The sequence below is a fragment of the Neotabrizicola paludis genome (assembly GCF_044142105.1).
Lineage (GTDB): Bacteria > Pseudomonadota > Alphaproteobacteria > Rhodobacterales > Rhodobacteraceae > Pseudogemmobacter.
The window spans coordinates 52,136-107,290 of sequence record NZ_JBGTYM010000008.1 but is presented as its reverse complement, the minus strand read 5'-3'; the positions used below and the strand labels follow the sequence as shown (position 1 = coordinate 107,290).

Here is a 55,155-nt window from a genome sequence, read left to right as displayed (position 1 = left end):
CATCGAGGAATATGCCAGCTTCATGATCGGCGGCTCGGGCACCAATGGCGACGCCCGCCTGACCCCGGCCGTGGAAGAGCAGCTCAAGGCCGCAGGTTACAGCAGGGACCAGTTCCTGCTCGCCACCGACACCGCGATGGTGGTTCCGGTCGGCAAGGAAGTGCTGTTGCAGATCACCGGCGCCGACGTGATCCATGCCTGGAAGATCCCCGCCTTCGGCGTCATGCAGGATGCCGTGCCGGGCCGCATCGCGCATCTGTGGTTCAAGGCCGACCGGGAAGGCATCTTCTTCGGCCAGTGCTCGGAACTTTGCGGCAAGGACCACGCCTATATGCCGATCACCGTCAAGGTCGTCTCGGAAGCCGCCTACAAGGCTTGGGTCGAGAAGGCCAAGGCGGGCGACGTGGTCCTGTCGGCGGCCGATCTTGCGGCGGCAGAGCCGATCCAGGTCGCGGCCAGCAACTGATCCTAGCAAGGGCAGGGGCCGCGCGGCCCCGCCCTATGAAGAGCCTGAAAGTCGGACGGAATGAGCGATATCGGCGCCTTTGATCGCGGCACGGCAGCCCCGCAAGATGCGGGGTTCGGTGATTACGTGCAGCTTCTCAAGCCGCGCGTGATGTCGCTGGTCGTCTTCACCGCGCTGGTGGGCCTTCTGGTCGCCCCGGTGCAGCTGCACCCGGTCGAGGCTTTCGCCGCCATCCTGTTCATCGCCCTGGGCGGCGGCGCATCCGGTGCGCTGAACATGTGGTGGGACAGCGACATCGATGCCGTGATGAACCGCACCCGCAGCCGTCCCATCCCCTCGGGCCGGATCGAGCGCGGCGAGGCGCTGGCGCTGGGCTTGGCGCTGTCGGGCATCTCCGTCGTGATGCTGGCCCTGGCGACCAACATCGCCGCAGGGGCGCTTCTGGCCTTCACGATCTTCTTCTATGCCGTGGTCTATTCGGTCTGGCTCAAACGCTCGACCCCGCAGAACATCGTGATCGGCGGCGCCGCCGGGGCCTTCCCGCCCATGATCGGCTGGGTCGCCGCGACGGGCCATGTCAGCCTGGAAGCCGTGCTGATGTTCGCGCTGATCTTCATGTGGACGCCGCCGCATTTCTGGGCGCTGGCGCTGTTCATGAAGGAAGATTATCACAAGGCTGGCGTGCCGATGCTGACCGTCACCCATGGCCGCAAGGCGACCCGCACCCATATTCTCGTCTACACGCTGCTTCTTGCCCCCATCGCCCTCGGCGCCGCGCTGACATCGATCGGCGGGCCGCTGACCCTGGCGGTGGCCGTGGCGCTGAATGCCTGGTTCGTGATCGGCGCCATGCGCATCCGCGCCCGCAGCGAGGATCAGGCCATCGCTGACAAATATGCCGCCGAGAAGGCCTTCTTCCGCTTCTCGCTGGTCTATCTCTTCCTGCATTTCGCGGCCTTCCTGGCCGAAGCCGCGCTGCGGCCCTATGGTCTGGGGGGCTGGTGACATGGCGCTTCACGTCACGCATGACCTGCACAAGCGGCGCTTCTCGCGCAATGTCGGGCTAGGCCTGCTTCTCGCGGGCATGGTCGTCCTTGTCTTCGCCCTGACCGTGGTCAAGGTGAAGCGCGGCGATGACATGCAGGGCTATGACCATACCCTGCGCCCCGAACTGCTTCCGGCAGAAGAGGGTGGGCCCGCCCCGGCGGATCTTCCCGCGACCGCGCCCGGCGCCGCACCCGAGGCCGGCCAATGACCCTTGCCCCCAAGCGCACCGCCCTCTGGCTGACCGGCATCGCCGCCGGGATGCTGGGCCTCTCCTTCGCCGCCGTGCCGCTCTATGACCTGTTCTGCCGCATGACCGGCTTTGGCGGCACCACTTCTGTGTCCGAAGTCGCGCCCGACACCATCCTCGACCAGACCGTCAAGGTTCGCTTCGACGCCTCGCTCGAGGCCGGGATGCCCTGGACCTTCAAGCCGGTCGTGCCGGAAATGACCATCCGCCTAGGCGAGACGGGCCTGGCCTTCTATGAAGTCCACAACCCGACCGACCGGCCCATCGCGGGAACCGCAAGCTTCAACGTCTCGCCCGATGTGGCGGGCGGCTATTTCACCAAGATCGCCTGCTTCTGCTTCGACCAGCAGGTCCTGCAACCCGGCGAGACCGCCGAGCTGCCGGTCTCGTTCTACGTCGATCCGTCGATCCTTGACGATATAGACGGGCAGAACGTCAAGTCGATCACGCTGAGCTATACGTTCCACGTCACCGACCTGCCCAAGGCAGAGGCGGCGCTGGAGCCCGCAACAGGGGCGGCATCGAGGGAAACCCCGTCTGCCACCAAGTAAAGACGAAAACGAGGGAAGAGCCATGGCCCACGCCAAGAACCACGACTACCACGTCCTGCCACCGTCGATCTGGCCCTTGCTGGGGGCGGTCTCGGCCTTCATCATGCTCTTCGGGGCGGTCCTGTGGATGCATGGCTCGGCGCCGTGGATGGGGCTGATCGGCTTTGCCGGCGTGCTTTACACCATGTATGCGTGGTGGGCCGAAGTGGTGCATGAGGCCAATACCGGCGACCATACCCCGGTCGTCCGCATCGGCCTGCGCTATGGCTTCATCATGTTCATCATGTCCGAAGTCATGTTCTTCGCCGCCTGGTTCTGGACCTTCTTCAAGCACCGCATGTACCCGATGGGGCCGGAAAGCCCCTGGGTCGACGGCCAGTGGCCCCCGGCCGGGATCGAGACCTTCGACCCCTGGCACCTGCCGCTGATCAACACGCTCGTCCTTCTGCTCTCCGGCTGCGCGATCACCTGGGCCCACCACGCCCTGGTGCATGAGAACAACCGCAAGGACATGATCAACGGCCTGATCATCGGCATCGTGCTGGGCTTCTTCTTCACCCTGCTGCAGGCCTATGAATACAGCCATGCGACCTTCGCTTTCGGCGGCAACATATATGGCGCCTCCTTCTTCATGGCGACCGGCTTCCACGGCTTCCATGTCATCATCGGGACGATCTTCCTGACCGTCTGCCTGATCCGGGCGCTGCGCGGCGATTTCACCCAGCAGCAGCATGTCGGCTTCGAGGCCGCCGCCTGGTACTGGCACTTCGTCGACGTGGTCTGGCTGTTCCTTTTCGCCGCCGTCTATGTCTGGGGCCAAGGCTGACACCCGCACCCAAGCGGCTTCGCGATCTGACAAGGGGCACCCTCAGGGGTGCCCCTTTGATTTTGCGGGATTCATTTCGTTTTGCGCGTATTCACGCATTTATTATCATCTTGTGGCGCATATTTTTTAAAAGGAGTTTTGCAATGAACGCAGTAAAAGCCTTCGCTGTCGCGTCTGGCCTGCTTGTCGCGGCCCCGATGGCGCAGGCCGCCACCCTGACCTTCGACAGCACGGCCGATTGCACCACCGCCGATGTCACGATCACCCAGGGCGATGCAAATTCCTCCTGTGTTCTGTCTGTGTATAACGGGTCTTCGGCGCTGCTCGGGACGGGCGGTGTGTCGCAATCCTACTGGACCGCGACCTTCACTTCGCTGATGGGCAGTGTCGCCATCACGCTCGGGGATCTGGGCATTGATCAAGACGTGATCTTCCTCACAGTCTACGACGAGTTCGATCAGGTCCTCTCCGCCCAGTCGCTGGATATTGGCTTCTCCTCGGTGCCGTCCACCCTCTCCTTCCTGGCAGGTGGAAATCTGATCAAATCGGTGAGCTTTGGTTCAAGTGGCGTTCTGGGCGGGATCTTCGCCGACAACCTGACCTTCGCGCCCGCGCCTGTCCCGCTTCCGGCCTCAAGCGCGCTGCTGCTTCTTGGACTGGCGTCGCTTTCCGTCCTGCGCCGTCGCCGCGGTTGATTGCGCTTCACGGCATCTCGGCCTAAACGCAGGGGCGCGGGGGCAAGACCCGCGCCTTTTCTCTGCGGGGCCGGATGCGGACATTGCTTTTCCTGATCGTCGTGGGGCTTGCGGGCGTCGGCACGCTTGTCTCGCTCGGGGTCTGGCAGATGCAGCGCCTGGCCTGGAAAGAGGGCCTGATCGCCGAGGCCGCCCACCAGATGGACGCCGCCCCCGTGCCGCTGCCCGCCAGGCCCGATCCCGAGAAAGACCGCTATCGTCCCGTCACGATCCAAGGCAGCTTCACCGGCGAGGAACTCCCTGTCCTGACTTCGGACAGCATTTCCGGTCCGGGCTTCCTGATCGTCGGCGCCTTCCAGACCACCGAGGGCCGTCGCATCCTGGTGGATCGCGGCTATGTGCCCGAGGAAGACCGCGCCCTGCCGCGCCCCCCGCGCGAGATGGAGATCACCGGCAACCTGAACTGGCCCGATGACACCACCTCCTCGACCCCGCCGCCCGATGCCAGGACCGGCATCTGGTTCGGCCGCGACGTGGCGGCCATGGCGCAGGCGCTTGGCACCGAACCCGTTCTGGTCGTCGCTCGGTCGGACACGGGCGATGGCGTGATGGCGATCCCGGCCAGCGCCAATTTCCGCAACGACCATTTGCAATATGCGATCACCTGGTTCCTGCTGGCTGCTGTCTGGGCCGCCATGACGGGGGCCTATCTCTGGCGTATCAACCGGCGCAGGGCCGAAGGGGCAGCGACATGAATTATATCTCGACCCGGGGCCAGGCGCCTGTCCTTGGCTTTGGCGAAGCGATGATGACCGGCCTCGCGCGCGATGGCGGCCTTTATGTCCCGGAAAGCGTGCCGGTCTTCTCGCCCCAGGAAATCGCCGCGCTCGCGGGTCTGCCCTATGAAGACCTGGCCTTCCGGGTGATGAAACCCTTCCTGGGCGGGTTCTTCGCCGATGACGAATTCCGCGGCCTGCTCGCCCGCGCCTATGCGGGCTTCGGCCATGCCGCCAAGGCGCCCTTGAAGCAGCTTGGCCCCAACCATTTCCTGATGGAACTGTTCCACGGCCCGACGCTCGCCTTCAAGGACTTCGCCATGCAGATCATCGGCCAGATGATGCAGGCGGCGCTGGCCAAGACCGGCGAACGCATCACCATCGTCGGCGCGACCTCGGGCGACACGGGCAGCGCCGCGATCGAGGCCTTCCGCGGCCTCGCCAATGTCGATGTCTTCATCCTCTTCCCGCATGGCCGCGTGTCCGAAGTGCAGCGCCGCCAGATGACCACCCCGTCCGAGGCCAATGTCCATGCCCTCGCCATGGATGGCGATTTCGACGATTGCCAGGCGCGGCTGAAAGACATGTTCAACGACTTCGCCTTCCGCGACGGCGTGCGGCTGGCGGGCGTGAACTCGATCAACTGGGCGCGCGTGCTGGCGCAGGTGGTCTATTACTTCCACGCCGGTCTGGCCCTGGGCGCGCCGCACCGCAAGATCAGCTTCACCGTCCCCACCGGCAATTTCGGCGACATCTTCGCAGGCTACATCGCCAAGCGCATGGGCCTGCCCATCGACCGGCTGGTCATCGCCACGAACCAGAACGATATTCTCGACCGGGCGATGCGCGGCGGCGAATACCGCACCACCGGCGTCGTGCCGTCAATCAGCCCCTCGATGGACATTCAGGTCTCGTCCAATTTCGAACGCGCGCTGTTCGATGCGCTGGGGCGTCAGGGCGGGGCCGTGCAGGCGCTGATGGACGGGCTGAAGCAGGGCGGCGGTTTCGCCATCCCCGAACCGGCGCTGGCCGCGCTGCGCGCCGAGTTCGACTCGGACCGCGCCTCGGAAGAGGAAACCTCTGCCACCATCGCCCGCGTCCTTGCGCAATCGGGAGAGCTTCTGTGCCCCCATTCCGCCATCGGCGTCAAAGTTGCCGAGGAACATGTAGGTCTCGCGCCCATGGTCACGCTGGCCACGGCGCATCCCGCGAAATTCCCCGATGCGGTCGAAAAGGCCAGCGGCATCCGCCCGGCGCTGCCGCCGCGCATGGCCGACCTGTTCCAGCGCCCCGAGCGCGTCACCCGCGTGCCGAACGATCTGGCGGCCCTCAAGGCGCTGATCCAGGACCGCATCGCCGCGCGGAGCTGATCCTCAGCCGCAGGGCGAAAAGGCCCACGCCCCTTCGGCAAACCGGCTGGCGGGGCCAACTGCGCTGGCGCCGCGCCCCGCGCAATGCGCATCGGCCGCCGCGCGCGCCAGAGCTTCGTCCGCAGCCCCCAGCGCCGCGCCGTCCTGGCGCGACACGACCAGGGCCGAGGCCATGGGCATGACATCGACCTCGGGATGACCGGGCATGTCGACCGGCCAGAGGTAATTCTCCTCCAGCGCCACTTGCAATGGCATGCCCCGCACGGACTGCGCCGACCGGTCCGGCCCGACACAGGCGGCAAGAAGCAGGGCGGGCAGAAGGGTGGCGGAGTTGCGCATGGCGGCAAGGCTACAGGCAGCCCGTCCTTGCACCAAAGCCTTTCGCTGCGCCCCTTTCACATGCCCCCGGCCTGCATTATGACCCTTTGACCAGACCCTTGTGAACGGACGCCATCGTGACGCTTCGCACCCATACCCTGCCCAACGGCTTTCGCATCGTGACCGAAGCGATGCCGGGCCTGAAATCGGCCTCGATCGGCATCTGGGTGGGGGCAGGGGGGCGGCATGAGGGCGCGCCGCAGAATGGCATCGCGCATTTCCTGGAACATATGGCGTTCAAGGGAACTGAAAAGCGCAGCGCTCTTCAGATCGCCGAAGAGATCGAGGATGTCGGCGGCTATATCAACGCCTATACCTCGCGCGAGATGACGGCCTATTATGCCCGCTGTCTCTCGGCCGATGTGCCGCGCGCGCTGGACGTGATTTCCGACATCGTGCTCAACCCCGTCTTCGCCGATGAGGATATCGAGACCGAGCGCCACGTGATCCTGCAGGAAATCGGTCAGGCCAATGACACACCCGATGACATCATCTTCGACTGGCTGCACGAGGTCTCCTATCCCGGCCAGGCCTTCGGTCGCACCATCCTGGGCCCGGAAGAGCGGGTCGCCAGCTTCGGTCGCAGCGACCTGCGCGCCTTCGTTTCGCGCCATTACGGGCCGGACCGCATGATCCTGTCGGCGGCGGGCGGCATCGACCATGACGCCATCGTCGCCGAGGCCGAAAAGATCTTCGGCGGACTTGCCCCGGTGGGCGCCTTCACCGCCGACCGCGCCGGCTTTGCCGGGGGCGAGCGGCGCGAGGTCAAGGATCTGGAACAGGCGCATTTCGCCCTGAACCTCGAAGCCCCCGGCTATCGCGACCCGATGGTCTACACCGCGCAGATCTGGTCGATGGCGATGGGCGGCGGCATGTCCTCGCGCCTGTTCCAGAAAATCCGCGAGGAGCGCGGCCTGTGCTACACGATCTATGCACAGTCCGCCGCCTATGACGATACCGGCCAGATCACCATCTACGCGGGCACCTCGGGCGACGAGATCGGCGATCTGACCGAGCTGACCGTGGCCGAGCTGAAGCGCGCCGCCGATGATATGAGCGAGGCCGAGGTCGCCCGCGCCAAGGCCCAGATCAAGGCCGGCATGCTGATGGGCCTTGAAAGCCCCTCGTCTCGGGCCGAGCGCAACGCGCGCCTGCTGTCGATCTGGGGAAGGGTACCCGATCTGGACGAGGCGGTGCAGAAGATCGATGCCGTCACCACGCGCGGGGTGCGCGACTGGGGCGGGGCGCTGCTGGGTGCCAAGGCGGCTCTCGCCGTCTATGGCCCGGTCGAGGCCGCGCCCGGGCTGGAGGCGATCCGCGCGGGTCTGTCGGCGTGATGCTAGGCCTGCGCCGCCGGGTCCGCATCGAGACCGAGCGGATGACGCTGCGCCTGCCGGTCCATGGCGACTGGCAGCAATGGTCCGCCTTGCGCGCCGACAGCGCGGCCTTTCTGACTCCCTGGGAGCCGGTCTGGAGCCATGATCACCTGGCCCGCCGCGCCTTCACCAACCGCGTCTATTGGGCCAACCGGGCCGAGGCGCAGGGCACGGCGCTGCCGCTCTTGCTGATCCGCCGCCAGGACCAGCGGCTTCTGGGCGCCATCACCATGGACAATATCCGCCGTGGCCCGGCCCAGACCGGCACGCTGGGCTATTGGGTCGGCGCGCCTCATGCAAGGCAGGGCTATATGCGCGAGGCGATCCTGGGCGTCGTCCATCACGCCTTCACGCAACTGGACCTGTCGCGCATCGAGGCCGCCTGTCTGCCGGAAAACGCCGCTTCTCGCGGCGTGCTGGAGAAATGCGGTTTCAAATACGAAGGCGTGGCGCAAAGCTACCTTCAGATCAACGGTCGCTGGCGCAACCATGTGCTTTACGCCAATCTGCGCGGCGACCGGCGCGGGCGCACCGATGTCGGCCCGGCCTGAGGGAGTCCGCGACTGGGCCGTGCTCTTGCGCGGGGTCAATGTCGGCGGCAAGAACCGCCTGCCCATGGCCGAATGGCGCAAGCTTCTGGCAGGGCAGGGGTTCCAGGCGCCCGAAACCCTGATCCAGTCCGGCAATGCCGTGATCGGTGCCGCAGGTCGCGCCGAAGACATCGCCCGCCTCGTGGCCGAGGGGATCGAGCAGGCTTTCGGCTTCCGTCCGTCAACCTTCGTCCTGACCGAGGCCGACCTCTCCGCCGCCCTGGATCATCCCTTCGAAGGCTCCGATCCGACCCGCCTCCACGCCACGTTCCTGTCGCCCGCCGATGCCGCCTTCGCGGCCGAGAAGGCCGAAAAGCTGCGCGCGCCGAGCGAATCGCTGCTTCTCCGCCCCGGGCACCTTCTCCTTCACGCCCCTGACGGCATCGGCACTTCGAAACTGGCCGAGGCCCTGCCGCGCCTCTTTTCGGGGCAGGTGACAACCCGCAACCTTCGCACGCTGGCGGCCCTGCACGATCTGATGCGCTCGCGACAAGGTGAAGACGCCGCGGGCTGACCGCGCATGACAGGCCACCATTCCGGTCTATCCTTGCCCGGACCCGCCCCCGGACCCGGAGCTGCCGTCATGCCCCAGCCGCCCGCCCGCCTGTGCCTTGCCCTGACCCTTGCCCTCGCCACCCCCGCCCTGGCGCAAGAAGCCCCTCCCGACCGCATCCCCTCGCATTGCATCGCGCTGGCCCAGGGGCCGCGCCTTGCGCCCGAACAGGTCGTCCCGGCCAAATGGGCCGACCCGGTCGAAGCCGATCACGTTCTGATCCGCTACTTCGACCATGCCAGTTTCGCCATCGTCGCCCCCGATGGCACCGTCGCAGTGACCGATTACACCGGCTATCTTGGCACGAAAGACCTCGTCCCCGATGCGGTGACGATGAACAACGCCCATTCCAGCCACTGGAGCGCCACGCCCGACCCGCGCATCCCGCATGTGCTTGCAGGCTGGCCGCAGGCGGGGCGGCCCGCCGAATACCGTCTCGACCTTGGCGGAATGCTGATCCGCAACGTCACCACCGACACGCGCGGCCCCTTTGGCGAGGGCGCCCGCAAGGACGGCAATTCGATCTTCATCTTTGAGACAGCGGGCCTCTGCATCGGCCATCTTGGCCACCTGCACCAGATCCCCTCGCCGGAACAATATGCCGCCATCGGACGGCTTGATATCGTCATGGTCCCGGTCGATGGCGGCTATACGATGCGGGTCCCGGATATGGCCGGGGTGGTGAAGCGGCTGAAAAGCTCGGTCGTGATCCCGATGCACTGGTTCTCGGGCGCGTCTCTGGTCGCATTCCTGAAAGAGATGGAGAGCGAGTTCGACATTGTGGAAACCGGCCTGTCCGAGATGAGCTTCTCCATGCACGACCTGCCAGCGCGGCCCACGATCCTTGTACTAGAACCGCGCTGGCTCGACTGACGCTGCCCGCACTTCCCTTCGCCCGCCGCCCCGGCTAGTCCTGTGCGCGAAGGAGAATGCCATGCTTACGCCCTGCGACGCCGCCTTTCTGTCCTCACTGGCCGAAAAGCTGCCCCCCGGCCGTCTGGCGCAGGCGCAGGCCCGCCACCTTGAGGAACCGCGCGGGCGCTATGCGGGCCAGCCCGGCCCGGTCGCCCTGCCGCAATCGACCGCGGAAGTCGCCACTATCGTTGCCGCCTGCAACGCCGCCCGTGTCGGCGTGCAGCCCTGGGGTGGCGGCACCGGCCTTGTCGCTGGCCAGCTCATGCCCAGCGGTCCGCTGCCCCTGATCCTGTCGCTGGAAAAGATGACGGCGCTGCGCGGCATCTGGCCGGATGAGAATGTCATCCTCGCCGAAGCGGGCCTGACCCTTGGTGCGCTGCATGAGGCCGCCGCGGCAGCGGATCGGCTGTTCCCGCTGGCGCTGGCCAGCCAGGGCACGGCCACGATCGGCGGCAACCTCGCCACCAATGCGGGCGGCACTGCCGTCCTGCGCTATGGCAATGCCCGCGACCTCTGCCTCGGGCTTGAGGCGGTAATGGCCGATGGCACGGTCTGGAACGGGCTCAAGCGGCTGCGCAAGGACAATACGGGCTATGACCTGAGGAACCTTCTCATCGGCGCCGAGGGTTCGCTTGGGGTGATCACCGCGGCCGCGCTGAAGCTGTTCCCGATTCCCGCCCATCGCGTCGTCGCCCTGCTGGTCGTGCCCAGCCCCGCTGCCGCGCTCAATCTGCTGCGCCAGATGGAAGCCCGCATTGGCGGACTGATCTCGGGGTTTGAACTTATCGCCCGCACCGGCCTTGAATTCCTGTCCGAGGTCGGCCCCCACCTGCGCCAGCCCTTCCCGACGCCGCCCGACTGGTGCGTTCTGCTGGAACTGGGCCTGCCAGCCGCCATGGAACCCGAAGCGACCATGGCCGCGCTGTTCGAGGAAGGCGCCGAGGCGGGGCTGGTCGAGGATGGCGTCATCGCCGCCTCCGAAGCCCAGGCCGACGCGTTGTGGAACATCCGCGAATCCCTCCCCGAAGCCAACCGCCGCGTCGGCGCAGTCTCCAGCCATGACATCTCGCTGCCTTTGGCCGAGATCCCCGGCTTCCTGGCCGAAGCCCCGGCGCGCCTCGCCCGCTTCGGAAGCTTCCGCATCAATGCCTTCGGCCATCTGGGCGATGGCAACCTGCATTACAACATCTTCCCCGAACGCGGCCAGGATCGTGCCGTGCATGACCCGGTCCGCGACGCGGTCAAGGAAACATTGCACGATCTCGTCCATGCCTTGGGCGGCTCGGTCTCGGCCGAACATGGCATCGGGCGGCTCAAGATCGATGATCTGCAACGTTATGGCGATCCGGCGAAGCTGGCCGCGATGCGGGCGATCAAGGCGGCGCTCGACCCCAATGGCATCCTCAACCCCGGCGCGGTCCTGCCCGCCTGAGGCAAAAAGACCCGGGGCGGCAGGCGAAGCTTCCGCCGCCTCTTTCATCCTGGCTCAAATATTCCGGGGGCCCGGGGGCTGGCCCCCCGACGGCGTCGGCTGGAATGGCCTCAGACGTTCTGCGTCGCCAGCCAACCCATCAGCGCTGGCCGCGCGCTTTCCGCCCCCGCGTCCCGCGCCGCCTCGATCACCGCGCGCACCTCGCCCAGATCGACCTGCCGGATCAGTGCCTTCACCGGCCCGATCGAGGCCGGGCGCATCGACAGGGTGCGGAACCCCAGCGCCGCCAGCGCCAGCGCCTCGATCGGACGCCCGGCATCCTCGCCGCAGAAAGACAGCGCCGTGCCCGTCTCGGCGCAGCGCGCGATGATCGTCTCAAGGAAGCTCAGGAAAGACAGGTTGAGCGTGTCATAGCGCCGCCGCACCCGTTCATTCTCGCGATCGGCCGCGAAGAAGAACTGCTTGAGATCATTGCCGCCGACCGAGATGAAATCGGCCAGCTCGAAAAAGGCTTTCGGCGCATAGGCCAGCGAGGGCGTCTCGCACATCGCGCCGATCTCGATGCTGGCGGGCACGACATGGCCCAGGGATTTCTCGCGATGCAATTCGGCCAGGATCGCCTGGCGCGCCGCGATGAACTCGCCTTGTTCGGCGACGAAGGGGAACATCACCGTCAGGGGCCGCCCCGCCGCCGCCCGGATCAGCGCCTGGATCTGCATCCGCAACACGCCCGGCTTGTCGAGGCCCACACGGATCGCCCGCCAGCCCATGGCCGGATTCGGCTCGTCATTGGGCTTCATATAGGGCAGCACCTTGTCCGAGCCGATGTCGAGCGTGCGGAAGGCCACCCGCCGCCCCTTGGCCGCCTCGATGACGCGGGCATACAGCGCGGCCAGCTCGGCCCGTTTCGGCATCTGGTTTCGGATCAGGAACTGCAATTCGGTGCGGAACAGGCCCACACCCTCGGCGCCCGACCCCTCCAGCGATGGCAGGTCGGCCATCAGCCCGGCATTCATGTGCAGATGAATCACCGTGCCGCATTTCGCCTGGGCGGGCAGGGCGCGCAGGCTGGCATAGCGGGTCTGCGCCGCCGCCTGCATCGCGATCTTGTCGCGGAAGGCGCGCGCGACGGTTTCCTCGGGCCGCAGATGGACGATGCCCTGATCGCCATCGACCAGGATCGCATCGCCGTTCAGCGCCTCTTGCGTGATGCGCTCGGCATGGATCACCAGCGGAATCGCCAGGGCGCGGGCGACGATGGCGGCATGGCTGCCGACCGAGCCTTCCTCCAGCACCACGCCGCGCAGCTTGCGGCCATATTCCAAAAGCTCGGCAGGCCCGATATTGCGGGCGATCAGGATCGGGCTTTCCGGCATGGCCGCCCCGGTGTCCTGGCCCTGTCCGGTCAGGATGCGCAACAGCCGGTTCGACAGATCGTCAAGGTCATGCAGCCGCTCGCGCAGATAGGGGTCGGCGACCTGCTCCATCCGGGCCCGGGCCGCGCCCTGCTCCTTCTCGACCGCCGCCTCGGCCGACAGGCCGCGCATGATGTCTTCTTCCATCCGTCGCAGCCAGCCGCGCGAATGGGCGAACATCCGATAGGCTTCCAGAACCTGCTTCTGATCCTTGTCGAGCTGTTCCGCCGCCAGGAGATCGTCGATCGAGATGCGCAGCCTGCCCACCGCGTCGCGGATGCGGTCGATCTCGGTCAGCGGATCATCGGCCACCGGGTTCGTCACCACGACGCGCGGCTCATGCAGCCAGACCCGGCCCTCGGCCGCGCCTTCCTGGCCCGTCGCGCCGCGGAACATCACCGGCTGGCGATGCAGGGGGGCAAGCCCGCCCTCTTCCCCGGCAAAGGCCCCAAGCTCGGTCATCTCGGCCAGAACCATGGCCACGACTTCCAGCGCATAGACCTCGTCTTCTGAAAACTCCCGCGCCGTTTTCGATTGTACGACAAGGACGCCCAGCTTTTCGCCGACGCGCTGGATCGGCACGCCCAGGAAGGAGGAGAAAATCTCTTCCCCCGTCTCGGGCATGTAGCGGAACCCGCGTTCCGAGGGCGCATTGGCGGTGTTGACCGGAATGCCGGTGCGCGCCACCCGCCCGGTCAGGCCCTCACCCAGCTTCATCCGCGTCTGGTGGACGGCCGCCTTGTTCAGCCCCTCCGTAGCGCAAAGCTCCAGCGTGTCCTCATCGCGGAACAGATAGATCGAGCAGACCTCGGTCTGCATCGAATCGGCGATCAGATGCGTCACCCGGTCAAGCCGGTCCTGCCCCTTGCCGCTTTCGGCAAGAGCATCGCGCAGGCGCCGCAAGAGCTTGCGGCTGTCGCTTTCGGTCCGTTCCGGCATTGTTTCCGATCCTGTCCCTTGCTCCCTCTATAGATGGCTGTTTCCCGCTTGGCGAGGGTGCCGCGCCCTCTGGCTTTCCGCTCTTGTGTGCAGCGCGGACCTTTGCCACGTTTCTGGGCAATGGTCGCCACGGGCTGGCGCAGGGGGCAGGCCGCTTGGCCCCACCGCCGCCTGTCGCCCCGCGCCAAAGCCCATGGGGGACGGATGCCAAGCCTGCTCGCCCTGCACGGAGCCGGGCGCGATGAGACCGACCTTGCGGAATTCGCCGCGGCCATCGCCCCCGATCTTTCGCTTCTCGCCCCGCGCGGCGCCTATCCCGAGGGGCAGGGCTTCACCTTCTTTCGCCGCCGCCCGGACCGCAGCCTCGACGCGCCCGCAATCCTGTCCGTCGCCAGCGACTGGCTGGCCTCCCGCAGTGATCTGCCGAAGGCTCCTGCGCTTCTCATCGGCTATTCCAGTGGCGCGATCTTCGCCGAGGCCCTGATCGCCTCCGCCCCCGGCCGTTTCGCAGGCGCAATCCTGATGCGCCCCAAACCCCTTGCCGCCGAGTTCCTCTTTCCGCCGCTGATGGGCCTGCCGGTCCTGATCCTGGCCGGGCGCCATGATCCCCGGCGCCGGTCCGAAGACGCGCCGCTCCTCACCCGCCAGCTTTCAGCCGCCGGGGCGCGCGTCGACGGCCATATGCTGGACTGCGGCCATGGCTGGGCGCCCGAGGATCAGGACGTCATCCTCAGCCGCGCCTGGCGGCAAAGACAAAGGGCGGGGTGATCCCCGCCCTGCAAGCCATTCCAGACTGCTGATCTCGGCCCGCGCGTCAGGCCTTGTCCAGATCGAAGGCGTCATGCAGCGCCTGCACCGCCAGTTCCATGTATTTCCGGTCGATCAGCACCGAGATCTTGATCTCGCTGGTCGCGATGACCTTGATGTTCACATTCTCGGCGGCCAGCGCCTTGAACATCCGCGCCGCCACGCCGACCTGGCTGCGCATCCCGATGCCCACGACCGAAACCTTGGCGACCTCGGTATCGACCACCAGATCGTCATAGGCGATCAGGCCCGCGGCCTTCGCGTCCTCCATCGCCTTCTGCGCCCGCGGCACCTGGTTGACCGGGACCGAGAAGGTCATGTCGGTCACCGCGCCCGGATGGCCGCCATAGTTCTTTTCCGAGATGTTCTGGACGATCATGTCCACATTCACGCCCGCATCGGCCAAGGGCCCGAAGATCGCCTGGGCGACGCCCGGCCGGTCCTCGATGGTGAAAAGCGTGATCTTCGCCTCATCGCGCGAGAAGGCGACGCCGCTGACGACTTTCGATTCCATGATTTCCTCCTCGTCACAGACCAGGGTTCCAGAGTTCTCGTCCGTCTCCTCGAACGAGGACAGGACGCGCAGCCGCACCTTGTAGCGCATGGCCAGTTCGACCGAACGGGTCTGCAGGACCTTGGCGCCCAGCGAGGCCAGTTCCAGCATTTCCTCGAAGGCGATCTTGTCCATCTTCCGCGCCTTGCGGACGATGCGCGGATCGGTCGTGTAGACCCCGTCGACATCGGTATAGATGTCGCAGCGTTCGGCGCCGAAGGCGGCGGCGAAGGCCACAGCCGTCGTGTCGCTGCCGCCCCGGCCCAGCGTGGTGATCCGCCCCTCGGAGCTGACGCCCTGGAAGCCCGCCACCACCGCGACCTTGAAGCCCTCGGCGAATTTCGCGTCGATGTTTTCACGCGGGATCGACACGAACCGGGCCGAGCCATGGGCCGAGGTGGTGTTGATCGGCACTTGCCAGCCCTGCCAGGACCGCGCCGGCACGCCCATCTCCTGCAGGCGCAGCGCCATCAGACCGGCGGTGATGTTCTCGCCCGAGGCGACGACCGCATCATATTCGCGCGCGTCATAGAGTTTCGAGGTGCCCTCGACCCAGCCCACCAGTTCATTGGTCTTGCCCGACATGGCGCTGACGATGACGATGACGTCATAGCCGCGCTCGACCTCGGCCTGCACCTTCGTCGCGGCATTTTCGATGCGCGCGAGATCGGCCACCGAAGTGCCCCCGAATTTCATTACGAGAAGCGGCACGACACCCTCCTACGGCCCCAGAAAGTCGCGCGCTTCCTAGCGGGGCAGGGGGGCAGGCGCAAGGGGGCGCGGGGCGGGCGGGGCGGGGCGGTCGATCCGCCGCAGGATAGGGGTCAAGGGGGCTGCGTCCGGCACCGCATCAGCCCCATGCCCGCACCCGCCCGGTGCCCCCGGATCAAGTTCGCCTCGACGGTCCGCAACGCATGGCCCGCCCGCCCCCGAGCCCCCCGCGCAAGGCCTGCCGGGTCAGGGTACGGGCGCGAAGCGGCGCGGGCGGCAGCCTTGGCCCAAGCCGTGGGGAAGGGCCGGAAGCGCCCTGGCTCGAGAAGGCCGCCCCCCCAAAGATTGGATCACCCGGCGCTGCGCCAGCCGAAGGGCAGCGCCGGGACCGACCGACCCCTCTGTCCGGGGTCCTCCCCCACCGCCGCCATGGCAAGCGCGCTCCCCACCCCTTGCCCTTCTTCCCCCCGCCACAGCATAGTCTGCCCACCATGAGCGCGCCCGATCCCGCCCCTTTCGACATCGCTGCCTTCCTTTCCGCAGGCCCTAACCCGGCCGAAGCGGCGCTTCTGGCCCATGCCGCTGCGGGCACGCTCTGCCAGTTCGGCGCCGCGCGCCCCGATCCCGCCGACCCCGCCGCCCCGCGCATCCATGCGGGCCTTCTGGCCCATCTCATCACCGGCGGCTCGGACCTCGCCCCCGTCGCGTCGCAGGGCCTGCGCCTGATCGCTGCGGTGATCGACGGTCCGCTCGATCTCTCCTTCACCGAGGCGCGGGGCGAGACCGACCTGCGGCTCTGTGCCTTCACCCATCCGCTGACCGCCCGCCGCGCCCGTTTCGCCCAGCTTGTCCTTTCCGGCAGCCTTCTGCCCGGGCTGATGGCCGAAGGGGCCGAGGTCGCGGGATCGGTCTTCCTGCTCGCGCTCGATGCCACCGCACGGCTTTCCCTCGCCAATGCCAGCATCGGCGGCCAGCTCGCGCTGCATGGCGCCCATCTCAAGGGCCTCACCGCCCAGGGCGCCCGCATCGGCGCCTCGGCCTATCTCCGCGCCAGCCCGACCCGCCCCTTCCTTTCGGAAGGCGAGGTCTCGCTCGCCAATGCCAGCATCGACGGCCAACTGGCCTGCGACGGCGCGCGCTTCCTGAACCCCGGTGGCACCGCCCTGACCCTGCAAGCGGCCGAGATCACCGGCGATGTCTTTTTCCGCGATCAGGGGATGTTGCCCTTTCAGGCCGAGGGCGAGGTCCGCCTGTCGGGCGCCAGGATCGGCGGCCAGCTCGATTGCGCCTCGGCCGAATTCTCGAACCCCGGCGGCCGCGCCCTCTCGGCCCAGCGGATGGAGGTCGCGGCCGAATTCTTCTGGCAAAAGGTCACCGTCCGCGAGGGCAGCCTCCATCTCCCCTCTGCCCGTGTCGGCGATCTGGTCGACGACCTTGCCTCCTGGCCAGCGCAGGGCCGCACCTATCTCGACGGCTTCAGCTATGACCGCATCACCCGCGATGCCCCGGTCGATGCCGCCACCCGCCTTGCCTGGCTGAAACGCTGCGCCCGCAGCGCCGAGGGCCGTTTCCTGCCGCAGCCCTATGGCCAATGCGCGCGGGTGCTGTACGCCATGGGGCACGAGGCCGAGGCTCGCCGCATCCTCGAGGCCCAGGCCCGGCTCAAGGGCCGGGCGCGCCGCGCCGCCGCCCGCGCGCGCGGCCCATGGGGCAGGGCCCTCGCGCGTCTGGATGGACTCTGGGATACCGCCGCCCGCGCGGTGGTCGGCTATGGCTATGCGCCCTTCCGGGCGCTTGCCTGGGTGGCGGGCCTGATCCTTCTCGCCGCCACGCTGGCCGCCCTCGCCTGGTCCGAGGGCAGCTTCGCCCCGAACAACGATCTCGTCGCCGCTTCCGAAGGCTGGGCCGCGATGCTGGCGCAGGACTGCCTGCCCGATCCTGCGCCCGGTTGCCTGCAAAACCCCGCCGCCGCCTGGAACGGCCCGTCCGGCAGCGGCGTCGATTGGGAAAGCTTCCATCCCCTCGCCTGGGGCGCCGATTTGGTGATCCCGGTGGTCGATCTGGGCCAGACCGCCGCCTGGCAACCCTCCGCCGCGCGCGGTCCCTGGGGCCATACGCTGTGGTGGGCGCGCTGGCCGCTGATCTATGCGGGCTGGATCGTCACCGCGCTGGCCGCCGCCGCCGCCACCGGCATCATCCAGCGCGGCCCGCCGACGGGCTGAAGCCGCGCCGCGCCTTCGGCGCAGGCGCTCGGGCGATGGGGCAAGCCGCCGGGGCGATCCAGCTTGCGCGCCGCTCTCAAATCCGCGCCCGCCTTCGCATCCTCGCCGCAGGCAGGCGGGTAAAGAAATCCCGACCCCGCCCCGCAACGCGCTGATTTCGCCGGTCCCATACTGTGTCCCGTCGGGAGCCCCCCTTTTCCGCCGCGCCCGCCGCCGCTAGGCTTCGCCCGGATCGCGGACAACAGGGGCCATCATGCAGACCATGATCGGGGTGATCGGCGGCTCGGGCCTTTATCAGATCGAGGGGCTTGAGGGCGCCTCCTGGGTCAAAGTGCCCACCCCCTGGGGTGCGCCCTCGGACGAGCTTTTGATCGGGCGGCTGAACGGCGTGCCCATGGCCTTCCTGCCCCGTCATGGCCGTGGCCATGTCCACACGCCCAGCTCGATTCCCTACCGCGCCAATATCGACGCGCTCAAGCGCGCGGGCTGCACCGACATCCTCGCCGTTTCGGCGGTGGGCTCGCTGCGCGAGGATTTCGCGCCGGGCGATTTCGTGCTGGTCGACCAGTATATCGACCGCAGTTTCGCCCGCGAGAAATCCTTCTTCGGCCCCGGCTGCGTCGCCCATGTCAGCTTTGCCCAGCCGACATGCGCCCGCCTGGGCCGGGCTGCCGCCGCGGCGGCCCGCGCCAGCGGCGTGACGGTCCATGAGGGCGCGACCTATCTGGCCATCGAAGGCCCGCAGTTTTCCACCCTGGCCGAAAGCCGCCTCTACCGCCACTGGGGCGCCGATGTGATCGGCATGACCGGCATGCCCGAGGCCAAGCTCGCCCGCGAGGCTGAGCTGTGCTACGCCGCCCTTGCCATGATCACCGATTACGACTGCTGGCATCCCGCCCATGACGCCGTGGATATCGCCGCCATCATCGCCACGCTCAGCGCCAATGCCGGACAGGCCCGCGCCACCGTGGCGGCCCTGCCGGGCGTTGTCGGCCCCGCCCGCAGCCCCTGCCCGCAGGGCTGTGACCACGCGCTCGACCATGCGCTGATGACCGCGCTCGCCGCCCGCGACCCCAGGCTTCTGGCCCGGCTTGACGCCATCGCGGGCCGCCTGCTGTGAGGCGTCTTGCCCTTCTTCTGGCCCTTCTGGCCCAACCGGCCCCGGCGCAGGATGTCGATTTCGACGCCATCGCCACCTCCGGCCTGCTTGCCGATCAGGAGTTCTTCGCGCTGGCCACCTGCGGCGCGCCCCCCGGCGGCGCCTGCCGTGGCCCGACCGTGCGCTGGGCCAAAACCGCCTTGACGGTCGCCCTGCTGCCCTCGGATGCCAGTCTCTCCGCCGATCTCTCCCGCCTCCTCGACCGTTCGCTGGACCAGGCCATCGCCCAGATCAACGGCGCGGGCGCCGACCTGACCCTGACCCGCGGCACTGGCCCCGGCGCCGACATCCGCCTCTATATTTCCGCCGCCCAGCCCGGCGATGCGATGCGGGCGGAACCGGGCCTCACCGCCCCCGGCACCATGGGCGTCGGCTATTCGACAATCTGGTGGAACGGCCGCAACGAAATCACTGCCGCCACGATCCTGATCTCCACGGCGATGGAGGCGCATGACATGCAATCCGTCGTACTCGAGGAACTGTTTCAGGCCCTTGGCCCGCGCTTCGATGTGCAGGGCCGCGCCTATGAGGGCGTCTCGATCCTCAGCCAGGACAGCAATGCCACCACGGTGATCGAGGGCCAGGACGCGGCCCTTCTGCGCTGGCTCTACCCGTAAATGGCGGCGGGACGGGTCCTTGTCCTTGGTGCCGACGGCTTTATCGGCCGCCATATCGTCTTTGCCTTGCGCGCTGCGGGATGGGAGGTCATCGCCCAGGCGCGCCGGACCGGGCGGTTGCAGGCCATGGGCTTTCGCACGCTCCGGGCTGATCTGACCGACCCTGCCTGTCACGACCCGGCCTTCTGGCGGCCCCATCTGCCCAGCGGGGCTGCCCTGGTGAATGCCGCCGGCCTCTTGACCGGCAGCGAAAGCGCCTTTGCCGCGGTTCACCGCGCGGCGCCCCGTGCGGCCCTGGCCGCGCTGGATGGGCCGGCCGTCCTGATTTCGGCCGTGGGCATCGACGCCGCGGCCACCCCCTTTGCCCGCTGGCGGCGCGCGACCGAGGCGCTCTTCGCCCCCCATACGATCCTGCGCCCCGGCCTTGTGCTGGGCGAGACGTCCTATGGCGGATCCTCGCTGCTGCGCGCCTTCGCCGCGCTGCCCTGGCGTCTGCCGGTGGTGGGGCAGGGAGACCAGCCCTTCAACCCGATCCATGCCGCCGATCTGGCCGATCTGGTGGTCGATTGCCTCTTATCCCCGCCCGGCCCCGGCCCCTGGGAGATCGGCGGACCCGAGACGCTGAGCCAGGCCGAGCTGGCTCTGGCCCTGCGCGGCTGGCTTGGCCTTGCCCCGGTGCCGGTCCTGCGCCTGCCTTTGCCCCTGGCCCGCGCGCTGGGCCGGGTGGGAGAGGCGCTGCGCCTGGGGCCGGTCTCGGCCACCGCCGTGGCGCAACTGCAGGCGGGTGTCCTGGCCGACCCTGCGCCGCTCCTGTCTCGCCTGTCGCGCCGCCCGCGCCCGGTCGCGGCCTTCCTTGCCGCAAGGCCGGCCGGCACGCAGGATCTCTGGCAGGCCCGCCTCTACCTGGTCAAACCGCTGATCCGCCTGGTGCTGGGCGCCTTGTGGATCGCCTCCGCCGCGCTGGGCCTTCTGCTTTCCCCGGGCGATTTCCTGCCCCGCAGCGGCACGCTTCTGCCCGAGACCCTGTCCATCGCGCTCGCGCGCCTTGGCGGGCTGGCCGATCTTGCCCTCGGACTTGCGCTGCTGCGCGACGGGCGACCCCGGTTCATCGCCCGCGCCCAGATCGCGCTTGTCCTGGCCTATACCGCCGGGTTGACGCTGCTCGCACCTGCGCTCTGGCTCGATCCGTTCGGTGCGCTGCTGAAGAACCTGCCGATCCTTGCCCTGATGATCGTGCATCTGATCCTGGTCGAGGAACGCTGATGGACAGCTACGAGCTGGCGAAATTCCTGCATATCCTGTCTTCGACCGTGCTGTTCGGCACCGGCATCGGAACCGCCTTCCAGATGGTCCGCGCGATGCACAGGGGCACGGCCGAGGCGGTCCATTCCACCGCGTCGGCCGTGGTCCTGGCCGATTGGCTGTTCACCACTCCGGCGGGCGTGATCCAGCCGCTGACCGGCCTCTGGCTTGTGCATCTGACCGGCCATCCGCTGACCGCCCCCTGGCTTCTGGCCACCTATGGGCTTTATGGTCTGGCGTTCCTCTGCTGGGCGCCGGTCGTGCTGCTGCAATTGCGCATAAGGGATAGCGCCGCCCAGGCCGTGCGCGACAATCGCCCGCTGCCCGATCAGGCCCGGCGCCTCTACCGGCTTTGGTTTGCGCTTGGCTGGCCCGCCTTCGCGGCCCTTGTCGCGATCTTCTGGCTGATGGTAACCAGACCCGATCCCCTGATCTGAGGCGCCCATGGCACAGACCGCACCGGCCAAATCCGTCAAGGACTACATCCGCACCATCGTCGACTTCCCGCATGAAGGCATCCTCTTTCGTGACGTGACCACGCTTTTCGCCGATCCGCGCGGCTTCCGCATGTGCGTGGACCAGCTTCTCGCCCCCTATGCGGGTCTGCGCATCGACAAGGTCGCGGGGCTCGAGGCGCGCGGCTTCATCCTGGGCGGCGCGGTGGCCCATCAGCTTTCGACCGGCTTCGTGCCGATCCGCAAGAAGGGCAAGCTGCCCGGCCAGACCATCAGCCAGTCCTATAAGCTGGAATATGGCGAGGCGGTGGTCGAGGTGCATGACGACGCCATGCAACCCGGCGAGCGCGTGCTCTTGGTCGATGACCTTCTCGCCACCGGCGGCACGGCCGAGGCCGGGATCAAGCTGATCGAACGTCTGGGCGCCGAGATCATCGGCTGCGCCTTCGTCGTCGACCTGCCCGACCTGGGCGGGCGGCGCAAGCTCGAGGCGATGGGCATGCAGGTCCATGCGCTTTGCGCTTTCGAGGGGCTGTAGCGGCGGCACAGGCTGCGCTTGATTTGTACAGGAAAATGTACAACTATGTGCCTGACCTTTGGCGCCGCAGACCGCGCGCGCCGGGCCGGGGAAGCACAATGAACATCCTGAGCTACACTGACGCCCGCAAGAACCTGAAATCGGTGATGGATTCGGCGATCAAGGACCGCACCGAGACCGTGATCACCCGCTCTGGTCAGGAAGCGGTCGTGGTCGTGGGCAAGGCGGAATGGGATTCGATCCAGGAGACCCTGCACCTGCTCTCGTCGCCCGCAAATGCGGCCCGCCTTCGCGATGCAGTTGCCCAGCTTGAGATGGGCCTCGGCATCGAGCGCGAGCTGGTCGATGAATGAAACTGATCTTCGCCGATCTGGCCTGGGAAGATTACTGTCATTGGCAAGGCACCGACCCGAAGACGCTTCAGCGCATCAATGAGCTGATCAAGGAGGCGCGGCGCAGCCCCTTTTTCGGCATGGGTAAGCCCGAGCCGCTGAAAGGCAGCCTGTCCGGCTGGTGGTCACGGCGGATCACCGGCGAGCACCGGATGGTCTATCGCGTCGGGGGCAAGGGGGGCGATCAAGCCTTGGAAATCGCGCAGCTGCGGTATCACTACTGAGCGCCAGCTTGCGACCGGCAGAGCGGAAAAATTTCCCCGCCCGCATTAACCACGCGGTAAGGGGAATCGCCCTAGACCTCTGCTTGCGGGTCTACCCAGCCCGCATCAGACGCTGCTTGCAGACAGCTCTCTGTTCTCACACCCCAAGGCCCCGCCGGTCACCCACCGGTGGGGCCGCTTTCGACCCGGTCTCGCGCCATTGTCGTCAGGCGCGGCTGATGCGCGGGGGCGCGGTCGCGGCGGCGAAGGCCTCGATCACCGGGGCCGCGCCATGGGTTTCGGCCAGGCGCAGCAGGGCAAAGCGGATCGCCGCCGCCTCGCGGTAATAGCTCAGGAACGCCGCGTTCAGCGCCGCGCCCGAGACCGCACCCAGCAGCGGCACCGATTGCGCCACCAGCTTCTGCCCCAGCGCCGCCGCCAGCCGGGGCGCGACGCGCGCGATCAGCCCCTGGATGGCCGGGCCGGTCAGCGTCAGCCTTGCAGTGAAAAACGACGTGTCGATCCCGTCATCCGCCGCGACCGGGCTGCCCGAGCCGAAGGTGCGCAGCGCCTCGGCCCGGATCCAGGCATCGTCCGGGTCATAGCCCGCCAGCACCGCCTCGCGCCGGATCGCGTGCAGAAGGACCGTGATCGTGAAGGGCATCTCGGCAATTGCAGTGGCGATGCCGCCCGCGCCGCCCGCCGCCCCCGTGGCCAGCGCGGCGGCCAGCGTGCCATGGCCGCGCGTCTCGGGCAGGCGCGCGCCCGTGGCGGCGACACCATAGGCGGTCTCCAGCGCCCGGGCCGTCAGATCCTCGATCCGCTGGCGCAGCGCTTCGGGCAAGACGGAAAGCTGGCTTTCCAGCGCCCCGCCCATCCGCGTCACCAGGGCCATCACCGGGCCATTCGCCCGCTTCCAGCGCCGGGCCAAAGCGGCGATCTCCGGCGCCGGATCGGGCGGCAGAGGGACGGGCAGGGCGGGCAGGGTCGGGGTCGTCTTCTGGTCCATGGCTTCGATATTGGGCCACGGGTGGCGCGGCGCAAGATGCGCCCTGCGCGACGCGCAGGGCAATGCCGAAGGGAAGCCAGGACGGAAGACGTTCGGAAGACGTCTGGAAGACCTTCGGAAGACGCGGTTTTTGCTGCATTGTCAGCCTCTTGCACCCCTCAGGTGGCGCGGCTGACCTTGCCCTTGATTCCCGCCCAGGCCCCGGTCTTCAGCTCCAGCCCCAGCACCCGGTCGGGGTTGGTCGGGGGCGGCATTTCCACCCCTTCCAGCTTGCGAAACCCGAACCTCTGGTAATAGGGCGCATCGCCGACCAGGAGCACCCGCTCCCAGCCCAGGCGCCGCGCTTCGGCCAGGCTTTCATTGATCAGAAGCCCGCCCAGACCCTCGCCTTGCCGGGTCGGGTGCACCGCGACCGGACCCAGCAGAAGCACGTCCTCCTCGCCGATCAGCGCCGGCCAATAGCGGATCACCGCCGCCAAGGTGCCATCGCCATCCCGCAGGGTCAGGCACAAGGGCGCGACCGTCGGCACCCCCTCGCGCAACCGGTAAGACGAAAGCGCGGTCCGCCCTGGCGCGAAGCAGAGGTCATACAGCGCCTCGACTTCCCACCAGTCGGCTTCGGTTTCCTCTTCAAGACGATAGGCCACTCTGCCGGTCCCTGAATCCTGACTGTCGAATCTGCTGGCATCGCCCCGTAACATGCGATTGTGTCAGGTTCAAACGCCCGAACCCCGCCCCGGAATTTGCCTGATGTTCTATCGCCCAGAAGACGGCCACGGCCTGCCGCATAATCCGTTCAAGGCCGTGGTCTCGCCGCGCCCGATCGGCTGGATTTCCAGCCGCGCCAAGGGCTTCGGCGACAATCTTGCGCCCTATTCCTTCTTCAACGCCGTGGGGGACAACCCGCCGCAGGTGATGTTCTCTGGCGATCCGAATGACAGCGTCGCAAATGCGCTGGCCTCGGGCGTCTTCGCGGTGAATGTGGTGGAAGAGGCGGCGTGGCTGCGGATGAACGCCACCTCGGCGGGCGTGGCGCGCGAGGTCGATGAATTCGCGCTCGCGGGGGTCGCAAAGGCCGAATGTGACACCATCGACTGCCCTCGCGTCGCCGATGCGCCCGCCACGCTGGAATGCGTTGTGGTGCATCATGTCGAACTGGAAGGCGCCAATCACCTGATCGTCGGCCGAGTCACCGGGATGCATCTGCGCGACGATTGCCTGGTGAACGGGCGCTTCGATGTGACCCGCTATGTCCCGGTCTCGCGCCTTGGCTACATGGATTACAGCTTCACCCGCGAGGTGACGGCGCTGAAACGGCCCAAGGCCTGACGGACCCGATTTTTCGTCGAAAAATCGCGATCTTGCCGGTCAGAGCGCGCGCCAGCCGATGTCGCGGCGGCAGAAACCGCCGGGCCAGTCTATCGCATCGACCATGGCATAGGCGGACTCTTGCGCCGCCGTCAGGCTTTCCGCCCGCGCGGTGACATTCAGCACCCGGCCCCCGGTCGCGACCACCGCGCCCTCCCGCGCGGCGGTGCCCGCATGAAAGACCATGTGACGGCTGTCCTCGGGCAGCTTGTCCAGACCCTTGATCACGCTGCCTTTCTGGTAGCTGCCCGGATAGCCCTGCGCGGCCATGACCACGGTCAGCGCATGATCCTCGGCCCAATTCACTCGCGCATCGGCCAGCCGCCCCTCGGCGCAGGCCAGCAGAAGGTCGAGGGCCTGGGCACCCAGCCGCATCATCAGCACCTGGCATTCCGGGTCGCCGAAGCGGCAATTGTATTCCACGAGCCGCGAGCGGCCGTTTTCGATCATCAGCCCGGCGTAAAGCACACCCTGATAGGGCGTGCCGCGCCTTGCCATCTCGGCGATGGTCGGCAGGACGATCTCGTCCATCGCCTGCGCCTCAATCGCGCCGGTCAGCACCGGGGCGGGGGAATAGGCGCCCATGCCGCCGGTATTCGGCCCGGTATCGCCATCGCCCACCCGCTTGTGGTCCTGCGCCGTGCCGATCGGCAGCGCGCTCACGCCATCCGACAGGATGAAGAAGCTGGCTTCCTCCCCGGTCATGAATTCCTCGATCACCACTTCCGCGCCCGCAGCGCCAAAGGCGCCACCGAAGATCTCGTCGATCCCGGCCAATGCCTCGGCTTCGGTCATGCCCATGATCACGCCTTTTCCGGCGGCCAGGCCATCGGCCTTGATCACCAGAGGCGCCCCTTTTTCAAGCACATAGGCCCGTGCCGCCGCGGCGTCGGTGAAGCGCGCATAGCCCGCGGTGGGTGCATTGCAGGCATCGCAGATTTCCTTGGTGAAGGCTTTCGAAGCCTCAAGCCGCGCCGCCGCCGCCGAGGGGCCGAAGGTCAGGATGCCCGCCGCCCGCGTTGCATCGGCGACACCCGCCGCCAGCGGTGCCTCGGGGCCGATGATGACGAAATCGACCGCCTGTTCGGCGCAGAAGGCCACAACCGCCGCCCCGTCCAGCACATCCAGATCCGCCGTCTCGGCCAAGAGCGCGATGCCGGCATTGCCGGGCGCGACGATCAGCCGGTCGGTCTTGGGGTTCTGCTTGACCGCCCAGGCCAGCGCATGTTCCCGCCCACCGCCGCCGAGAATGAGGATATTCATGCTGCCCCCGTCTTATCTGCCTGGCGCCTCTTACGGGGGCGGCGGCGGGGAGACAAGCGCGACCGGCGGCCAGGACCCGGACCCCCGGCATAATTTCGGACAGAAAATGAAGGCAGGTTGCCAGCCGGGGCCGCAGACGGCACAAACGCGGAATGGACATGTTCGAAGACGCCCCGCCCGCCCCCGGCAACCAGCCCGAATACACCGTCTCGGAACTCTCCGGCGCAGTGAAGCGCGTCATCGAGGGCGAGTTCGGCCTTGTGCGCGTCCGGGGCGAGGTGGGGCGGGTCTCGCGCCCGGCCTCTGGGCATCTCTATTTCGACCTCAAGGATGACCGCGCCGTCATCGCGGCGATTTCCTGGAAAGGCCAGGTCGCGCGCATGCAGGTGCGGCCCGAAGAGGGGATGGAAGTGGTGGCCACAGGCCGGATGACCACTTTCCCCGGCCAGTCGAAATACCAGCTGATCGTCGAGGATGTGGCCCCCGCCGGGGCGGGCGCGCTGATGGCGATGCTGGAAAAGCGCCGCGCCGCCTTGCAGGCCGAAGGCCTGTTCGACCCCGCCCGCAAGAAGTCGATTCCGTTCCTGCCCGGCGTGATCGGCGTTGTTACCTCGCCCTCGGGCGCGGTGATCCGCGACATCCTGCACCGGCTGCGCGACCGCTTTCCGCGTCCTGTGCTGATCTGGCCGGTGGCCGTGCAGGGCGAGAGATGCGCCCCCGAAGTGGCCGCCGCCATCCGGGGATTCAATGCCCTGCCGCCAGGCGGCCCGATCCCGCGCCCCGATCTGATCATCGTCGCGCGGGGGGGCGGAAGCCTTGAGGATTTGTGGGGCTTCAACGAAGAAATCGTCGTGCGCGCGGCGGCCGACAGCCGAATCCCGCTGATCTCGGCCGTCGGGCATGAGACCGACACGACCCTGATCGACTTTGCGGCGGACCTGCGTGCGCCCACGCCCACGGCGGCGGCGGAGCTGGCCGTGCCGGTGCGGCTTGACCTTCTTGCCACGCTCGACGCGCTGGCGGCACGGCTGTCCCGAGGCGTGGCGGTGACCGTGGACCGGCGCGGCCAACGTCTGCGCGACCTTTCGCGCGCCCTGCCGCGGCCCGAGACGCTGACCGGCACGGCGGCCCAGGCGCTGGATGCGGCAAGCGAACGGTTGCGCGGTGCGCTGGGGCTGATGCTGACCCGCAAGCAAGGCGCCTTTGACGCCCGCGCGGCACGGATGCAGGGCAGCCTATTGCTGACCCTGGTGAACCGGCGCCGCGACGGGCTGGAGAAGCGTGCCGATGCGCTGGAGGCGCGCTTCCTGCGCGGGGCCGATGCACGGCGGGCGCGTCACGAGATGTGGGCCTCGCGCCTCGCGCCGGCGCTGCACCGGCTGATCGGCGAAAGCGACCGCCAGATCGCCAAGGGGCGCGACCGTCTGGCGCTGCTGTCAACCCGGTTGGACGCCGTACCTGCCCGACAGGTTTCGACGTTGCGCCAAAGGCTTGACGCGCTGGACCGCACGCGGCTTACGCTGGGCTATACCGAGACGCTGAAGCGCGGCTATGCGGTGGTGCGCGGCGATGGCCATGTGGTGACGGGGAAGGCCGCGGCCGAGCGCGCCTCGGTGCTGGAGATCGAGTTCAGCGATGGCCGTCTGGCCGTTGGCGGCAAGGGGACCGTGCCACCCGCGCCCCGCCGCCCGCGTGGCGAAGGGGAAGGCGGCGGTCAGGGCAGTCTGTTCTAGGCGCCCAGAAAGCCGTCGCAGGTGACCGGGCGTGCGCCGGGCGTCAACACGATCGGCTCGCTGCCGGGCAGCGCCGAGCTGTGCCGTCCTTCGATGCGATCACCGCGGTCGAAATACAGCCAGCAGACCGGGCGGTCGGGCTTGTCGTCGTAAGTGAAGCAGATCTGATCGGCGACCTGTTGCCACTGGCCTTCTACGCAGCGCCGCGCATCGCGCCACACGACCCTGCGGCCCGGCAGGAAGGTCTCTATGCCGTAGATCGTGCCGCCTGTCGCCGTGTCCATGGTCTTGCCCCGGGTCAGCGCGTCAAAGGCCTCGGCCGACAGCGGGGTGTCATCGGCGGCAAGCGCCGCCCCGGCCAGCATCAGCGCCGCGAGAAGGGCGAATGGGCCGGGGGCGAGCATCAGACCCCCACATCCGGGCCGGGGCAGTTCAGGCCCTGCGTGGTCTCGGCTACTTCCGAAAGCTCCCAACCGGGCGGATCATCAACCGAAAGCGCGGTCAGCCCGTCGCCTTCCTTCCAGAAGCGCCAGCAATGCTCGCTCTGGTCATATTCGTAATGGAAGCAGATCAGGTCGTCCCTGGGATACCAGCTGCCATATTGGCATTCGTCTGCGGTGAACTGCCAGCGCACCTTGCGGCCGGGCAGGTATTCCTCGGTCCCGAAGACCTGGCCAAATTGCGAATAGGTCAGGGTCTTGCCGGTGACATAGGCATCAAATTCCTCGGCGGTCATGGTCGCTTGCCCGCTCGCGGCGGCAAGGGGCAGCGGCAGGAGCGCCAGAAGGGTGGCAAGGGCAAGGGGGATGGGGCGCATCGGTCACTCCGGGTCTTGACGTTGCGAGACTGGCAGAGGCGGCGCGCGATGGCCAGTCAGGCCTGCGTGACCTGGCGCGCCTCGGCGGCCTTGGCCCAGGGTTTCAGATGCGGCGCCATGCTGCGGCGCCAGAGGCGGGGCATCAGGGCAAGTGTGCAGGCGACCGGCAGGGGCCAGGGCAGGCGCGGGGCATCGGCGGCCAGGCGCAGGGCCGGATAGGGCCGGGTCGGATGGGCATGGTGGTCGGAATGCCGCGGCGCGTTCAGCATCATCGCCGCCGAAAACCACTGCGCGGTGTTCCAGCTGTGTTGCGGGCCGACCGGCTCGGGCCGGCCATCGGCCAGAATCACGCGGCGCAGCCCGTAATGCTGGACGTAATCCGACAAGAGGATCTGCATCTGGTAATGAAGGGCAAGGCCCAGCCAGGTCAACGCGCCCCACACGCCTCCGATCCAGGTGGCAAGCGTCAGGCCGACAGTGCCGATGAAGATATAGACAATGTAAGGATGTGGTCCTCCGCCGCCCTTTCCCTTGGCGCGCAGCGCGGTCTCCGCCCTCAGGCCCTTGATGAAGCTGCCGCGCCAGGCCCTTGGCGCAAAACGGTAAAAACCTTCTCCGGATCGCGCGGAATTCGGGTCCTGCGCTGTCCCGACATGGCGATGATGCACAAGCCGGTGGGCGCTGGCGTGCTGCCCGAACAACAGCGCCGCATAGACCGCCTGACCCAGCCGGAACAGGGCGCGATTGCCGCGATGGATCAGCTCATGCGCTGCCGGATGGCCGACCTGGCCGAGCCAGAGCGCGGTGCCGAGGAAGATCAGCAGCTTCTGTCCCGGCCGAAGATCGGAGGAGCCGGCGATGGCCCAGGTCGCGGCGGGGAGAAGGGCTAGGGCCGAGACGCTCACCGCGACCAGAGCCGCGTCGGCGGCCGGGAACTCTGCCCCCTCGGGGGCGTCGCCCAGAGCCAGGGGAAGCATCTGGTCCAGAAGGGCAGCCAGCACGGTGACGTAAAGGAATCCGGCCCAGACCCAGCCGCCCCCGGCCCAGATGCCGAAGGCCAGAAGCGGCACGGGCAAAAGTGACGCGACGGCAAAAGCTGCCATTGGCAGGCGGGATTTGCGGGGCAGGGCGGATGCGGGCATGGTCGCGGTCAGGGAAGCATGAAAGCCCAGGGGCGAAAAGGGTCAGGATGGGGGAAACGGTCATTTTGGCGCTCTGGGGCGCGGCTGCCACCGCGGCGCTGGCCTATTGGGTGGGCTTTGCGGCAAGAGAATCGCCCGGACTATCGGGGGCTGCGGTCAAGACCGCCTCCACCGGCTTTCTGGCGCTTGCGCTTTGGCTTCTGGTGCCGCAGGCGCCGCCGCTCTGGCCACTCGCGCTGGGTCTTACGCTGGGCGCGCTGGGGGATCTTTGCCTTGCCCAACGGGGCGAGGCGGCATTTCTGACCGGCATGGCAGCGTTCGGGGCCGGGCATCTGGCCTATGCGGGCCATTTCCTGGCCGTGCCGATGGCGCTGGGTTTTCCCGACCTCACCCTTCTGCGGCTGGTTTTGGCGCTGGCGCTGATCGCGCTGATGGCATCGACCGAGCTTTGGCTTGCGCCGCGCACCGGCAAGCTACGCGGGCCGGTCCGGGCCTATGTTATCCTGATCGGCCTGATGGGCATCTCTCTATTGGTGCTGCCTGCCGGGGCCGTGACGGGCTGGCTGTGGCTGGGCGGGGGCCTGTTCATCCTGTCGGATCTGCTTTTGGCCCTTCGGCTTTTCGTCGCGGTCGACCCGCAGCGCCAAAGGCTGCTGTCGCTGATGCTCTGGCCCGCCTATTGGGGCGGACAGGCGCTGATTGCCGGGTTCGGCCCGGCCCTTGCCGCGGCAGGGCAGGGCTGACGCCCTTCCCTTGCCCTGCCAAAGCCATTAGGTGGAAGCCATCCAGAGAAGCCATCCAGGGCGGGGGCCGTTGCCGCATGTCTTTGTTCAAGAAACTGAAGGACCGCCTGTTCCGGTCGTCGGACAAGATCGGCGATGGGCTGGACGCGCTGGTGGCCGAGGGCGATAGCGCGGACATCGTTCGCGAAACTGCGTCCGCTCCCGAACCCGCCGCGCCTGCCGCTTCTGCCCGGGGGCCGCACACGGCTCCCGCGCCTCAGCCCGCAGCGGCGCCTGCGCCCCGAGCGCCTGACGCTGCTCTTGTTTCGCCGCCACCCGTGGCCGAGGAACCGGCCAAGCCCGGCCTGATCGGCCGACTATTCGGCAAGGCCGAGGAACCGCGCCGCATCCTTGACGATGCGATGCTGGAAAGCCTGGAAGAGCTGCTGATCCAGGCCGATCTGGGGGTGGACACCGCGATCCGGGTCACGGCGAACATCGCCGAGGGCCGCTATGGCCGCAAGATTTCGACCACCGAGCTGAAACAGGCCCTGTCCGCCGAAGTGGCGCGGATCATGACGCCGGTGGCGCGCCCGCTGCCGCTGTACGCCAAGAAGCCGCAGGTCGTGCTGGTGGTCGGCGTCAACGGCTCGGGCAAGACCACGACGATTGGCAAGCTGGCCTCGCAATTCAAGGCAGCGGGCAAATCGGTCGTCATCGCGGCTGGCGACACGTTCCGCGCGGCGGCGGTCGACCAGTTGAAGGTCTGGGGCGAAAGGGCGGGGGTGCCCGTGCTGACCGCGCCGGAAGGCAGCGACCCGGCCAGCCTGGCCTTTGACGCGCTGGCCCGGGCGCAGGCCGAGGGTGCCGACCTTCTGATGATCGACACGGCGGGCCGCTTGCAGAACCGCGCCGATCTGATGGAGGAACTGGCCAAGATCGTCCGCGTCCTGCGCAAGAAAGACCCGGACGCGCCGCATAACACGCTTCTGGTGCTGGACGCGACCACCGGGCAGAACGCGCTGACCCAGGTCGAGATCTTCCGCAAGATCGCCGATGTCTCGGGTCTGGTGATGACCAAGTTGGACGGCACGGCCAAGGGCGGCGTGCTGGTCGCCCTGGCCGACAAGTTCGGCCTGCCGATCCATGCCATCGGCGTGGGCGAGCAGATCGACGATCTTTCGCCTTTCGACCCCGACGATTTCGCCCGCGCGCTGGTGGGTCTCGAGACATGAGACGGCTTCTGGGCGGGCTTGCCCTGGGCGCGCTTCTTGCGAGCCCGGCGGCGGCGGAGACCGATTGCAAGGCGCTGTGGGGCGCGCTGGCGACGGAACTGCCGGAAGGGCTGATCTTGGCGGGCCGCCCCGCCAATCCGCAGGATGGGTTCTGCGTCTTGACCGGGATCGAGATGTCCTATGGGGCAGAGGCCCGCAGCGTGCTGGTGCTGGACCGGCTTCTGGTCAAGGGCACGGCGCTGGACGCCTTTCTTGGCGCGGACACCGCCCCCACCGGCCTTGAGGCGCGGATCGAGGGGCTGCGGCTTCTGACCCGCACGGGCATTGCCTCTTTCGATTATGCCAGCGCCGCGCAAGCCCGTCTCGCCCGGACCAATGCCAGCTTCCTGCTGAGCTGGGACGACAAGGCCAAGCTGCTGCGGCTTGAACGGCTGAACGTCGATTTGCCAGGCAACAATGCCATTTCGCTCAAGGCCGAGGTGCAGGCGGTCGATCTGTCCTCGCGGGCGGCGATCCAGACCTCGCTGACCAGTTTCGCGCTGACCCGCGCCGATCTGGACATGACGCTGCACGGCTTTTTCGAATGGTATCTGCTCCCCGCATTGGCGGCCAGTTTCCTGCCCAATGAAGGGGATGCCGAGGCCGCGGCGAAGGATGCGAAGGCCACGGCCAAGGCCTTTATCGAAACCCTGCCCGAGCCGACCTTTCCGACAGCCACGCGTGACGCGGCGGCGCGGATCGTGGACGAGATGCCGAACCCGTCGGGCCGTCTGAAACTGTCTTTCGACGCACCCGAAGGTTTCGGCCCGGTGCGTTTTGCCCGCTATGCGCTGACCGGGATGCCGACGACTCTGCAGGCGGCGGCGCCGCTGTTTCAGGGCGTGACGCTCGGCCTTTCCTGGACGCATGAGGATGCCGAGTGAGCGCCTGGCTGCAGGGTCTGGAAGGCACTGCGGCCGGGCATGAGCTGGCGTTGGCGCTGGCGCTTCTCGCCGCGATCCTGCATGCGCTGTTCGGGGCCTTGCAGAAGGGGCGGCACGACCCCTGGCTATCGCGCGCCGCGATCGATGCGAGCTACGGCCTGATCGCCGCACCCATCGCCCTGTTCGTCGTGCCCTGGCCCGAGCCGCATATGTGGCCCATCTTCGCGGGCGCTGTGGTGATCCATATCGTCTACAAGGTCTTGCAGGCGATGACCTATACGCGGGGGGCTTTCACGGTCGTCTATCCCGTGGTGCGCGGCACCGGCCCGCTGGTCACCGTCATCGCAGCGGGGCTGGTGTTTGGCGAACATTTTGCGCCGGGCCAGTGGCTGGGGCTTTCGCTGCTGGTGGGCGGCATCCTTGGCCTTGCCGTCTATAACCTGCGCCATGTCACGGTCGACCGGCACAGCCTTGTCCCGGCCCTGTGTTTCGCGGTGACGACGGGTGTGCTGGTCGCGGCCTACACCACCTATGACGCCTATGGCATCCGGGCCACCGCCGACCCGTTTACCTTTCTCGCCTGGTTTTTCATGCTGGACGGGATTTTCCTGCCGCTGGTTCAGGCGCGCCGGCTGGCGCGTCTCGGCCGCGCCGAGATCGGTCCTCTGGTCCGCCGGGGCATCCTGGGCGCCTTCACCGCCTATTTCAGCTTCGGCTCGATCATGCTGGCGACGCGGCTTGACAAGGTGGGCGAGGCGGCGGCGCTGCGCGAGACCTCGACCGTCTTTGCCGCCTTGATCGGCTGGCTGGTTCTGGGCGAGAAGGTGGGCTGGGCGCGCATGGGCCTGATGACGTTGATCGCGCTGGGCGCGGTGCTTATCGAAGCTTTGGGATAGGAGTGGGCCAATGGCCGAAAAGACCATCAACCCCGTGCTGAAACAGGTGCTGGAACTTGGCCCCACCATCGCATTCTTCGCGATCTATATGTGGATCAAGGACGAGAAATACCTGATCGGCGGCACAAGCTATTCCGGCTTTATCGTCGCGGCGGTGGTCTTCGTGCCGATCCTTTTGGCTTCGATCGCCGCGCTGTGGATGCTGACGGGCAAGGTCAGCCGGATGCAGGTCTTCACCGCCGTCGTGGTGATCTTTTTCGGCGGGCTGACCGCCTGGTTCAACGATGCCAGCTTCTTCAAGATGAAGACGACCATCGTCTATGGCTGTTTCGCGCTGCTGCTGGGCATCGGTCTTTTGCGCGGCCAAAGCTGGCTGGAATATGTGATGGGGGAAATCCTGCCCATGCAGCGCGAGGGCTGGATGATCCTCACACGCCGCCTGGTCCTGATGTTCGCGGCACTGGCCGTCGCGAATGAGGTGATCTGGCGCACGCAAAGCGACACGCTGTGGGTCACGCTTGAGACATTCGCCTTTCCCGTGGCGCTTTTCGCCTTCCTGATCCTTCAGATCACCGCCCTTGGCCCCTACCTGATCAATGAGGAAAAGCCCGACGCGACGGCCGCCGACCAGCCTGGAAAAACCGACTGACCCTACCGACCCGCCCTGCCTGCGGCCCGGTTTCGCCACATCTGCGCCCAGATCTGCGCGCATTGCGGACTCCAGCTGCTCAAGGGTTTGTGCCATGTTGCGCCAGGCGTTCGTCTCTCTTCGGCTTTTCTTCGGTCATTTGCAGGACATACCGCCCTTGCCGCGCAACGCCCTGCTGCCCGCGGCGGCTTTGCTGATCGCCTATCCGGCGCTTTCGATCCTGCTTGGTCCCGGCGAGGGCGGACAGGCCTTCGTCACCGCCTTTCTTCTGGCCTTGGCCTTGCGGGGGGCCCTGCGTTTCGAAACCCTGTTGCGGCAATTGTTGGGCCAGTTCTCGCACCACGAGACGGCGGCCATGGCGCTTCTGGTCACGCTGACGCCGCTTGTGCTATTGGCTTCGGTCGGTGATCCGCTGTGGTGCCAACGCAGCCTGAGCGCCTATTACATCGTCGTCGGGTCCATGTTCGTCTCGGACATGCTGGCCGGGCGGTCCGACATGGCGGGCCGGTTCTGGCCCCTGGACCAGATGGAGGCGCATCTGCCCGCGATGACCCGGGCGATGGTTCTGTACAATCTGGGTTTCCTGATCCTCAATGAGACCATGATCCGCGCGGTCGATCCGTCGCATTGGCTGGTCTATTGGGCGCTCCTGCCCGCGCTGGCCCATCTGGTGCTGAACGCGGTGATCATGGCCATCGCCCAGGTGGACGACGACGCCTGCGCCTGAACGCGCGACGCTACCGCGATGGTCTTGTCTGCCGCCGTCGTCAGGGTGCGACGGGTTTGGGAGCGGTTCCCAGGCCTGGTGAGCCTGCCGGTCTGACCCCCTTGGGCGGGCTGCCAAGGCCCGGCGCCTCGTCCGGGGGCAGGGCGGGCGGCACGGTGGGCGTGGCGGGTCCTGGCTCGAAGCCCGGCACTTCGGCTGGCGCGACCGCGGCCGGCGAGGGCACCTGACCGGGGCGCGAGACGCTGATCGCCGTCTTTTCTGTGACAGGCAGCGGCGCCAGCGCGCAATCCTTGCCCTTTTCCTCGATGCAGCGCCGCGCGGCGGTCAGCACGGCATCTGCAAGGCGGGTCTGCGGCAGATAGCCCTGCGCCGCCAGCGCCGGCATCCAGCCCGCGGCAATGCCGGGGTCGCGCCAGGCGGCCAGCTCCAGCCCCTTGATCGCCTGATCCGTGCGGCCCTTGGCCAGGTCGATCTGCGCGATCGTGTCGATCATGAAGCCGGGCAGGGGCGGGTCTTCGGGCTGGGCGCGCAGGGTGTCGGCGGCGGCATCCGCCTCATCCAGCCGACCGGCGGTGAACAGCGACCAGGCCACGATGTTCACCACGTCCAGCGAGTCGGGAAAGCGCGCTTTCAGGACCTGAAGATCGGCGTCTATCTCGGTCTTGCGCCCGGCGAAGCCCAGGGCCTCAAGCCGCAGCGCGCGCAGCGGGAATTCCCAGGCTTCGGTCAGGTCCGGGGTCTGCGCCGGATCCAGCAAAGCGGCTGTATCGACCAGCACCTCATCGTAGCGGCCAAGTGCCTGAAGCGCATAGATGCGGTTGCCCTTGACGTCCAGATAGTCGGGGTAAGCGAGAAGCGCATCGTCATAGGCGGCCAGCGCCTCGGCCGGACGACCAAGGGCTGTCAGGCAGCGACCATAGAGGTTGCGGAACCAGCCGTCATCGGTCTGGCCGCGCAGCTGCGGCAGGACCGGCGTCAGATCGGCCACGCAGGCCTCGGGCTTGCCGAAATTGAACCAGGCCTCGGCGCGGTCGGCGGGATTATAGGGATCGCTCGGGTCCAGAGTGATGGCCTGGGAATACAGCGCCGCTGCCGTCGCGGGTTCGTTCAGCGCCAGATAGACCCGCGCCAGTTCGGCCCAGTAGCCCGCCGTCTCGGGGGAATAGCGCAGAGCTTCCTGAAGGACGGGCAATGCCTCGTCATTGCGCCCCAGAAGCCGCAGCGACCGGCCCAGGTTGAAGACGAGATGCGGATAGCCCGCGCGGTCCCAGACCGAGCCGAGATCGGCCTGGCAATCGGCCACGCGCTGCTCAAGATCTAGGGCGGGGTCCGGGTTGGCGCAGGTCGAGGCAAGGGCGGGCAGGGCGGTACTGCCCAGAAGCAGGGCAAGGCATAGGGCAAGGCGCGACGGCATGGGATTTCCCCGCAAATATCCGATTGCAATGGTGCAAGCCTTGGCCAGCGGGGATGGAAAATCAAGTGGGCCAGTCCTGCCCTTGCGGTGGCGTTCAGGCCTGGGGCAGTGACCCGCCCGTGCCCAGATCCCAGGCGCCGCCACGGGTGAAAAGCCGCGACCAGCGCCGGGTCGGGCGGCACAGCGGCAGGGCGCCGGGGGACAGCCGCCCGTCCAGAAGCGCACGGTATAGCGCGAAGATGCCGGGGCGCAGATAGGGCGACCAGTGGCAGATCCGGCCGGGTGGCGGCGGCAGGGGATAACCCAGGCCGGCCAGTGCGGCGCGGCTTTCGGGATGGTCGATCCAGAGGTCGTGCCAATTGCCCGCCCGGCGACCAAGGCCCTGACCGACCGAAGTGCGTCGTCCCAGATGCACGCCCCATTCGAACAGCGCGTCGAACAAGTCATTCTCGCGACTGGCGACGTTGACGATCTCGGCGGCCAGACCGGCGGGCGAGGCCAGCGCCGCCTCGGCGCTGATCCGGCTTTCCGCGGCGGCCAGAAGGATCACGCGGCCGAAATGGCCGGGTATGGCATGGGCCAGCGCATTCAGCGCGACCCGCGCGCCCAGTGAATGACCGATGACATGCAGCGGACGCCCCGGTGACAGGTCGGCCACCCGGGCCGCGATTTCTGCCAGCGCGCGCCCAGCCTCGCGCGCCCGACGATGCGCGGTCCACAGCCCGCAGCGTGCGTGCCAACCCAGCCCGATCGCCAGGCCGCGCGTGCCGTCAAGCCCCAGATGGCGCGGCCAGGAGACCACGCGGCGATTGCCGCCCGGCGGATCCAGCGCAAGGATCGTGCCATGCGGGCAATCGCCCACCAGGCCCGGCGCATAGCGCCAGCCATGGACCATGGCGACAAGGGGAACCTCGCTGGGCAGATCCGCCAGCTTGCGCGCGAGCCGATCGGTGTCGAGCACCAGCCCCTCCGGGGTGACATCGGCGCGGATCGGGCGGGGGTCATGGCTCATGGAAGACCTTGCGGGAAAACCTGTCGGGCAAGCCCGGTCTGACCCAAAGCTGCCATCGGGCCGCAACGCGGCGGTGACGCGGCCATGACAGCGGGGTGACGGCTGCACCCGCACCCTCCTTATGATCTCGGCTTAACACTCATGGGGCAGGGCTTCGGGGCGGTCGCCCTTGACCCGCCTGCCGCATGGGCGTATGCCGCCCCTTGTGGCGCTTTGTTACCGGATTGCGGGCCACGTTAAACAAACCGCTAAAGAGGTGAAGGGCATCGCGCCCCGGAACCTCTGGTTTGCCGGGGCTTTTTATTGGCCGGGGGCCGCACGCGATGACCAAGGATTGGAAGACCCGCACCAAGCTTGTCCATGAAGGTAGCCGCCGCAGCCAATATGGCGAGATGGCCGAGGCGATCTTCCTGACCCAGGGCTTCGCCTATCCCGATGCCGAGACCGCTGAGGCACGCTTCATTCAGGCGGGCGCGGACGAATTCATCTATGCCCGCTACGGCAACCCCACGACGCGGATGTTCGAAGAACGCATTGCGGCGCTGGAAGGGACCGAAGACGCCTTTGCCACCGCCAGCGGCATGGCTGCCGTCTCGGCCGCGCTGACGGCACTTCTGCGCGCGGGCGACCATGTCGTCTCGGCCCGCGCCCTCTTCGGCTCCTGCCTTTATATCCTTGAGGAAGTCCTGACGCGCTTTGGCGTGAAAGTTACCTTTGTCGATGGCGCAGATCTGGAGCAATGGCGCAAGGCCGTGACGCCGGGCACCAAGGCGGTGTTCTTCGAATCGATGTCGAACCCGACGCTGGAACTGGTGGACATCCGCGCCGTGTCGGACATCGCCCATGCCCAGGGTGCGCTGGTAATCGTGGACAATGTCTTCGCGACGCCGGTCTTCTCGCGCGCGGTGGATCAGGGCGCGGATGTCGTGGTCTATTCCACCACCAAGCATATCGACGGTCAGGGCCGTGCGCTGGGCGGCGTGGTCTGCGGCAGCAAGCAGTATATTCGCAAGGTGCTTGAACCCTACATCAAGCATACCGGCGGCTCGATGAGCCCCTTCACCGCCTGGATCATGCTGAACGGCATGGTCACGCTGGATCTGCGCTGCCGCGCCATGGCCGACAGCGCCGGAAGGATCGCGACAGCGCTGGAGGGCCATGCCAAACTGGCGAAGGTGATCTTCCCCGCGCTGGAAAGCCATCCGCAGCATGCGCTGGCGATGGCGCAAATGGGCTCGGGCGGCACGCTTGTCACCTTCGACATCGCGGACGGCAAGGAGGCGGCCTTCCGCTTCATGAACGCCCTCGCCATCGCCAAGATCTCGAACAATCTGGGCGATGCCAAGACCATCGCGACCCATCCGGCCACGACGACCCATCAGCGTCTGCCGCAGGATCAGAAGGATGCGCTGGGCATTACGCCGGGGCTTATTCGGCTTTCGGTCGGTCTGGAAGACGCCGAGGATCTTGTTGCCGATCTGCTTCAGGCCCTCGACAAAGTCTGAGGCTTGCGTTTCGCGGCGGAATGCCCAAATGATGGACGCTCTTGTGAAAGAAAATGTCCTTTCCGGAATGAACCGGAAAGGGGCCTCGAACGTATATATCCGGAAATTGAAGGCCAAGGCCGCGCTGCCCTGGCTGGAACCGAAAGGATCGCCCGATGAATCTTCATCTGCCCGAAATCGACCGCAGCCCCTCGCGCGATGAGGCCGAAGCCGCGCTGGACCTGCTGCGCCGCTGGGCGGGCCATGCCAGCGATGCCGAGATCGCGGCGCTTGACCCCTCGGTCCGCGCGCTGGCCGGGGCTGCGCCGGCCCTGACGGCCATGGCCTATCCGGCCCTGTCGCGCGCCTATCCTGAGGATTTCGTTGCCGATGCTGCCTATCGCGAGACGCTGCCCGACCTGCAAAACGGTCCGGCCAGCCTGATCGTCGGCGAGCGCCGGGTGATCGAGCACGTGGGCATCTCGAATTTCCGCCTGCCGATCCGCTATCGCACCCGCGATGCGGGCGAGGTCATGCTTGAGACCAGCGTGACAGGCACGGTCAGTCTTGAGGCCGAGAAGAAGGGCATCAACATGAGCCGCATCCTGCGGTCCTTCTACGCCCATGCCGAAAAAGACTTCTCCTTCCAGGTGATCGAGCACGCGCTCGAGGATTACAAGCGCGACCTCGATGCTTTCGATGCCCGCATCCAGATGCGCTTCTCCTTCCCGGTCAGGGTAGACAGCCTGCGCTCGGGCCTTTCGGGCTGGCAATATTACGACATCGCTTTGGAACTGGTGGACAGGGCAGGGGTCCGCAAGCGGATCATGCATCTCGACTATGTCTATTCCTCGACCTGCCCCTGCTCGCTGGAATTGTCGGAACATGCGCGCCAGACGCGCGGGCAACTTGCCACGCCGCATTCGCAACGTTCGGTCGCTCGGATATCGGTCGAGTTGAAGCCAGGCGCGAAATGCCTCTGGTTCGAGGATCTTATCGAACTCGCCCGCGATGGCGTGCCGACCGAGACGCAGGTCATGGTCAAGCGCGAGGACGAGCAGGCCTTTGCCGAATTGAACGCGGCCAACCCGATCTTCGTCGAGGATGCGGCCCGCAGTTTCGCGCAATCCCTGATGGCCGATCCGCGCGTGGGCGATTTCCGTATCTTGGCCAGCCATCAGGAAAGCCTGCATTCGCACGATGCCGTGAGCCTGCTGACCGAAGGCCCCACCTTCGCCGCCGAGAGCCTTGACCCCACGCTGTTCCGGTCGCTTTATCACATCGGCTAGGGCGCAGGTCGCGCCCGGTGTGGTGTCGCCGATGGAGGGCGTCATGCGGGGAATGCGTCTGGGGCCAAGGGGCCAGTATCTTCTGATGGGCCTTCTTCTGGCCGTCGCGGTGGCGCGGGTGTTCGGCGGATCGGCCAGTCAGGCCGTGCCGCATGTCTATGGCCTGCACGCGACGGCGCCCTTGTCGATGACCCATAGCGGCGGCTGAGCCGCGCCGCGTCACCGTCTTCTGCCCCGCTCGCCTTCTCTTCGGTGTGCCTAAATGTCGGCCGGGGGTCCCAAGCGTTGCAAGGCGACGACAAGTCGGCAGCGCCGCAGGTGCGGTAGTTTGACGGGCTGCGGGATCGGCCCTATTGCTGCGCCCTATGATCGACCCGCGCCCCGTGGCCTATGTGATCGGACGTATCCTGATCGTCCTTGCCATCCTCATGGTCGCGCCGGCCATCGTGGACTGGCGGGCGGGCGATGCGAATGGCTTTGCCTTTGCCCAATGCGCTGTGATCACGGGGGTTGTGGGGGTGGCGTTGTCTCTGGCCACGGCGAATGGGCTGGGGGCCGCGCTGGATGTGCGCCAGGCCTATATCCTGACCGCCGCGATCTGGTTTCTGGTGCCAGCCTTCGGCTCCTTGCCCTTCTGGCTGGGCGCGCCGGGCCTGCCACCGATCTATGCTTATTTCGAAGGCGTCTCGGGCATCACAACCACCGGATCCTCGGTCATCACCGGGCTTTCCGAACATCCGCTGGGCATGAACCTGTGGCGCGGGATGCTGAACTGGCTGGGCGGGCTCGGCATCGCCTTCATCGCGATGATCTTTCTGCCACTGATGCGCGTGGGCGGAATGCAGTTCTTCCGCACCGAGGGGTTCGATACGTTCGGCAAGGCCCTGCCACGCGCCACCGACATCGCCAAGCAATTGCTGGTCGTCTATGTCGCGCTGACTGTGATCGCCATCAGCGCCTATGCGGGGCTGGGGATGCCGACGGCCGAAGCGGTGATCCATGGCTTCACCACGGTCTCGACGGGAGGCTTTTCGACCAACGATTCCTCGTTCACGCCCTATGCCCCGCCGATCCACTACGCCGGGGCGCTGTTCATGTTCCTGTCGAGCCTGCCCTATATCCGCTACGTCCAGTTGATCAATGGCGCGCCGCTGCCCCTGTGGCGTGACAGTCAGATCCGCGCCTATTTCCGCTGGCTGATGTCGGCTGTGGTGATCGTCGCGGTCTGGCGCGTGCTGACGGCGGGGACCGGCTGGGAGATCGCCTTCCGCGAAAGCCTTTTCAACCTGACCTCGATCATGTCCTCGACCGGCTTCGCTGCCGGGAGTTTCAGCGGCTGGGGCGGGTTGATGCTGGTCGTGGCCTTCTGCCTGGGCGTGATTGGCGCCTGTTCGGGGTCGAGTGCCGCAGGCCTGTCGGTTTTCCGCGTTCAGGTGGCGATGGCGGTGCTGCGCCGGCAGATCCGTCAGATCGCCCGACCGTCCGCAGTGGACCCGGTGAAATACGAGGGCCGCACGGTCGAGGAAGACGTGGTCCACGCCCTGATCATGTTCATCACCAGCTTCATCCTGATCCTGGGCGTCTTGTCGGTCGCGATGACTTTGCTGGGGGTCGACCGGGAATCGGCCCTCTTCGGGGTTTGGACCTCGCTTGGCAATGTGGGCTATGGCTTTGGTCCGCTTCTGACCCGGACCGGGACTTTCATCGACTTTCCCGAAGGCGCGATCCTGATCATGACCCTGGCGATGATTCTGGGGCGGCTGGGACTTCTGGCCATTCTGGTGCTGATCCTGCCGTCATTCTGGCGGCGCTGAAGGCGCCGCCCTCCGGTGGGGCAGAGGTTCCCTTTAAATTGCAGTGTCTTGCCATCCGCGTTCTCGCGTTGCTGACAGAGCTTCGCATGGTCAGGCGCTTCCGGCGCTGCTCGCCTGGCACGCGCCGCGGATGGGCGCGCAGGGGCCTGATGCGCGCGGTCAGTCCCAGCAGGAGACCAGTACCGTCATGGCGGTGGCGATACGGGTCAGGTCCTCGGGCGGCAGCGCGCCCTGGCTTTCGGCCGTGACAAGCTGAATGCCCTGGGTCGCAAGCACCGATTGCACCGAAGCGGCGGCGGCGGCGAAGGTGACGCCTTCGGGCAATTGCTGCGCGCCCTGGCGTGCCTCTTGTGGGAGCAGCATCCCCAGCACTGCGCCCGTCGCGTCGATCACCGGGCCGCCGGCATCGCCGGGCAGGACCGTCAAGGACAGCCTTTTGACGCCCGCTTCGCCATTCAGGCCTGTCAGATCCTCAAGCGTGCCCCAAGTCAGGACCGGGGCAGGCAGGCGGTCTTCGTAGGAATAGCCCGCCACGGCAATTTCTGCCCCGATCCGGTCGGGCGCGATCTGGAACTTGGCCACGCCGGGCGGGGCCAGCGCCACCACGGGGGTCAGCACGGCCAGACCCGTCGCGGCATCGGTCAGGGTCACGCTCGCCTCTGTCTCGCGGTCGATGGTCACGCGGCCGCATTGCGCCACCGCATCGGCGGTCGTGAGCACGGCCCCCTGTGCCGAGATGTAAAAGCCCGAGCGGCTGTAGCGCGGCTTGCGTACCTCAAGACCCGCCAGAAGCCCCCGCCGCGCCGCGTCATCCAGCGGCACCAGGCCGGGGTCGAGCGCGGTCGAGCCGACGGGGCGGAAGCTTTGCTCGAGCACCTGGATCAGCCGCGCGTCGCGTTCGGCATTCTCGGGCTTTGACAACACCATCCAGCCCTTGATGAAGCCACCCTCGAAGCGGGCATAGGCGCGGCTGTCATGGCTGGCCGATGTGCCGTGAATGCGGAATTCCTTGTCGCTGCGGGTGCGTTCGCCGGTCTCGGGCATGTCTTCCAGCGATTGCAGGATGTCATACAGCCCGTAGAAGGCGCCGATATCGCCGGGTTGCGAGATCAGGACGATGGACAGGTCCGAGCCGTTCTTGGGCTTGAAATGCACGAAGGGCGGCTCGTAGCGGTCGAACTCGACCAGATTGAGCGGCAGATTGGCCTCGATGCCGGATTCCTGTTCATTGACCGTGGCAAATCCGTATTCGGCAATCTCGGCCTGATGGCTGGCCACCAGTGTTGCGCGCTGGCGCGCGGTCAGAACGCCGGTCGGCTCCAGCCCCATCGCCTCCTGCCAGGCGGCCATGGATTTGCGGGTGCCGGGACCATAGGCGCCGTCGATGCCGCCCGCATAGAAGCCGAACCATTGCAGTGCGACCTGCAATGCCTTGCGTTCGTCCTCGGTCATCAGGGCCTCGGACTGACGGGCCTCCTGGACGGTTTCCTCGGGGTCTTCGACTGGGGCGGGGGCCGTTTCGACAGTGGCTTCGGGCGCTGTCGCCTCGGGAGCCGTCGCATCCGGCAGGGGTTCTGCCGTCACTTCGGCGGGCGGCGCGGGCGGGGTCAGGGCGTCTTCTCCGCTCGCGGGCCAGAACGGGTCGCGGAAATTCGCGCCATCGGCAATGAAACTGTCACCGGGGATCAGGTTCTCTCCCTTGAGCCCGGCCAGTTGCGCCGCGCCCTCGGCCACGCCATAGGGACCCAGAACGATCGCATACCAGCCCGAGCGCAGACGGAAGCCCTGGGTCTCGGGGAAGATCGCGGCATAGGCGCGGGCGCGATCGGTCGCCTCGTCCAGCGTCGGCTGGGCCTCGATCTGGACCCAGACCTGATCCTGGGCGCGGGCCGCCGGCACGGCAAAGCTCAAAAGCGCGGCAAGGAGCATAAAGAGGGCGGCGGGATGGCGAAGGAAGGCGGGCATCATGCGCGGATCTGATCCTTTGGGCCGGAAAGGCCCGGCCGGTCACTGGCGCGCCACCTTTAGCCAAGGGTGGAAGAAGGGCAAGGCCCGGGCCAGGCGGCATCGGGGCGGTGTTGCAGCCCTGCCTGCGCTTTCGGGCGGCAATTGACCCCGCAGGGTGGGGCGGATAGGACGGGCGCGCGACACCGAAAGGGCCAAGCATGACCGAGCGCGCCACTCCGCCCAAGTCCTTCCAGGAGATCATCCTGCGGCTTCAGGCCTATTGGGCCGCGCGCGGCTGTGCCGTGCTTCAGCCTTATGACATGGAGGTTGGCGCGGGCACCTTCCACCCGGCAACCACCCTGCGTTCGCTGGGCACCAAGCCCTGGGCTGCGGCCTATGTGCAGCCCTCGCGCCGCCCGACCGATGGTCGCTATGGCGAGAACCCGAACCGGCTTCAGCACTATTATCAATATCAGGTGATCATCAAACCCTCGCCGCCCGATTTGCAGGCGCTGTATCTGGGATCGCTTGAGGCCATCGGCATCGACCTGTCGGTCCATGATATCCGCTTCGTCGAGGATGACTGGGAAAGCCCGACGCTGGGCGCCTGGGGTCTGGGCTGGGAGGTCTGGTGCGACGGGATGGAAGTGTCCCAGTTCACCTATTTCCAGCAAGTCGGGGGGCATGACTGCCGCCCCGTCTCGGGCGAGCTGACCTATGGGCTGGAACGGCTGGCCATGTATGTGATGGGCGTCGATCACGTGATGGACATGCCCTTCAACGATCCGCAGGCGCCGATTGCGCTGACCTATGGCGACATCTTCCGCCAGACGGAGGAGGAATACAGCCGCCATAATTTCGACGGCGCCACGGTCGAGATGCTGTTTCGCCATTTCGAGGATGCCGAGGCCGAATGCCAGCGCCTGCTGGACTTCCCGGCCGAGGATGCCAAGACCGGCAAGCGCATCGTCATGGCGCATCCGGCCTATGACCAGTGCATCAAGGCCTCGCATCTGTTCAACCTGCTCGACGCGCGCGGCGTGATCTCGGTCACCGAGCGCCAGGCCTATATCGGCCGGGTCCGCACGCTGGCGAAGAAATGCGCCGATGCCTTCCGCGACACGGAAGCCGGCCGGGATGCAGAGGTCGCGGCGTGAATGGCAAGCTGGTTGCGGGGTTCATCGTGCTGACGGGCGTTCTGGCCGGGGCTGCGGTCTGGTATCTTCAGGAATACGCGTTCTATCAGCAGGTCGCCTTCACCCCAGGCGAGGAAATCCGCCTGACTCCGGTGACCGGCGGTCCGCCCGAGGCCATCGTGGCCGACGATGTGCAGGGGATCGATGCCGACAGCTCTCCCTTGCGGTTCCGGGCCTGCTTCACCACGCCGCTGACCCAGGCGACGCTGAGCGAGACCTATGAGATCTACGACAACCCGACGCCCACCAACGGGCCGGGCTGGTTCGACTGCTATGATGCCGCCGCGGTCGGCGCGGCGCTGGAGAAGGGCGAGGCCATCGCCTTCCTGTCGGAACATGACATCCACCCCGGCGTCGACCGGGTGGTGGCGGTGATGGGTGACGGGCGGGCCTATGCCTGGCACCAGTTGAACGACGAGTTGAAGGACTGACGCGATGCCGGATCTTTTGATCGAGCTGTTCTCCGAGGAAATCCCGGCCAGGATGCAGGGGGCTGCGCGCGACGCGCTGAAGAAACTGATCACCGACGGTCTGGTCGAGGCCGGGCTGACCTATGCGGGCGCCGGGGCATTTTCGACGCCGCGCCGGCTGGTGCTGGCGGTCGAGGGGCTGACGGCGGAATCGCGCCCGGTGCGCGAGGAGCGCAAGGGGCCGAACACCTCGGCGCCTGCGGCGGCCATTGAGGGATTTCTGCGGTCCACGGGCCTGACGCTGGAGCAGCTGGAAAAGCGCGCCGACAAGAAAGGCGAGGTCTATTTCGCCGTGATGGAAAAGCCGGGCCGCCGCGCGCCCGAAATTGTGGCCGAAGTGTTGGAAGGGGCGATCCGCAACTTTCCCTGGCCCAAGGCGATGCGCTGGGGCTCGGGCAGCTTGCGCTGGGTGCGCCCGCTGCATTCGATCCTGTGTATCCTGCAGGACGAAGCGGGCGCGCAGGTCGTGCCGCTGACGGTCGAGGGGATTTCCTCGGGCAATACGACCGAAGGCCACCGTTTCATGGGGATCGGGCGGTTCACCGTCACCTCCTTTGACGACTACGCCGCCAAGTTGCGGAAGGCGAAGGTCATGCTCGATCCGGCCGAGCGCGAGGCGCATATCTGGCAGGGCGCGCAGAACCTGGCCTTCGCCGCCGGGCTGGAAGTGGTCGAGGACAAGGGCCTCTTGACCGAAATCGCCGGTCTGGTCGAATGGCCGGTGCCGCTTCTGGGCCGCATCCCCGAGGCCTTCCTGGCCCTGCCGCCCGAAGTGCTGCAGACCAGCATGAAGGAACATCAGAAATTCTTCTCGGCCCGGAACCCCAAGACCGGCCGGATCGAGGGCTTCCTGACGGTGGCGAATATCGAGACGCCGGATGCTGGCGCGACGATCCTGAAGGGCAATCTGAAGGTCCTGTCGGCGCGGTTGTCGGATGCCCGGTTCTTCTGGGACAACGACCTGCGCGTCGCCAAGGCGGGCATGGCGGACTGGGCCGAGGGCCTGAAATCCGTCACCTTCCACAACAAGCTGGGCTCGCAGGCCGACCGCATCGCGCGGATCGCGGCCCTCGCGCGCGAGATCGCGCCCTTGGTCGGGGCGGACCCGGATCAGGCCGCAAAGGCGGCGGAAGTGGCGAAGCTGGACCTGCGGTCTGCGATGGTGGGCGAATTCCCCGAATTGCAGGGCGTGATGGGCCGGTATTACGCGCAGGCGGCCGGTCTGCCGGAGGCCGTGGCCGATGCGGCGCGCGACCATTGGCGTCCGAAGGGCGAGGGCGATTCCGTGCCGAGCGAGCCGGTTTCGGTGGCGGTGGCGCTGGCCGACAAGCTGGACACGCTGACCGGCTTCTGGGCGATTGACGAGAAGCCCACGGGGAGCAAGGACCCGTTTGCCTTGCGGCGGGCGGCCTTGGGGGTGATCCGGCTGGTGCTGGGGAATGAGGTGAGAGCAGAACTGTTCCATGAGCTTGCGCCTGCCTTCTTTCGCCATACCCATCGCAACGAAATTTCAAACGAAATTGCCAATATGCGTGTCGATCCAGAGGCATATTTTGCAAAGCATCTGCCGCCCCTGAGCCCCGATCAATCCGAGGCCATGTTTGTTCGGCAGGCGGATCAGGCAGAGATACGCGCTGTCCGTGAAAAACACTATCCAAGAGAGCTTGACCTCCTCGCCTTCTTCCACGACCGCCTGAAAGTCTACCTTCGCGACCAGGGCATCCGGCATGACGTCATCGACGCCTGTCTCGCCATGCCCGGCAATGACGACCTGACCCTGCTGGTCAAGCGCGCCACCGCGCTGTCGGACGTGCTGAAGACCGAAGACGGCGCCAATCTGATCCAGGGCTTCAAGCGGGCAAACAACATCCTCACGGCCGAGGAGAAGAAGGACGGGGTGGAATACAGCTTCGGTGCCGATCCGAAATTCGCCGAAGGCCCCGAGGAGGCGGCGCTGTTTGCCGCACTCGATCTGGCTGAAGCCAAGATCGCCCCCGCGATGGCATCGGAAGATTTCCCGGCGGCGATGGCGGCCATGGCGGCGCTGCGCGGGCCGGTCGATGCCTTCTTCACGGCGGTTCAGGTCAACAGCGACAATGCTGTGGTGCGGCGCAATCGGCTTAACCTTCTGCACCGCATCCGGGCGATCTGCGGCGGTGTTGCTGATCTTTCGCGCATCGAGGGCTGAATCGCGCCGAAATGTTGCGCTTGCGTGACAGGATTACCGGCGTATTCTGCCTGCGCGAAAGGTGCTGCGGTGCAGAAACACGACCCGATTCTCCAGTTTTCCGAGATCACGCCGACCGCAAGGATCGCGTCGGACGATCATGGCTGGCGGGCCAAATGCCTGCAGCGGCTGATCCGGCTGGATCTGCCCGTGCCGAAATCGGTCGCGCTGCCCTCGGGCACGGTGCGGGCGTTGGCCACGGGCCACACGCTGGACACGGCCGGTATCCTTGACCATTTCGGTGACGGGCCGCTGATCTCCGTACGCCCCTCGCCCGCCAATCCCGATTGGGGTGGGCCCGCGACGATCCTGAACATCGGCCTGAACCAGAAGCGCCACGCCCGGCTGTGCGAGACGCATGGCGAGGCGGCAGCAGATGCGCTTTATGTTCGATTTGTGCAGGCATACGCGATACATGTCGCGCGTCTCGACCCGGATATGTTCGAGGATGTAAAGCCTGGCGCGGGGGCGCTGGCCGAGGTCCTGCGGCTTTACGAGTTGGAAACCGACGATCCCTTCCCGCAGGACCCCGCCAAGCAGCTGTCGGAAGTGTTGCGCAGCATGGCCCGCGCCTGGGAAGGTACCTCGGCGCGGCTGTTGCGGCAGGCCAAGGGGGCGCCGGAAGATGCGCCCCTGGGGCTGGTGGTGCAGGAGATGGCGCAGGGCATCGGGCAGGGGATTTCCGGCTCGGGCGTGATCCAGTTCGTCGATGGCGTGACCGGCCTGCCGCGCATCACCGGGCGTTACCTGGGCCAAAGCCAGGGCCGCGATGCGCTGGCCGATCAGGCGGCTCTGTATCTGACCCGTGACAAGCGCGGGCCGTCGCTTGAGGATGTGGCACCCGAGGCGATCGCCGAACTGGCGCGCTTTGGCGCGGTCTGCCGGGTCAAGCTGCGCGAGGAAATGCAGATCGAATTCACCATCGAGGACAGCCGGCTGGCGGTTCTGGATGCGGTAAAGGTGCAGCGCTCGGCCCGGGCGGGGCTGCATATCGCGGTGGCGCTGGCCGAAGACGGCGTGATCGAGAAGGAAGAGGCGGTCTTGCGGGTCGAGCCGCGGGCTTTGTCCGAGCTTTTGCACCATCAGGTCGATCCGCGCGGGCCGCGCGATGTCTTTGCCCGCGGCATCGCGGCCTCGCCCGGCGCGGCGACCGGGCGGCTGGTCTTCAGCGCCGAAGCGGCGCAGGCCAGCGCGGCGCGGGGCGAACCCTGCATTCTGGTCCGGCGCGAAACGGCGCCCGAGGACATTCGCGGCATGCATTCCTCGGTCGCGGTCCTGACCGAGCGCGGTGGCGTGACCAGCCATGCCGCAGTGATCGCGCGCGGGCTGGGCCTGCCCTGTGTGGTCGGGGCCAGCGAATTGCGGCTGGATGCGCGCGAGAAGAAACTGACCGCGCCGGACGGCCGCCTGTTCCGTGAGGGCGATCAGATCACCATCGACGGCTCGAAAGGCGAGGCGCTGGCCGGGACGGCGGAGATGTTGCCGCCGGCGCTCGACGATTCGTTCCGGCTGCTTCTGAGCTGGGCCGACCAGTTCCGCGACATCGGCATCCGGGCCAATGCCGACACGCCCGCCGATGCGGCGACGGCGCGGCGGTTCGAGGCGCAGGGCATTGGTCTGTGCCGCACCGAGCATATGTTCTTCGACGAAGACCGGCTTGTGGTGATGCGCGAGATGATCTTTGCCGACAGCCCGGGCGACCGGGCGGCGGCGCTTGCCCGGCTTTTGCCGATGCAACGCGCGGATTTTGTTCAGCTTTTCGAGATCATGCAGGGAATGCCGGTCTGCATCCGCCTGTTCGATCCGCCCTTGCACGAATTCTTGCCCTCGGGCCGCGAGGGATTGCGCGAACTGGCCGAGGCGCTGGACCGGCCGCTGTCGGAAGTGACCCGCCGGGCAGAGGCGCTGCGCGAGGTGAACCCGATGCTGGGGATGCGGGGCGTGCGGCTGGGGGTGGTGCTGCCCGAGATCTACGACATGCAGGCCCAGGCGATCTTTGAAGCCACGCTCGAGAGCGCGCGGCGCGGCGCGCCGGTCGTTCCCGAGGTGATGATCCCGCTGGTCTCGGCCCGGCGCGAGGTGGAGCTGGTGAAGGGGCGGATCGATTCCGTGGCTGCCATGGTGCGCACCCGGGCCAAGGCGACATTCGACTACAAGCTGGGCGTCATGGTCGAAACGCCACGCGCGGCGCTGCGCTCGGGCGAGATTGCCCAGCACGCGGCCTTCCTGTCCTTCGGCACCAATGACCTGACGCAGATGACCTACGGCCTGTCGCGCGACGATGCCGGGCGGTTCATGAACACCTATGTCCAGCAGGGGGTCTTCCCGGAGGATCCCTTCCACACGCTGGATGTCGACGGGGTGGGCGAACTGTTGCTGATTGGGGCGGAACGGGGGCGCCAGACCCGGCCCGATCTGACCCTGAGCGTCTGCGGCGAGCATGGAGGCAACCCCGAATCAATCGCATTTTGTCGCATGGCGGGCTTTGACTATGTGTCTTGCAGCCCCTATCGGGTGCCGATGGCGCGGCTTGCGGCGGCCCACCTGGCGCTAAAGCACCCTGTGGAGAACTAAATTTCAACCACAATATCATGTGGTTGTAACTGTTTCTTAATAAGAAACGTTAAGATTTCGGCGAAATTCCGCCGAGAAATGCGGAATTTCTGTGTCCATTTTGCCACGCGACTGGACCGGGGCCTTTGACCGGGCGTAACCCCACCGCTTGTTGCGCGGCGGGAAACCGTCGTGTCTGGGGGTAACGGACCGGATTAGGAAAATGACGCGCCTGAACACAAGCCTGGCTCTGGGGCTGACGATCGCCCTTGGCCTGACTCATGCGGCAAGTGCAGAAGTCACCAAAAGCACCGCCAACGATCCCAAGGCACTGATCGCCGACCAGATGGGCCTGCTGCTTGGGGCCGAGAAATCGCGCCTTGGCGGGATGACGGCCGACAAGCTGGGGGCCATTGCAAGCGGCCCCGAAAAGATCATCCCGGCCAATGCGACGCTGGTGCCCAAGGCGCCGCTGAAGAAGATCAAACCGGGCATGGTTCCCGAAGTGCAGTATTCGGCCGCCTGGCTGATGTCGCTGCCCGCGCCCGAGGGCGATGCCCAGTGGCAATGTCTGAGCCAGGCTATCTACTTTGAATCGCGCGGCGAGACGCTGAAGGGCCAGTTTGCCGTGGCCGAAGTGATCCTGAACCGGGTCGACAGCCCGCTTTATCCCAAATCCGTCTGCGGCGTGGTCAAGCAGGGCTGTCAGTTCAGCTATATCTGCGACGGCTATTCCGACCAGATGCGCGAGCCGGGTGCGCGGGCGCTGGCGCAACGTATCGCCTGGGTGATGCTGAACGGCGCGCCGCGCAAGCTGACGGAAGGCGCGACCCATTTCCATACCACCGGCGTCCGCCCTTCGTGGTCCAAGCGCTTTGCGATGACGGCGCAGATCGGCGCGCATCTTTTCTATCGCCAGCCCGGCGCGATGCCGGCGACCATCACGGTCTCGACCAAAGGCAGCTGAGGCTGGCCCCGCGCGGGTGCGGCAATGTCGCGCCCCTTGCGCACCACGCCGCCTTGAGGCAGGACGCCTGTATCCCCATCCTGTAAGGACGCGGGTGATAGACCCTGCCCGGGAGGGGGCCATGACCAGCGATATCAGCCTTGCCTTTGCCCATCCCGAAGAGCGGGCCGAGGCCTCGGCCGACGCGAACCCGCGCGACCGCATCAGCCTGCGCGACCACGTGGTCGAAGCCGATATCGGTGCGTTCCAGAAGGAACGCGGCCACAAGCAGCGCCTGCGTTTCAACGTCGTTGTCGAGGTGCGGCCCGCGCCGGAACCGCTGGATGACGATGTCGACCGCATCCTGAGCTATGACCGGATCACCGAGGCCATCGCTGATGAGCTGGGCGCAGAGCGGCTGAACCTCCTTGAAACGCTGGCCGAACGCGTGGCCGAACGCATTCTTGCCGCCCCGCAGGCCATGCGGGCTTTCGTGCGGATCGAGAAGCTGGATGTCGGCCCCTACGCGCTGGGGGTGGAAATCGTCCGCGCGCGGGCCGAAGTGCCGCTGCGGGCGGGCGATGAGGCGGTGCATCCGCTGGTGGCCGTTTTCGACAATGCCGCGATTGCTGCGCCCGATCTGGCGGCGCGGATCGACCGGCTTCTGGCGCGCGGCCTGCCGGTGATCTTCTGCGTCGGACTGCCCGATTTCCCGCGCCCGGTGACCGGACATCGCCCGACCCAGCGCCGCATCGACCTTTTGGCGATCGAGCAAAATGCCTGGAGCCTTGCCGCGCGCGATCCGCGTTGCGTGGTTGTGGCCAGCCGGACCGAGATCGACTGGGCCATGCGCCGGGGCCGCTCGGTTGTCTGGGCGCCATCGAAGCTGGTGCTGGACGCGGTGGATGGGCCGAAGACCAGTGATCCGGTGGCGCTTGCGCTGTGGCTGGCAGAAGAGCTGGCCGCAAGCGCTTTGGTCGTTCACGGCGATGTTGCACTTCCGGCAGGAAGCCGCGTGGCGGTCGAGCGCGCTTAGGCCGAGGGCGTCGCGAAACCCTTGCCAAGGCTGGTGGCTTGCGGCATCCCCAATACATGATCTATTGGCGACCCCTTGTGCAGGCTGGCGCGGCGCGCCCGAAAGACGCGCTGACGCTCGCGGGCGGACTCTTGTGGTTCAACGCTGTCGAGCGTCTGGAACGCGGCCGCGCGCCCGAAGTTGTGCCCGCGGCCGAGGCCGGGGCGGCGCTGGAACCGCTTGTTGCGCCAAGGGCCTCGTTTGCCGGGCTGGCGATGGACCGGCCCCGGATCATGGGCATCCTGAATGTCACGCCCGACAGTTTCTCGGATGGCGGCCGGTTCCTCGACAGTGCGGCCGCGCTGGACCAAGCCCGCGCGCTGGCGGCATTTTCCGACATTCTCGACATCGGTGGCGAAAGCACGCGTCCCGGGGCTGCGCCGGTCGACGAAGCCGAAGAAGTCGCCCGCACTGCGCCGGTGATCGGGGCGCTGCGCGCGGGCGGGCTGGACCTGCCGATCTCGATCGATACGCGCAAGGCGGCGGTCGCGGATGCAGCGCTTCGGGCGGGGGCGGATATCGTCAATGACGTGGCGGCGCTGACCTATGATCCGGCACTCGCGCCCCTTGCCGCCAAGGCCCAGGCGCCGGTCATCCTGATGCATCATCAGGGCACGCCCGAGGTGATGCAGGCCGATCCGCGCTATGAGGACGTGCTGCTGGATGTCTATGACTGGCTGGCCGAACGGGTCGAGGCGGCGGTGGCGGCGGGCATACCGCGCCAGCGGATCGCAGTTGATCCCGGCATCGGCTTTGGCAAGACGGTGGCGCATAACCTTGCGCTGATCCGGGGGATCGCGCTGTTCCATGGGCTGGGCTGCCCGATCCTGCTGGGGGCCAGCCGCAAGAGGTTCATTGGCACGATCTCGGGGGTCGAGGACCCCGCCGCGCGGATGCCCGGTTCGCTTGCAGTGGCGCTGGCGGGCGCGGGGCAGGGGGTGCAGATGATACGGGTGCATGATGCGGCCGAGACGCAGGGCGCCCTGCGACTGTGGCAGGCGGTGAATGGAGATATGGCATGAGCCGCAAACTGTTCGGCACCGATGGGGTGCGGGGGCGGGCGAACGCCTACCCGATGACGGCCGAAGTGGCGCTGCGTCTGGGCGCGGCGGCGGGCCAGTTCTTCCGCCGCGACGGTGGTGGGGCGCATCGGGTGGTGATCGGCAAGGACACGCGCCTCTCCGGCTATATGCTGGAAAACGCCCTTACGGCGGGGCTGACCTCGACCGGGATGAATGTGCTGCTGGTCGGCCCCGTGCCGACGCCGGCGGTGGGCTTTCTCACGCGGTCGATGCGGGCCGATGTCGGGGTGATGATCTCGGCCAGCCACAACCCGCATGAGGACAATGGCATCAAGTTCTTCGGCCCCGACGGGTTCAAGCTCTCGGATGCCGCCGAGGCCGAGATCGAGGCGCTGCTCGAGGCCGATCCGAACCTGGCCGAAGCGGGCCAGATCGGCCGGGCCAGGCGGATCGAGGACGGGCGCGGGCGCTATCAGGAATTCGTCAAGACCAGCTTCCCGGCCGGGCTGCGGCTGGATGGGCTGAAGGTCGTGGTCGATTGCGCCAATGGCGCGGCCTACAAGGCGGCGCCCGAAGTGTTGTGGGAGCTGGGGGCCGAGGTGATCCCGGTGGGCGTGGCGCCCAATGGCACGAATATCAACCAGAACTGCGGCTCGACCCATGTCACGACTGCCGCCGAGGCGGTGGTGGCCCATGGCGCACATGTCGGGATCGCGCTGGATGGCGATGCCGACCGGGTGATGATCCTGGACGAGACTGGTCGGGTCGCGGATGGCGATCAGATCATGGCGCTTTTCGCGGCTCGCTGGGCGGCGGAGGAGCGGCTCAAGGGCGGCACGCTGGTTGCGACGGTGATGTCGAATCTCGGGCTGGAGCGCTTTCTCTCCGCGCGCGGGCTGCGGCTGGAACGCACTGCCGTGGGCGACCGTTATGTGGTCGAGGCGATGCGCAAGGGCGGCTGGAACCTGGGCGGCGAGCAGTCGGGCCATATCGTGATGACCGATTATGCCACGACGGGGGACGGGCTGATCGCCGCGCTTCAGTTCCTGGCCGAGATGGTGCGCACGGGCCGCAAAGCCAGCGCCTTGGTGCGCCAGTTCGAGACCGTTCCGCAAATGCTCAAGAATGTCCGCTTCGCCGAGGGCAAGGCCCCGCTCGAGACGGACAGCGTCAAGGCAGTGATCCAGGCCAATGCCGCCCGGATCGAGGGCAAGGGCCGCATCCTGATCCGCAAGTCGGGCACGGAACCCCTGATCCGGGTCATGGCCGAATGCGAGGATCCCCACCTGCTAGAGACCGTGGTGGACGAGATCGTCGGTGCGGTCGAGGCTGCCGTCTGACGGGGAGCGCCGGGGAATGTCCCACGGTGGGACGGGGTCGCGCCGCACGCAGAATCAAGGTGTTACCCTTGGTGGATTAAGGATCGCTTAACTTTTTGGCGCAGGCGGCGGGGCAGGTATTCCGCTCTGGCGGCGCGCCGCGCGCTGGCGCAGGATGCGGTCTGTGGCGGCGAAAGGAACGGATATGCGCGGCATTGCGGGCGGGCTGATCGGGACGATGGTGCTGGCGGGCGCGGCATCGGCCGAGGATCTGAGCGCCTGGCACGAGGTGGCAGGCCATGAGATCGCGCTGATCGCGACCGATGATGCCACGCAGCGGCTTGAGGTCGACGGGGTCGCGCTGCACG

At 67.1% G+C, this 55,155-nt stretch carries 55 protein-coding genes and 1 riboswitch (2 of these 56 only partly in view); of the genes, 43 read left to right on the top strand and 12 right to left on the bottom strand.

Features of this window, described 5'->3' with window-relative positions; translation table 11 throughout:
* The 8 genes from coxB to thrC all read left to right on the top strand — a co-directional run.
* Positions 1-466, top strand: partial view of a cytochrome c oxidase subunit II gene (gene coxB, locus ACED67_RS16470; protein WP_395542807.1) — the 3' portion only. It extends 452 nt beyond the left edge of the window; only the last 466 of its 918 coding nucleotides appear in the window; its start codon lies beyond the left edge, outside the window; it ends in the stop codon at positions 464-466.
* Positions 467-526: 60 nt separating this feature from the next.
* Entirely contained in the window at positions 527-1,471 is a 945-nt protein-coding gene (gene cyoE, locus ACED67_RS16465) for a heme o synthase (RefSeq protein WP_395542806.1), read from the top strand.
* Between the two features lies 1 nt (position 1,472).
* Positions 1,473-1,721: a cytochrome c oxidase system small membrane protein gene (locus ACED67_RS16460; protein WP_395542805.1), complete on the top strand. Its 249-nt coding sequence runs from the start codon at positions 1,473-1,475 to the stop codon at positions 1,719-1,721.
* Entirely contained in the window at positions 1,718-2,311 is a 594-nt protein-coding gene (locus tag ACED67_RS16455) for a cytochrome c oxidase assembly protein (protein WP_395542804.1), read from the top strand. The genes ACED67_RS16460 and ACED67_RS16455 overlap by 4 nt, the downstream gene beginning before the upstream one ends.
* Positions 2,312-2,333: 22 nt before the next feature.
* Positions 2,334-3,137, top strand: a complete 804-nt coding sequence (locus ACED67_RS16450; RefSeq protein WP_395542803.1) for a cytochrome c oxidase subunit 3 — start codon at positions 2,334-2,336, stop codon at positions 3,135-3,137.
* A gap of 143 nt (positions 3,138-3,280) precedes the next feature.
* Positions 3,281-3,832: a VPLPA-CTERM sorting domain-containing protein gene (locus tag ACED67_RS16445; protein ID WP_395542802.1), complete on the top strand. Its 552-nt coding sequence runs from the start codon at positions 3,281-3,283 to the stop codon at positions 3,830-3,832.
* A gap of 74 nt (positions 3,833-3,906) precedes the next feature.
* Complete coding sequence (locus ACED67_RS16440) at positions 3,907-4,587, top strand: SURF1 family protein (RefSeq protein ID WP_395542801.1); 681 nt, start codon at positions 3,907-3,909, stop codon at positions 4,585-4,587.
* Positions 4,584-5,978, top strand: coding sequence for a threonine synthase (gene thrC, locus ACED67_RS16435; protein WP_395542800.1), 1,395 nt, complete (start codon positions 4,584-4,586; stop codon positions 5,976-5,978). The genes ACED67_RS16440 and thrC overlap by 4 nt, the downstream gene beginning before the upstream one ends.
* A 3-nt stretch (positions 5,979-5,981) precedes the next feature.
* Here the strand turns inward: thrC and ACED67_RS16430 are convergent, their stop codons facing one another.
* On the bottom strand, positions 5,982-6,317 hold the full coding sequence (locus tag ACED67_RS16430; protein ID WP_395542799.1) for a hypothetical protein: 336 nt from the start codon (positions 6,315-6,317) through the stop codon (positions 5,982-5,984).
* 116 nt (positions 6,318-6,433) lie between these two features.
* Between ACED67_RS16430 and ACED67_RS16425 the strand changes: the two genes are divergently transcribed.
* The 5 genes from ACED67_RS16425 to ACED67_RS16405 all read left to right on the top strand — a co-directional run bounded on the left by ACED67_RS16425 (position 6,434) and on the right by ACED67_RS16405 (position 11,222).
* Positions 6,434-7,693: a M16 family metallopeptidase gene (locus ACED67_RS16425; protein ID WP_395542798.1), complete on the top strand. Its 1,260-nt coding sequence runs from the start codon at positions 6,434-6,436 to the stop codon at positions 7,691-7,693.
* Complete coding sequence (locus ACED67_RS16420; protein ID WP_395542929.1) at positions 7,693-8,283, top strand: GNAT family N-acetyltransferase; 591 nt, start codon at positions 7,693-7,695, stop codon at positions 8,281-8,283. Before ACED67_RS16425 ends, ACED67_RS16420 begins: the two co-directional genes overlap by 1 nt.
* Positions 8,267-8,836 carry a DUF1697 domain-containing protein gene (locus ACED67_RS16415; protein ID WP_395542797.1) on the top strand — a complete coding sequence of 190 codons (570 nt, stop codon included), beginning with the start codon at positions 8,267-8,269 and terminating at the stop codon, positions 8,834-8,836. Before ACED67_RS16420 ends, ACED67_RS16415 begins: the two co-directional genes overlap by 17 nt.
* A 69-nt stretch (positions 8,837-8,905) precedes the next feature.
* Positions 8,906-9,748 carry an MBL fold metallo-hydrolase gene (locus ACED67_RS16410; protein WP_395542796.1) on the top strand — a complete coding sequence of 281 codons (843 nt, stop codon included), beginning with the start codon at positions 8,906-8,908 and terminating at the stop codon, positions 9,746-9,748.
* Positions 9,749-9,809: 61 nt separating this feature from the next.
* Positions 9,810-11,222 (top strand): FAD-binding oxidoreductase, encoded by a 1,413-nt coding sequence (locus ACED67_RS16405; RefSeq protein ID WP_395542795.1) that lies wholly within the window; start codon positions 9,810-9,812, stop codon positions 11,220-11,222.
* Between the two features lie 110 nt (positions 11,223-11,332).
* On the opposite strand, the gene ptsP is transcribed toward ACED67_RS16405, so the two are convergent.
* Positions 11,333-13,576: a phosphoenolpyruvate--protein phosphotransferase gene (gene ptsP / locus ACED67_RS16400; protein ID WP_395542794.1), complete on the bottom strand. Its 2,244-nt coding sequence runs from the start codon at positions 13,574-13,576 to the stop codon at positions 11,333-11,335.
* A gap of 204 nt (positions 13,577-13,780) precedes the next feature.
* Here ptsP and ACED67_RS16395 point away from each other — a divergent pair, with 204 nt between their 5' ends.
* Positions 13,781-14,344, top strand: coding sequence for an alpha/beta hydrolase (locus ACED67_RS16395; RefSeq protein ID WP_395542793.1), 564 nt, complete (start codon positions 13,781-13,783; stop codon positions 14,342-14,344).
* 46 nt (positions 14,345-14,390) lie between these two features.
* Here the strand turns inward: ACED67_RS16395 and ACED67_RS16390 are convergent, their stop codons facing one another.
* Positions 14,391-15,647 carry an aspartate kinase gene (locus ACED67_RS16390; protein WP_395542792.1) on the bottom strand — a complete coding sequence of 419 codons (1,257 nt, stop codon included), beginning with the start codon at positions 15,645-15,647 and terminating at the stop codon, positions 14,391-14,393.
* 491 nt (positions 15,648-16,138) lie between these two features.
* On the opposite strand from ACED67_RS16390, the gene ACED67_RS16385 reads away from it, so the two are divergent.
* The 8 genes from ACED67_RS16385 to ACED67_RS16350 all read left to right on the top strand — a co-directional run bounded on the left by ACED67_RS16385 (position 16,139) and on the right by ACED67_RS16350 (position 22,556).
* Positions 16,139-17,869: a hypothetical protein gene (locus tag ACED67_RS16385; RefSeq protein ID WP_395542791.1), complete on the top strand. Its 1,731-nt coding sequence runs from the start codon at positions 16,139-16,141 to the stop codon at positions 17,867-17,869.
* 253 nt (positions 17,870-18,122) lie between these two features.
* Positions 18,123-18,989: an S-methyl-5'-thioadenosine phosphorylase gene (locus ACED67_RS16380; RefSeq protein ID WP_395542790.1), complete on the top strand. Its 867-nt coding sequence runs from the start codon at positions 18,123-18,125 to the stop codon at positions 18,987-18,989.
* Complete coding sequence (locus ACED67_RS16375; protein ID WP_395542789.1) at positions 18,986-19,645, top strand: DUF2927 domain-containing protein; 660 nt, start codon at positions 18,986-18,988, stop codon at positions 19,643-19,645. Before ACED67_RS16380 ends, ACED67_RS16375 begins: the two co-directional genes overlap by 4 nt.
* The gene (locus ACED67_RS16370) at positions 19,646-20,908 is read left to right on the top strand and encodes an SDR family oxidoreductase (RefSeq protein ID WP_395542788.1); all 1,263 of its coding nucleotides are present in this window, start codon (positions 19,646-19,648) and stop codon (positions 20,906-20,908) included.
* Positions 20,908-21,384, top strand: coding sequence for a DUF2269 family protein (locus ACED67_RS16365; protein ID WP_395542787.1), 477 nt, complete (start codon positions 20,908-20,910; stop codon positions 21,382-21,384). The genes ACED67_RS16370 and ACED67_RS16365 overlap by 1 nt, the downstream gene beginning before the upstream one ends.
* 7 nt (positions 21,385-21,391) lie before the next feature.
* Complete coding sequence (locus ACED67_RS16360) at positions 21,392-21,940, top strand: adenine phosphoribosyltransferase (protein ID WP_395542786.1); 549 nt, start codon at positions 21,392-21,394, stop codon at positions 21,938-21,940.
* Between the two features lie 98 nt (positions 21,941-22,038).
* Positions 22,039-22,293, top strand: a complete 255-nt coding sequence (locus ACED67_RS16355; protein ID WP_395542785.1) for a type II toxin-antitoxin system Phd/YefM family antitoxin — start codon at positions 22,039-22,041, stop codon at positions 22,291-22,293.
* Positions 22,290-22,556, top strand: coding sequence for a Txe/YoeB family addiction module toxin (locus ACED67_RS16350; protein WP_395542784.1), 267 nt, complete (start codon positions 22,290-22,292; stop codon positions 22,554-22,556). The genes ACED67_RS16355 and ACED67_RS16350 overlap by 4 nt, the downstream gene beginning before the upstream one ends.
* A 205-nt stretch (positions 22,557-22,761) precedes the next feature.
* On the opposite strand, the gene ACED67_RS16345 is transcribed toward ACED67_RS16350, so the two are convergent.
* Entirely contained in the window at positions 22,762-23,544 is a 783-nt protein-coding gene (locus ACED67_RS16345; protein ID WP_395542783.1) for an EcsC family protein, read from the bottom strand.
* A gap of 158 nt (positions 23,545-23,702) precedes the next feature.
* Entirely contained in the window at positions 23,703-24,191 is a 489-nt protein-coding gene (locus tag ACED67_RS16340; protein ID WP_395542782.1) for a GNAT family N-acetyltransferase, read from the bottom strand.
* Positions 24,192-24,294: 103 nt separating this feature from the next.
* On the opposite strand from ACED67_RS16340, the gene ACED67_RS16335 reads away from it, so the two are divergent.
* Positions 24,295-24,873: a flavin reductase family protein gene (locus ACED67_RS16335; protein WP_395542781.1), complete on the top strand. Its 579-nt coding sequence runs from the start codon at positions 24,295-24,297 to the stop codon at positions 24,871-24,873.
* Positions 24,874-24,912: 39 nt separating this feature from the next.
* Here the strand turns inward: ACED67_RS16335 and purD are convergent, their stop codons facing one another.
* Positions 24,913-26,175: a phosphoribosylamine--glycine ligase gene (gene purD, locus ACED67_RS16330; RefSeq protein WP_395542780.1), complete on the bottom strand. Its 1,263-nt coding sequence runs from the start codon at positions 26,173-26,175 to the stop codon at positions 24,913-24,915.
* 152 nt (positions 26,176-26,327) lie between these two features.
* Between purD and xseA the strand changes: the two genes are divergently transcribed.
* Positions 26,328-27,908 carry an exodeoxyribonuclease VII large subunit gene (xseA, locus tag ACED67_RS16325; RefSeq protein ID WP_395542779.1) on the top strand — a complete coding sequence of 527 codons (1,581 nt, stop codon included), beginning with the start codon at positions 26,328-26,330 and terminating at the stop codon, positions 27,906-27,908.
* On the opposite strand, the gene ACED67_RS16320 is transcribed toward xseA, so the two are convergent.
* The 3 genes from ACED67_RS16320 to ACED67_RS16310 are packed head-to-tail and all read right to left on the bottom strand — an operon-like array spanning position 27,905 to position 29,867.
* A complete protein-coding gene (locus ACED67_RS16320) occupies positions 27,905-28,312 on the bottom strand; it encodes a hypothetical protein (protein WP_395542778.1) in 408 nt (135 codons plus the stop codon). The genes xseA and ACED67_RS16320 overlap by 4 nt on opposite strands.
* Positions 28,312-28,725, bottom strand: a complete 414-nt coding sequence (locus tag ACED67_RS16315; RefSeq protein ID WP_395542777.1) for a hypothetical protein — start codon at positions 28,723-28,725, stop codon at positions 28,312-28,314. The genes ACED67_RS16320 and ACED67_RS16315 overlap by 1 nt, the downstream gene beginning before the upstream one ends.
* 56 nt (positions 28,726-28,781) lie before the next feature.
* Entirely contained in the window at positions 28,782-29,867 is a 1,086-nt protein-coding gene (locus ACED67_RS16310; RefSeq protein WP_395542776.1) for an alkane 1-monooxygenase, read from the bottom strand.
* A 47-nt stretch (positions 29,868-29,914) separates the two neighbouring features.
* On the opposite strand from ACED67_RS16310, the gene ACED67_RS16305 reads away from it, so the two are divergent.
* The 6 genes from ACED67_RS16305 (at position 29,915) to ACED67_RS16280 (ending at position 35,019) form a co-directional block, all read left to right on the top strand.
* On the top strand, positions 29,915-30,610 hold the full coding sequence (locus ACED67_RS16305; protein ID WP_395542775.1) for a lysoplasmalogenase family protein: 696 nt from the start codon (positions 29,915-29,917) through the stop codon (positions 30,608-30,610).
* A gap of 77 nt (positions 30,611-30,687) precedes the next feature.
* Positions 30,688-31,824, top strand: a complete 1,137-nt coding sequence (ftsY, locus tag ACED67_RS16300; protein WP_395542774.1) for a signal recognition particle-docking protein FtsY — start codon at positions 30,688-30,690, stop codon at positions 31,822-31,824.
* Positions 31,821-32,747 carry a hypothetical protein gene (locus ACED67_RS16295; RefSeq protein WP_395542773.1) on the top strand — a complete coding sequence of 309 codons (927 nt, stop codon included), beginning with the start codon at positions 31,821-31,823 and terminating at the stop codon, positions 32,745-32,747. The genes ftsY and ACED67_RS16295 overlap by 4 nt, the downstream gene beginning before the upstream one ends.
* Positions 32,744-33,643, top strand: coding sequence for an EamA family transporter (locus ACED67_RS16290; RefSeq protein ID WP_395542772.1), 900 nt, complete (start codon positions 32,744-32,746; stop codon positions 33,641-33,643). Before ACED67_RS16295 ends, ACED67_RS16290 begins: the two co-directional genes overlap by 4 nt.
* A gap of 10 nt (positions 33,644-33,653) precedes the next feature.
* The gene (locus ACED67_RS16285; protein WP_395542771.1) at positions 33,654-34,292 is read left to right on the top strand and encodes an inner membrane-spanning protein YciB; all 639 of its coding nucleotides are present in this window, start codon (positions 33,654-33,656) and stop codon (positions 34,290-34,292) included.
* Between the two features lie 94 nt (positions 34,293-34,386).
* Entirely contained in the window at positions 34,387-35,019 is a 633-nt protein-coding gene (locus tag ACED67_RS16280; protein WP_395542770.1) for a hypothetical protein, read from the top strand.
* A gap of 40 nt (positions 35,020-35,059) precedes the next feature.
* Here ACED67_RS16280 and ACED67_RS16275 read toward each other — a convergent pair whose 3' ends face one another.
* Positions 35,060-36,433 carry a tetratricopeptide repeat protein gene (locus ACED67_RS16275; RefSeq protein WP_395542769.1) on the bottom strand — a complete coding sequence of 458 codons (1,374 nt, stop codon included), beginning with the start codon at positions 36,431-36,433 and terminating at the stop codon, positions 35,060-35,062.
* Between the two features lie 94 nt (positions 36,434-36,527).
* Positions 36,528-37,445, bottom strand: coding sequence for an alpha/beta fold hydrolase (locus ACED67_RS16270; RefSeq protein WP_395542768.1), 918 nt, complete (start codon positions 37,443-37,445; stop codon positions 36,528-36,530).
* A 195-nt stretch (positions 37,446-37,640) separates the two neighbouring features.
* Positions 37,641-37,718, top strand: a riboswitch (SAM riboswitch).
* Positions 37,719-37,768: 50 nt separating this feature from the next.
* Here ACED67_RS16270 and metZ point away from each other — a divergent pair.
* The 4 genes from metZ (at position 37,769) to ACED67_RS16250 (ending at position 42,032) form a co-directional block, all read left to right on the top strand.
* The gene (gene metZ / locus ACED67_RS16265; protein WP_395542767.1) at positions 37,769-38,950 is read left to right on the top strand and encodes an O-succinylhomoserine sulfhydrylase; all 1,182 of its coding nucleotides are present in this window, start codon (positions 37,769-37,771) and stop codon (positions 38,948-38,950) included.
* Positions 38,951-39,105: 155 nt separating this feature from the next.
* Positions 39,106-40,218, top strand: a complete 1,113-nt coding sequence (folE2, locus tag ACED67_RS16260; protein ID WP_395542766.1) for a GTP cyclohydrolase FolE2 — start codon at positions 39,106-39,108, stop codon at positions 40,216-40,218.
* A gap of 43 nt (positions 40,219-40,261) precedes the next feature.
* Entirely contained in the window at positions 40,262-40,426 is a 165-nt protein-coding gene (locus ACED67_RS16255) for a hypothetical protein (protein ID WP_395542765.1), read from the top strand.
* Between the two features lie 157 nt (positions 40,427-40,583).
* Positions 40,584-42,032, top strand: a complete 1,449-nt coding sequence (locus ACED67_RS16250) for a TrkH family potassium uptake protein (RefSeq protein WP_395542764.1) — start codon at positions 40,584-40,586, stop codon at positions 42,030-42,032.
* A gap of 159 nt (positions 42,033-42,191) precedes the next feature.
* Here the strand turns inward: ACED67_RS16250 and ACED67_RS16245 are convergent, their stop codons facing one another.
* Complete coding sequence (locus ACED67_RS16245; protein WP_395542763.1) at positions 42,192-43,997, bottom strand: serine protease; 1,806 nt, start codon at positions 43,995-43,997, stop codon at positions 42,192-42,194.
* A 200-nt stretch (positions 43,998-44,197) separates the two neighbouring features.
* On the opposite strand from ACED67_RS16245, the gene ACED67_RS16240 reads away from it, so the two are divergent.
* From ACED67_RS16240 to ACED67_RS16200, 9 genes are all read left to right on the top strand, one after another.
* Entirely contained in the window at positions 44,198-45,136 is a 939-nt protein-coding gene (locus ACED67_RS16240; protein ID WP_395542762.1) for a glycine--tRNA ligase subunit alpha, read from the top strand.
* Positions 45,133-45,606: a DUF6446 family protein gene (locus ACED67_RS16235; protein ID WP_395542761.1), complete on the top strand. Its 474-nt coding sequence runs from the start codon at positions 45,133-45,135 to the stop codon at positions 45,604-45,606. Before ACED67_RS16240 ends, ACED67_RS16235 begins: the two co-directional genes overlap by 4 nt.
* Before the next feature lie 4 nt (positions 45,607-45,610).
* Positions 45,611-47,833, top strand: a complete 2,223-nt coding sequence (glyS, locus tag ACED67_RS16230) for a glycine--tRNA ligase subunit beta (protein ID WP_395542760.1) — start codon at positions 45,611-45,613, stop codon at positions 47,831-47,833.
* A 69-nt stretch (positions 47,834-47,902) separates the two neighbouring features.
* Positions 47,903-50,446 carry a putative PEP-binding protein gene (locus ACED67_RS16225; protein ID WP_395542759.1) on the top strand — a complete coding sequence of 848 codons (2,544 nt, stop codon included), beginning with the start codon at positions 47,903-47,905 and terminating at the stop codon, positions 50,444-50,446.
* A gap of 202 nt (positions 50,447-50,648) precedes the next feature.
* Positions 50,649-51,392 (top strand): cell wall hydrolase, encoded by a 744-nt coding sequence (locus tag ACED67_RS16220; RefSeq protein ID WP_395542758.1) that lies wholly within the window; start codon positions 50,649-50,651, stop codon positions 51,390-51,392.
* A gap of 121 nt (positions 51,393-51,513) precedes the next feature.
* Positions 51,514-52,407: a dihydroneopterin aldolase gene (locus ACED67_RS16215; protein WP_395542757.1), complete on the top strand. Its 894-nt coding sequence runs from the start codon at positions 51,514-51,516 to the stop codon at positions 52,405-52,407.
* 56 nt (positions 52,408-52,463) lie between these two features.
* Positions 52,464-53,468, top strand: coding sequence for a dihydropteroate synthase (gene folP, locus ACED67_RS16210; RefSeq protein WP_395542928.1), 1,005 nt, complete (start codon positions 52,464-52,466; stop codon positions 53,466-53,468).
* Positions 53,465-54,808, top strand: a complete 1,344-nt coding sequence (glmM, locus tag ACED67_RS16205) for a phosphoglucosamine mutase (RefSeq protein WP_395542756.1) — start codon at positions 53,465-53,467, stop codon at positions 54,806-54,808. The genes folP and glmM overlap by 4 nt, the downstream gene beginning before the upstream one ends.
* A gap of 184 nt (positions 54,809-54,992) precedes the next feature.
* A protein-coding gene (locus ACED67_RS16200) for an Ivy family c-type lysozyme inhibitor (RefSeq protein ID WP_395542755.1) crosses the window boundary here: on the top strand, positions 54,993-55,155 show its start. Its footprint extends 656 nt past the window's final position; only the first 163 of its 819 coding nucleotides appear in the window; it begins with the start codon at positions 54,993-54,995; the stop codon falls past the right edge of the window.

What these genes read in the sequence shown, in the direction of transcription:
- ACED67_RS16410 (WP_395542796.1), top strand. Translation starts at nt 8,906, where the DNA reads ATGCCCCAGCCGCCCGCCCGCCTGTGCCTTGCCCTGACCCTTGCCCTC.
- ACED67_RS16455 (WP_395542804.1), top strand. Translation starts at nt 1,718, where the DNA reads ATGACCCTTGCCCCCAAGCGCACCGCCCTCTGGCTGACCGGCATCGCC.
- ACED67_RS16380 (WP_395542790.1), top strand. Translation starts at nt 18,123, where the DNA reads ATGCAGACCATGATCGGGGTGATCGGCGGCTCGGGCCTTTATCAGATC.
- cyoE (WP_395542806.1), top strand. Translation starts at nt 527, where the DNA reads ATGAGCGATATCGGCGCCTTTGATCGCGGCACGGCAGCCCCGCAAGAT.
- ACED67_RS16365 (WP_395542787.1), top strand. Translation starts at nt 20,908, where the DNA reads ATGGACAGCTACGAGCTGGCGAAATTCCTGCATATCCTGTCTTCGACC.
- ACED67_RS16320 (WP_395542778.1), bottom strand. Translation starts at nt 28,312, where the DNA reads ATGCTCGCCCCCGGCCCATTCGCCCTTCTCGCGGCGCTGATGCTGGCC.
- ACED67_RS16315 (WP_395542777.1), bottom strand. Translation starts at nt 28,725, where the DNA reads ATGCGCCCCATCCCCCTTGCCCTTGCCACCCTTCTGGCGCTCCTGCCG.
- ACED67_RS16250 (WP_395542764.1), top strand. Translation starts at nt 40,584, where the DNA reads ATGATCGACCCGCGCCCCGTGGCCTATGTGATCGGACGTATCCTGATC.
- ACED67_RS16270 (WP_395542768.1), bottom strand. Translation starts at nt 37,445, where the DNA reads ATGAGCCATGACCCCCGCCCGATCCGCGCCGATGTCACCCCGGAGGGG.
- ACED67_RS16360 (WP_395542786.1), top strand. Translation starts at nt 21,392, where the DNA reads ATGGCACAGACCGCACCGGCCAAATCCGTCAAGGACTACATCCGCACC.
- ACED67_RS16445 (WP_395542802.1), top strand. Translation starts at nt 3,281, where the DNA reads ATGAACGCAGTAAAAGCCTTCGCTGTCGCGTCTGGCCTGCTTGTCGCG.
- ftsY (WP_395542774.1), top strand. Translation starts at nt 30,688, where the DNA reads ATGTCTTTGTTCAAGAAACTGAAGGACCGCCTGTTCCGGTCGTCGGAC.
- folP (WP_395542928.1), top strand. Translation starts at nt 52,464, where the DNA reads ATGATCTATTGGCGACCCCTTGTGCAGGCTGGCGCGGCGCGCCCGAAA.
- ACED67_RS16370 (WP_395542788.1), top strand. Translation starts at nt 19,646, where the DNA reads ATGGCGGCGGGACGGGTCCTTGTCCTTGGTGCCGACGGCTTTATCGGC.
- ACED67_RS16345 (WP_395542783.1), bottom strand. Translation starts at nt 23,544, where the DNA reads ATGGACCAGAAGACGACCCCGACCCTGCCCGCCCTGCCCGTCCCTCTG.
- purD (WP_395542780.1), bottom strand. Translation starts at nt 26,175, where the DNA reads ATGAATATCCTCATTCTCGGCGGCGGTGGGCGGGAACATGCGCTGGCC.
- metZ (WP_395542767.1), top strand. Translation starts at nt 37,769, where the DNA reads ATGACCAAGGATTGGAAGACCCGCACCAAGCTTGTCCATGAAGGTAGC.
- ACED67_RS16405 (WP_395542795.1), top strand. Translation starts at nt 9,810, where the DNA reads ATGCTTACGCCCTGCGACGCCGCCTTTCTGTCCTCACTGGCCGAAAAG.
- ACED67_RS16245 (WP_395542763.1), bottom strand. Translation starts at nt 43,997, where the DNA reads ATGCCCGCCTTCCTTCGCCATCCCGCCGCCCTCTTTATGCTCCTTGCC.
- ACED67_RS16450 (WP_395542803.1), top strand. Translation starts at nt 2,334, where the DNA reads ATGGCCCACGCCAAGAACCACGACTACCACGTCCTGCCACCGTCGATC.
- ACED67_RS16285 (WP_395542771.1), top strand. Translation starts at nt 33,654, where the DNA reads ATGGCCGAAAAGACCATCAACCCCGTGCTGAAACAGGTGCTGGAACTT.
- ACED67_RS16385 (WP_395542791.1), top strand. Translation starts at nt 16,139, where the DNA reads ATGAGCGCGCCCGATCCCGCCCCTTTCGACATCGCTGCCTTCCTTTCC.
- ACED67_RS16295 (WP_395542773.1), top strand. Translation starts at nt 31,821, where the DNA reads ATGAGACGGCTTCTGGGCGGGCTTGCCCTGGGCGCGCTTCTTGCGAGC.
- ACED67_RS16430 (WP_395542799.1), bottom strand. Translation starts at nt 6,317, where the DNA reads ATGCGCAACTCCGCCACCCTTCTGCCCGCCCTGCTTCTTGCCGCCTGT.
- ACED67_RS16215 (WP_395542757.1), top strand. Translation starts at nt 51,514, where the DNA reads ATGACCAGCGATATCAGCCTTGCCTTTGCCCATCCCGAAGAGCGGGCC.
- ACED67_RS16305 (WP_395542775.1), top strand. Translation starts at nt 29,915, where the DNA reads ATGGGGGAAACGGTCATTTTGGCGCTCTGGGGCGCGGCTGCCACCGCG.
- ACED67_RS16280 (WP_395542770.1), top strand. Translation starts at nt 34,387, where the DNA reads ATGTTGCGCCAGGCGTTCGTCTCTCTTCGGCTTTTCTTCGGTCATTTG.
- ACED67_RS16395 (WP_395542793.1), top strand. Translation starts at nt 13,781, where the DNA reads ATGCCAAGCCTGCTCGCCCTGCACGGAGCCGGGCGCGATGAGACCGAC.
- thrC (WP_395542800.1), top strand. Translation starts at nt 4,584, where the DNA reads ATGAATTATATCTCGACCCGGGGCCAGGCGCCTGTCCTTGGCTTTGGC.
- ACED67_RS16335 (WP_395542781.1), top strand. Translation starts at nt 24,295, where the DNA reads ATGTTCTATCGCCCAGAAGACGGCCACGGCCTGCCGCATAATCCGTTC.
- ACED67_RS16350 (WP_395542784.1), top strand. Translation starts at nt 22,290, where the DNA reads ATGAAACTGATCTTCGCCGATCTGGCCTGGGAAGATTACTGTCATTGG.
- ACED67_RS16240 (WP_395542762.1), top strand. Translation starts at nt 44,198, where the DNA reads ATGACCGAGCGCGCCACTCCGCCCAAGTCCTTCCAGGAGATCATCCTG.
- ACED67_RS16220 (WP_395542758.1), top strand. Translation starts at nt 50,649, where the DNA reads ATGACGCGCCTGAACACAAGCCTGGCTCTGGGGCTGACGATCGCCCTT.
- ptsP (WP_395542794.1), bottom strand. Translation starts at nt 13,576, where the DNA reads ATGCCGGAACGGACCGAAAGCGACAGCCGCAAGCTCTTGCGGCGCCTG.
- ACED67_RS16275 (WP_395542769.1), bottom strand. Translation starts at nt 36,433, where the DNA reads ATGCCGTCGCGCCTTGCCCTATGCCTTGCCCTGCTTCTGGGCAGTACC.
- ACED67_RS16460 (WP_395542805.1), top strand. Translation starts at nt 1,473, where the DNA reads ATGGCGCTTCACGTCACGCATGACCTGCACAAGCGGCGCTTCTCGCGC.
- glmM (WP_395542756.1), top strand. Translation starts at nt 53,465, where the DNA reads ATGAGCCGCAAACTGTTCGGCACCGATGGGGTGCGGGGGCGGGCGAAC.
- glyS (WP_395542760.1), top strand. Translation starts at nt 45,611, where the DNA reads ATGCCGGATCTTTTGATCGAGCTGTTCTCCGAGGAAATCCCGGCCAGG.
- ACED67_RS16420 (WP_395542929.1), top strand. Translation starts at nt 7,693, where the DNA reads ATGCTAGGCCTGCGCCGCCGGGTCCGCATCGAGACCGAGCGGATGACG.
- ACED67_RS16255 (WP_395542765.1), top strand. Translation starts at nt 40,262, where the DNA reads ATGCGGGGAATGCGTCTGGGGCCAAGGGGCCAGTATCTTCTGATGGGC.
- ACED67_RS16310 (WP_395542776.1), bottom strand. Translation starts at nt 29,867, where the DNA reads ATGCCCGCATCCGCCCTGCCCCGCAAATCCCGCCTGCCAATGGCAGCT.
- ACED67_RS16415 (WP_395542797.1), top strand. Translation starts at nt 8,267, where the DNA reads ATGTCGGCCCGGCCTGAGGGAGTCCGCGACTGGGCCGTGCTCTTGCGC.
- xseA (WP_395542779.1), top strand. Translation starts at nt 26,328, where the DNA reads ATGGACATGTTCGAAGACGCCCCGCCCGCCCCCGGCAACCAGCCCGAA.
- ACED67_RS16440 (WP_395542801.1), top strand. Translation starts at nt 3,907, where the DNA reads ATGCGGACATTGCTTTTCCTGATCGTCGTGGGGCTTGCGGGCGTCGGC.
- folE2 (WP_395542766.1), top strand. Translation starts at nt 39,106, where the DNA reads ATGAATCTTCATCTGCCCGAAATCGACCGCAGCCCCTCGCGCGATGAG.
- ACED67_RS16355 (WP_395542785.1), top strand. Translation starts at nt 22,039, where the DNA reads ATGAACATCCTGAGCTACACTGACGCCCGCAAGAACCTGAAATCGGTG.